The 57,510-nt window shown below is 59.9% G+C and carries 49 protein-coding genes (1 of these 49 only partly in view); 29 read left to right on the top strand and 20 right to left on the bottom strand.

Translation table 11 applies throughout. The features are described 5' to 3' along the window. From GA0061098_RS10355 to GA0061098_RS10335, 5 genes are all read left to right on the top strand, one after another. Positions 1 to 1,049, top strand: partial view of a protein-glutamate methylesterase/protein-glutamine glutaminase gene (locus GA0061098_RS10355; protein ID WP_091956228.1) — the 3' portion only. 43 nt of this gene lie to the left of the window's left edge; 1,049 of the gene's 1,092 nt are visible here — the last part of the coding sequence; the start codon falls outside the window, past its left edge; it ends in the stop codon at positions 1,047 to 1,049. A gap of 5 nt (positions 1,050 to 1,054) precedes the next feature. Further along, a complete protein-coding gene (locus tag GA0061098_RS10350; protein ID WP_091956362.1) occupies positions 1,055 to 2,803 on the top strand; it encodes a chemotaxis protein in 1,749 nt (582 codons plus the stop codon). Between the two features lie 141 nt (positions 2,804 to 2,944). Next, positions 2,945 to 3,391: a hypothetical protein gene (locus tag GA0061098_RS10345; protein ID WP_091956227.1), complete on the top strand. Its 447-nt coding sequence runs from the start codon at positions 2,945 to 2,947 to the stop codon at positions 3,389 to 3,391. A gap of 108 nt (positions 3,392 to 3,499) precedes the next feature. Continuing rightward, entirely contained in the window at positions 3,500 to 3,781 is a 282-nt protein-coding gene (locus GA0061098_RS10340; RefSeq protein WP_091956226.1) for a hypothetical protein, read from the top strand. Positions 3,782 to 3,933: 152 nt separating this feature from the next. Next, complete coding sequence (locus tag GA0061098_RS10335; RefSeq protein WP_038949582.1) at positions 3,934 to 4,380, top strand: CHRD domain-containing protein; 447 nt, start codon at positions 3,934 to 3,936, stop codon at positions 4,378 to 4,380. 46 nt (positions 4,381 to 4,426) lie between these two features. Here the strand turns inward: GA0061098_RS10335 and GA0061098_RS10330 are convergent, their stop codons facing one another. The 3 genes from GA0061098_RS10330 to GA0061098_RS43635 form a co-directional block, all read right to left on the bottom strand. Next, on the bottom strand, positions 4,427 to 4,792 hold the full coding sequence (locus GA0061098_RS10330) for a VanZ family protein (RefSeq protein WP_091956225.1): 366 nt from the start codon (positions 4,790 to 4,792) through the stop codon (positions 4,427 to 4,429). Positions 4,793 to 4,931: 139 nt separating this feature from the next. Beyond that, positions 4,932 to 6,518 carry an EAL domain-containing protein gene (locus tag GA0061098_RS10325; RefSeq protein WP_091956224.1) on the bottom strand — a complete coding sequence of 529 codons (1,587 nt, stop codon included), beginning with the start codon at positions 6,516 to 6,518 and terminating at the stop codon, positions 4,932 to 4,934. Between the two features lie 703 nt (positions 6,519 to 7,221). Then, a complete protein-coding gene (locus tag GA0061098_RS43635) occupies positions 7,222 to 7,407 on the bottom strand; it encodes a hypothetical protein (protein WP_129590830.1) in 186 nt (61 codons plus the stop codon). Between the two features lie 958 nt (positions 7,408 to 8,365). On the opposite strand from GA0061098_RS43635, the gene GA0061098_RS10315 reads away from it, so the two are divergent. From GA0061098_RS10315 to GA0061098_RS10305, 3 genes are all read left to right on the top strand, one after another. Continuing rightward, entirely contained in the window at positions 8,366 to 8,653 is a 288-nt protein-coding gene (locus tag GA0061098_RS10315) for a hypothetical protein (RefSeq protein WP_091956222.1), read from the top strand. 42 nt (positions 8,654 to 8,695) lie between these two features. Continuing rightward, positions 8,696 to 9,112 carry a hypothetical protein gene (locus tag GA0061098_RS10310; protein ID WP_091956361.1) on the top strand — a complete coding sequence of 139 codons (417 nt, stop codon included), beginning with the start codon at positions 8,696 to 8,698 and terminating at the stop codon, positions 9,110 to 9,112. A 186-nt stretch (positions 9,113 to 9,298) separates the two neighbouring features. Next, positions 9,299 to 9,535, top strand: coding sequence for a hypothetical protein (locus GA0061098_RS10305; RefSeq protein ID WP_245323214.1), 237 nt, complete (start codon positions 9,299 to 9,301; stop codon positions 9,533 to 9,535). Positions 9,536 to 9,546: 11 nt separating this feature from the next. Here GA0061098_RS10305 and GA0061098_RS10300 read toward each other — a convergent pair whose 3' ends face one another. After that, positions 9,547 to 10,764: a hypothetical protein gene (locus GA0061098_RS10300; RefSeq protein ID WP_091956220.1), complete on the bottom strand. Its 1,218-nt coding sequence runs from the start codon at positions 10,762 to 10,764 to the stop codon at positions 9,547 to 9,549. A gap of 186 nt (positions 10,765 to 10,950) precedes the next feature. On the opposite strand from GA0061098_RS10300, the gene GA0061098_RS10295 reads away from it, so the two are divergent. Continuing rightward, a complete protein-coding gene (locus GA0061098_RS10295) occupies positions 10,951 to 11,196 on the top strand; it encodes a hypothetical protein (protein WP_091956219.1) in 246 nt (81 codons plus the stop codon). 427 nt (positions 11,197 to 11,623) lie between these two features. On the opposite strand, the gene GA0061098_RS10290 is transcribed toward GA0061098_RS10295, so the two are convergent. Next, on the bottom strand, positions 11,624 to 12,001 hold the full coding sequence (locus tag GA0061098_RS10290) for an Ig-like domain-containing protein (RefSeq protein ID WP_091956218.1): 378 nt from the start codon (positions 11,999 to 12,001) through the stop codon (positions 11,624 to 11,626). A 238-nt stretch (positions 12,002 to 12,239) separates the two neighbouring features. Here GA0061098_RS10290 and GA0061098_RS10285 point away from each other — a divergent pair, with 238 nt between their 5' ends. Beyond that, complete coding sequence (locus GA0061098_RS10285) at positions 12,240 to 12,689, top strand: hypothetical protein (protein WP_245323212.1); 450 nt, start codon at positions 12,240 to 12,242, stop codon at positions 12,687 to 12,689. Between the two features lie 3 nt (positions 12,690 to 12,692). Here GA0061098_RS10285 and GA0061098_RS10280 read toward each other — a convergent pair whose 3' ends face one another. Further along, positions 12,693 to 13,355, bottom strand: coding sequence for a hypothetical protein (locus tag GA0061098_RS10280; RefSeq protein WP_091956217.1), 663 nt, complete (start codon positions 13,353 to 13,355; stop codon positions 12,693 to 12,695). A 62-nt stretch (positions 13,356 to 13,417) separates the two neighbouring features. Next, a complete protein-coding gene (locus GA0061098_RS10275) occupies positions 13,418 to 14,155 on the bottom strand; it encodes a metallophosphoesterase family protein (RefSeq protein ID WP_091956216.1) in 738 nt (245 codons plus the stop codon). Between the two features lie 193 nt (positions 14,156 to 14,348). Between GA0061098_RS10275 and GA0061098_RS10270 the strand changes: the two genes are divergently transcribed. Continuing rightward, positions 14,349 to 14,975, top strand: a complete 627-nt coding sequence (locus GA0061098_RS10270; protein ID WP_091956215.1) for a transglutaminase-like cysteine peptidase — start codon at positions 14,349 to 14,351, stop codon at positions 14,973 to 14,975. Positions 14,976 to 14,986: 11 nt separating this feature from the next. On the opposite strand, the gene GA0061098_RS10265 is transcribed toward GA0061098_RS10270, so the two are convergent. From GA0061098_RS10265 to GA0061098_RS10255, 3 genes are all read right to left on the bottom strand, one after another. Further along, positions 14,987 to 16,258 carry a hypothetical protein gene (locus GA0061098_RS10265; RefSeq protein ID WP_091956214.1) on the bottom strand — a complete coding sequence of 424 codons (1,272 nt, stop codon included), beginning with the start codon at positions 16,256 to 16,258 and terminating at the stop codon, positions 14,987 to 14,989. Between the two features lie 145 nt (positions 16,259 to 16,403). Continuing rightward, positions 16,404 to 16,679, bottom strand: coding sequence for a hypothetical protein (locus tag GA0061098_RS10260; protein ID WP_091956213.1), 276 nt, complete (start codon positions 16,677 to 16,679; stop codon positions 16,404 to 16,406). Positions 16,680 to 16,755: 76 nt separating this feature from the next. After that, a complete protein-coding gene (locus GA0061098_RS10255) occupies positions 16,756 to 17,193 on the bottom strand; it encodes a hypothetical protein (protein WP_245323210.1) in 438 nt (145 codons plus the stop codon). Between the two features lie 408 nt (positions 17,194 to 17,601). Here GA0061098_RS10255 and GA0061098_RS10250 point away from each other — a divergent pair, with 408 nt between their 5' ends. From GA0061098_RS10250 to GA0061098_RS10210, 8 genes are all read left to right on the top strand, one after another. Continuing rightward, positions 17,602 to 18,804 carry a polysaccharide biosynthesis/export family protein gene (locus GA0061098_RS10250; protein ID WP_038973340.1) on the top strand — a complete coding sequence of 401 codons (1,203 nt, stop codon included), beginning with the start codon at positions 17,602 to 17,604 and terminating at the stop codon, positions 18,802 to 18,804. Between the two features lie 9 nt (positions 18,805 to 18,813). Continuing rightward, positions 18,814 to 19,551 (top strand): hypothetical protein, encoded by a 738-nt coding sequence (locus GA0061098_RS10245; protein WP_245323209.1) that lies wholly within the window; start codon positions 18,814 to 18,816, stop codon positions 19,549 to 19,551. 31 nt (positions 19,552 to 19,582) lie between these two features. Further along, a complete protein-coding gene (locus tag GA0061098_RS10240) occupies positions 19,583 to 21,085 on the top strand; it encodes an O-antigen ligase family protein (RefSeq protein ID WP_245323207.1) in 1,503 nt (500 codons plus the stop codon). A gap of 140 nt (positions 21,086 to 21,225) precedes the next feature. Next, complete coding sequence (locus tag GA0061098_RS10235) at positions 21,226 to 21,849, top strand: hypothetical protein (protein ID WP_091956210.1); 624 nt, start codon at positions 21,226 to 21,228, stop codon at positions 21,847 to 21,849. 283 nt (positions 21,850 to 22,132) lie between these two features. Next, positions 22,133 to 24,400 carry a polysaccharide biosynthesis tyrosine autokinase gene (locus tag GA0061098_RS10230; protein WP_091956209.1) on the top strand — a complete coding sequence of 756 codons (2,268 nt, stop codon included), beginning with the start codon at positions 22,133 to 22,135 and terminating at the stop codon, positions 24,398 to 24,400. Between the two features lie 22 nt (positions 24,401 to 24,422). Next, positions 24,423 to 25,157: a hypothetical protein gene (locus GA0061098_RS10225; protein ID WP_129590829.1), complete on the top strand. Its 735-nt coding sequence runs from the start codon at positions 24,423 to 24,425 to the stop codon at positions 25,155 to 25,157. 421 nt (positions 25,158 to 25,578) lie between these two features. Beyond that, the gene (locus GA0061098_RS10215; protein ID WP_091956206.1) at positions 25,579 to 27,027 is read left to right on the top strand and encodes a lipopolysaccharide biosynthesis protein; all 1,449 of its coding nucleotides are present in this window, start codon (positions 25,579 to 25,581) and stop codon (positions 27,025 to 27,027) included. Then, on the top strand, positions 27,028 to 27,738 hold the full coding sequence (locus GA0061098_RS10210; RefSeq protein ID WP_091956205.1) for a hypothetical protein: 711 nt from the start codon (positions 27,028 to 27,030) through the stop codon (positions 27,736 to 27,738). Positions 27,739 to 27,762: 24 nt separating this feature from the next. Here the strand turns inward: GA0061098_RS10210 and GA0061098_RS10205 are convergent, their stop codons facing one another. The 7 genes from GA0061098_RS10205 to GA0061098_RS10175 all read right to left on the bottom strand — a co-directional run bounded on the left by GA0061098_RS10205 (position 27,763) and on the right by GA0061098_RS10175 (position 35,874). Beyond that, positions 27,763 to 28,644: a glycosyltransferase family 4 protein gene (locus tag GA0061098_RS10205; protein WP_165637274.1), complete on the bottom strand. Its 882-nt coding sequence runs from the start codon at positions 28,642 to 28,644 to the stop codon at positions 27,763 to 27,765. A 203-nt stretch (positions 28,645 to 28,847) separates the two neighbouring features. Then, positions 28,848 to 29,855, bottom strand: coding sequence for a glycosyltransferase family 2 protein (locus GA0061098_RS10200; protein WP_091956203.1), 1,008 nt, complete (start codon positions 29,853 to 29,855; stop codon positions 28,848 to 28,850). Then, positions 29,856 to 31,211, bottom strand: coding sequence for a hypothetical protein (locus GA0061098_RS10195; protein ID WP_091956202.1), 1,356 nt, complete (start codon positions 31,209 to 31,211; stop codon positions 29,856 to 29,858). It abuts the gene before it with no gap. Further along, entirely contained in the window at positions 31,208 to 32,356 is a 1,149-nt protein-coding gene (locus GA0061098_RS10190) for a glycosyltransferase family 4 protein (RefSeq protein ID WP_165637273.1), read from the bottom strand. Before GA0061098_RS10190 ends, GA0061098_RS10195 begins: the two co-directional genes overlap by 4 nt. Before the next feature lie 92 nt (positions 32,357 to 32,448). After that, positions 32,449 to 33,873, bottom strand: coding sequence for an endo-1,3-alpha-glucanase family glycosylhydrolase (locus GA0061098_RS10185; RefSeq protein WP_091956200.1), 1,425 nt, complete (start codon positions 33,871 to 33,873; stop codon positions 32,449 to 32,451). Positions 33,874 to 33,915: 42 nt separating this feature from the next. Beyond that, positions 33,916 to 34,491 (bottom strand): WcaF family extracellular polysaccharide biosynthesis acetyltransferase, encoded by a 576-nt coding sequence (locus tag GA0061098_RS10180; RefSeq protein WP_091956199.1) that lies wholly within the window; start codon positions 34,489 to 34,491, stop codon positions 33,916 to 33,918. Positions 34,492 to 34,506: 15 nt separating this feature from the next. Then, a complete protein-coding gene (locus GA0061098_RS10175; protein WP_091956359.1) occupies positions 34,507 to 35,874 on the bottom strand; it encodes an undecaprenyl-phosphate glucose phosphotransferase in 1,368 nt (455 codons plus the stop codon). 449 nt (positions 35,875 to 36,323) lie between these two features. Between GA0061098_RS10175 and GA0061098_RS10170 the strand changes: the two genes are divergently transcribed. The 3 genes from GA0061098_RS10170 to GA0061098_RS10155 all read left to right on the top strand — a co-directional run bounded on the left by GA0061098_RS10170 (position 36,324) and on the right by GA0061098_RS10155 (position 40,352). Further along, positions 36,324 to 37,253 carry an ABC transporter substrate-binding protein gene (locus tag GA0061098_RS10170; protein ID WP_245323206.1) on the top strand — a complete coding sequence of 310 codons (930 nt, stop codon included), beginning with the start codon at positions 36,324 to 36,326 and terminating at the stop codon, positions 37,251 to 37,253. A gap of 753 nt (positions 37,254 to 38,006) precedes the next feature. Next, the gene (locus tag GA0061098_RS10160; RefSeq protein ID WP_091956197.1) at positions 38,007 to 38,981 is read left to right on the top strand and encodes a GDP-L-fucose synthase family protein; all 975 of its coding nucleotides are present in this window, start codon (positions 38,007 to 38,009) and stop codon (positions 38,979 to 38,981) included. A gap of 63 nt (positions 38,982 to 39,044) precedes the next feature. Continuing rightward, positions 39,045 to 40,352, top strand: coding sequence for a WcaI family glycosyltransferase (locus GA0061098_RS10155; protein WP_091956196.1), 1,308 nt, complete (start codon positions 39,045 to 39,047; stop codon positions 40,350 to 40,352). A 91-nt stretch (positions 40,353 to 40,443) separates the two neighbouring features. Here the strand turns inward: GA0061098_RS10155 and gmd are convergent, their stop codons facing one another. Beyond that, positions 40,444 to 41,535: a GDP-mannose 4,6-dehydratase gene (gmd, locus tag GA0061098_RS10150; RefSeq protein ID WP_091956195.1), complete on the bottom strand. Its 1,092-nt coding sequence runs from the start codon at positions 41,533 to 41,535 to the stop codon at positions 40,444 to 40,446. 267 nt (positions 41,536 to 41,802) lie between these two features. Then, entirely contained in the window at positions 41,803 to 42,369 is a 567-nt protein-coding gene (locus GA0061098_RS10145) for a transglutaminase-like cysteine peptidase (protein WP_091956357.1), read from the bottom strand. Positions 42,370 to 42,658: 289 nt separating this feature from the next. Here GA0061098_RS10145 and GA0061098_RS10140 point away from each other — a divergent pair, with 289 nt between their 5' ends. The 4 genes from GA0061098_RS10140 (at position 42,659) to GA0061098_RS10125 (ending at position 46,273) form a co-directional block, all read left to right on the top strand. Continuing rightward, positions 42,659 to 42,919 (top strand): H-NS histone family protein, encoded by a 261-nt coding sequence (locus GA0061098_RS10140; protein WP_347337522.1) that lies wholly within the window; start codon positions 42,659 to 42,661, stop codon positions 42,917 to 42,919. Between the two features lie 449 nt (positions 42,920 to 43,368). After that, positions 43,369 to 44,352, top strand: a complete 984-nt coding sequence (locus tag GA0061098_RS10135) for an ABC transporter substrate-binding protein (RefSeq protein WP_091956193.1) — start codon at positions 43,369 to 43,371, stop codon at positions 44,350 to 44,352. 327 nt (positions 44,353 to 44,679) lie between these two features. Beyond that, entirely contained in the window at positions 44,680 to 44,868 is a 189-nt protein-coding gene (locus tag GA0061098_RS10130) for a hypothetical protein (RefSeq protein WP_091956356.1), read from the top strand. A gap of 547 nt (positions 44,869 to 45,415) precedes the next feature. Continuing rightward, the gene (locus GA0061098_RS10125; protein WP_091956192.1) at positions 45,416 to 46,273 is read left to right on the top strand and encodes an HD domain-containing protein; all 858 of its coding nucleotides are present in this window, start codon (positions 45,416 to 45,418) and stop codon (positions 46,271 to 46,273) included. A gap of 1,140 nt (positions 46,274 to 47,413) precedes the next feature. Here the strand turns inward: GA0061098_RS10125 and GA0061098_RS10120 are convergent. Continuing rightward, a complete protein-coding gene (locus GA0061098_RS10120) occupies positions 47,414 to 53,284 on the bottom strand; it encodes an AAA family ATPase (RefSeq protein ID WP_091956191.1) in 5,871 nt (1,956 codons plus the stop codon). Positions 53,285 to 54,059: 775 nt separating this feature from the next. Here GA0061098_RS10120 and GA0061098_RS10110 point away from each other — a divergent pair. The 3 genes from GA0061098_RS10110 to GA0061098_RS10100 form a co-directional block, all read left to right on the top strand. Next, the gene (locus GA0061098_RS10110) at positions 54,060 to 54,752 is read left to right on the top strand and encodes a hypothetical protein (RefSeq protein WP_245323205.1); all 693 of its coding nucleotides are present in this window, start codon (positions 54,060 to 54,062) and stop codon (positions 54,750 to 54,752) included. Positions 54,753 to 55,057: 305 nt separating this feature from the next. After that, complete coding sequence (locus tag GA0061098_RS10105; protein ID WP_091956189.1) at positions 55,058 to 55,276, top strand: hypothetical protein; 219 nt, start codon at positions 55,058 to 55,060, stop codon at positions 55,274 to 55,276. A 540-nt stretch (positions 55,277 to 55,816) separates the two neighbouring features. Next, positions 55,817 to 57,510, top strand: a 1,694-nt coding sequence (locus GA0061098_RS10100) for a FecR family protein (RefSeq protein ID WP_165637271.1), incomplete at its 3' end; no start/stop codon positions are given.

Here is a 57,510-nt window from a genome sequence, read left to right as displayed (position 1 = left end):
CGTCGGTGCGCCAAATCCTGCAGACGATCCTCAACGACGACCCCGATATCGAGGTGATGGCAACGGCCTCCGATCCGTTCGTGGCGGCGAAGCGTCTCCAGGACGAGATTCCCGACGTCATGATCCTCGACCTGGAAATGCCGCGCATGGACGGCATGACGTTCCTGCGCAAGATCATGGCGCAACGCCCGATCCCGGTGATCATCTGCTCCTCGCTGACCGAAGAGGGCTCGAACGTGATGTTCGAGGCGTTCGAGGCGGGCGCGGTCGATATCGTGCCGAAGCCGAAGATCGACACGCGCCTGGCGCTGCTCGAATGCTCGACGCGGCTGCGCGAGGCGGTGAAGTCGGCAGCGCGCGCGCGGGTGCGCCCGCGTGCGGAACGCCGGGCCATCGAGAAGAAGCTGACCGCCGACGCCATCATCCCGCCGCCGGTGCAGGGCAAGGTTCGGCCGACGACGGAACGCATCGTCTGCATCGGTGCGTCGACCGGCGGGACCGAGGCGCTCAACGACGTCCTCGAGATGCTGCCGCCGCACTGTCCGCCGATCGTCATCGTCCAGCACATGCCGGCAGGCTTCACGGCGGCCTTTGCCAAGCGTCTCAACGGCGTCTGCCAGATCAGGGTCAAGGAAGCCGAGGATGGCGAGCCGGTGTTGCCGGGCTGCGCCTATATCGCGCCCGGTGCCCGCCACATGCTGCTCCAGCGCATCGGTCTGCGCTACCAGATCGCGATCAAGGACGGCCCGCCCGTGTCGCGGCATCGCCCCTCAGTCGACGTGTTGTTCCGCTCGGCGGCCCAGCACGCCGGCGCCAACGCGCTCGGCGTCATCATGACCGGCATGGGCGACGACGGCGCGCGCGGGATGCTGGAGATGCGCAAGCTCGGCGCCTCGACGCGGGCGCAGGACGAAGAGAGCTGCGTGGTGTTCGGCATGCCCAAGGAAGCCATCGCCCATGGCGGTGTCGAGAAGGTCGTTTCGCTGCATCACATCCCGCGCGAGATCATGCTCTGGTATCGGGCCGGGCACGCCGCGGTGGCGGGTTGATGGCCATGTCGCCCGTTCCGGCCAACACGCTCGCCGAGGCAACCACCGCGATCGAGGACGTCTCCTCGCGCATCGAGGACGTCTCCTCGCGCATCGAGGACGTCTTCGCGCGCGTCGGTCACGAGCTCGGCTGCGGCCACCTCATCTTCAAGGAGCTGAACCAGGGCTTAGCTACGCTCTCGGGTGAGCTCTCCGGCGCCGAGATCGAGGGCGCCGCAATGGCGCTGCAGGAGATCGCCGCGCAGCTGAGCGAGCTGGCGCAGGCGCTGCCGGCGGAGAGCGCGCTGCTGGAGACGATCGGCAAGAGCACGGCGGAGGCGTCCTCGCTGCTCAAGCCGCTGTTCAAGCACATCCAGATGATCACCATCATCGCGCGCAGCGCGCGGATCGAGGCGGCCTCGCTCGACGGCGACCGCGAGGGCTTTCTCGCCTTTACCCAGGAAGCCTACGATCTCGGCAGGGCCGTGCAGCGCTCGATCGAAGGCTGCGCGCGCGACCAGCAGCGCCTGTCGGAGGCGGTTGCCACCGCCTCCGGCCGGCAGAAGGAGTTCGAGAGCCGGTACCGGGCCCAATTGATGTCGGAGAGCGTCGAGCTCGGCGCGGCCTATTCCGGATTACGCGACCAGCGCAGCAAGAGCAGCCATTTGGCCGACCGCGCCAGTTCCAGCACCAGGAAGATCGCCGAGGCGGTCGGCAGCGCGATCATCTCGCTCCAGGCAGGCGACAGCACGCGTCAGCGTCTCGAGCACGTGTCCCATGGCCTCGGCCTTGCGTCGGAATCCGCGCCGAGCCACGTCCCTGAAACCGTGCCGAGCGACGACGACGTGCGTGCGATTTGCCGGCTGCAGGCGGCCCAGCTCAGGGATGCCCAGCGCGAGTTCGGCGGTGACGTCGGTCAGATCGTTGGCGCACTGACGGCCATCCTGCATGATGCGGGCAGCGTCGTCGGCCACGGCCGCACCCTGTTCGGCGGCGAGGAGGGCGGCTCGTCGTCGTTCCTGACGCGCATCAAGCAGACGCTGGCGCATGCATCGACCCTGATCGCCACCTGCGAGAGTGCCGGCCGCTCGGTCGACGAGGCGCTCGCGATCGTCGAGGACACGCTGACGAAATTTCGCCAGGCGATCGCCGGGCTTGCCGAAGCGACTGTCGACATCACGCTGATCGGAATGAATGCCGGCCTCAAGGCGAGCCATCTCGGCAGCCGCGGCAGCGCCTTCGTCGTCATCGCCAACGAGCTCAAGGCGACCGCCGACCAGGTCTCCGCGGGGGCCGCGCGCCTGAGGCCCGTGCTCGATGGGATCGAGCGCTCGGCCAATGAGCTGAAGGAGCTCCGCGTGCAGGGTGATCCCACCCAGCTTGCCAAGCTCGAGCCGCAAATCCTTCAGGCGCTGCGCGAGGTCGAGGCCGGCAATGAACGGCTCGGCAAGCTGATGAGCCGGCTCGTCGACGAAGGCGCGGAATTCGAGAGGCTGATGAATTCGGCCCAGGGTCAGATGACCAGGCTCGGCGAAAGCTCCGCAGCCTTGCCTGCGGTCGCCACGCGGCTCGAGACTGCGAGCTCGGGCGGGCAGCGGCTACAGCCGGAGCTGCAGGATCAGGCGATCCTCGACGATCTCTTCGCGCGCTACACGATGGAGCGTGAGCGGCACGTTCATCGCGAGTTCCTGCAAGCTCTCGGACTTAAGTCGATCGCCGCGACGCGCCGGGTCGAGGCGGTCGAGACCGCGGATGACGGCATAGAATTGTTTTGATGGTGTCGCCGCGCGCTGCGGTGGCAATTTGACGAGTTGGCTTTGCAGGGCGTTAACCGTCGCGGAATACTCGCCGCATCGGTCATTGTCGCGCCCCAGAGTTGGTTGCAAATACCAGTGGATTTTACGGCGGACATTTCCATGATGCGAGACGGCAAATACGCGGCCTGGTTCAGGACCCCGCGCGGCCAGGGCACGGGTATCGTGCATCTGGCGGAGGGACGGATCTCCGGCAGCGACAGCTTCTTCACCTATGGCGGCTCCTATCAGTTCGATGACGATCAGCGCTTCACGGCCATCCTGACCACGCGGCGCTATGCCGAGGGACCGCCGACCGTGTTCGGTCTGGACGAGGTCGAGGTCAGCCTCGCCGGCGTGTGCAGCGGTGCGATGGCGACTTGTTCCGGAACGGCCAGGGAAGCGCCCGACGTGATGTTCGAGGTGACGCTGATCTACAGCCAGGAAGATGCGCCGGCTGTGGAAGCGCGAGGCGCCGTCGTGAAGCTCAATGACAAATTGCCCAAGGGTCTCGACAGCCGTTCGCGGCCGCGCCAATTTCCTGCGCCTTCCAGGCCTCCCGCATCTTAGTCTTGCGTTGACGCTATCGCAGCGAAGCGGGCTGCGACCGGGCCTTGGCAACAGTGCATTCAGGCGCGGAAAGCTAGGATGAGGCGGCAATAAAGGACGGACGAGACCATGCCTCAGATCTGGATGACATATAACGAACTGGCGACACTCAGCGGCTGTACGCCGGCAGAAGCCAGAATGCGGGCCATCCATCTGTCGCTCGACCGCCGCAAGAGCCGCGACGGCGCAACGCGCGTCAAGCTTGACCTCGCGCTGACGGCGAGGTTCTTCGCATCCGTTCGCGAGGCCGATTTCGATCTCGACGGCGCCATCGAGGCGCTCCAGAGCACGCACAGGCAGATGGCCGAACTCCTGGTCCCGACCGGGTTCCGCGAGCGCGGGGCAGCCTAGCTCGCTTGGCGTCAGGGCGCGCAGGTCGTTCCACGCGCCACCGGTGGATCCCCGCCAGCTTTTCGCGAATCAGGCATAGACTCGTCTCCGGAATTTCAAGCCGGGGCCGGGGTTTCAACCGCATCGGGCCGTAGAGCCTGTAGGAGAATGCCATGAGGAAAGCCAAGTATCGGGTCGGCGTGACGCTGTTGGGAACGGTGATGCTCGGTGGGCTGCTGATCGTCACAACCGCGCCGTCACGTGCGGAGGTCGTCAAGCTGCAGGCCGACCTCAAGGGCAGCAATGAAGTGCCTCCGAACGGCTCGTCCGGTTCGGGCAAGGCCGAGGCCGCGTTCGACACCCAGACCAAAGTCCTGACCTATACGATTACGTTTGCCAATCTGACGGGTCCGGCGATGGGGGCCCATTTTCATGGCCCCAGTGATGCGGGCAAGAACGCCGGCATCGCTTTGCCCTTCAAGACGGTCCAGAGTCCTATCCAGGGCAGCGCCACGCTCACGGATGCCCAGGCAGCGGATCTATTGGCCGGCAAATGGTACGCGAACATTCATACGGCCGCGAACCCAGGCGGCGAATTGCGCGGGCAGATGATGAAGTAGGGGGATGTCGCCGTGGCGCTGAAGAATTTTGTCAGCGCCGTGGGCCTCAGGCTGGCGGCCGAGGCAAGAACGCCAGGATCGTCTGGGCGAGAATGACGCCGACGGTGCCTCCTGCCGCCTTTTGCAGCACGTCCAGGAAACCCGGATCACGATCGGGGGTCAGCGTTTGCAGGACTTCCAGCCCCTTCGCGACTGCGATGACGAGCGAGCAGGCCAAAGCGAGCCGGCCGGGCAACAGGAAGGCCAGCAGGAAGCCCAACAGGCCGTAGGCGCTGAAGCGCTCGATGACGACGATCCAATACGCCTCGTGATGCCCCATCAGCGCCGGCCGTCCCGCCAGCCTCGCCAGGGTGGCATAGGCGATGAGGGCAAGGCAGATTCCCGCGGCTGCGATGAGGTGATTTCGACGCATGGCCTACCATAGCCGCTCGAGGGCCATTCTGCTTCGAAAGACGAGAACATCGTTAAAACGCCACGTCGTTCTTCCGGGGGCGCGGGCCGCCCAAAACCTGGCCGCCATCGCCGGCCCGGAGGCAGTCGAACGAAGATGGTCAGGCCACCAGGACGTCGCCGGCCGGCGCTGCGGATGCGGAGTGGCGGCGTGAATCGACCAGCTCGCTGAATTTCGCAAAGGGCAGCGGTGCGGCGACGAGATAGCCCTGTCCTTCCTCGACGCCGGAGGCGATCAGGGCGCGCCGCTGCTCCTCGGTCTCGATTCCTTCGGCTACGACCGTCATGCGGAAGTCCTTGGCGAGCGCGACCAACATCTCGACGATCGTCGTGGTCGATGCATCCACGGTGATGGTGTCGACGAAGAACTTGTCGATCTTGATCGTGTTGGCGCCGAGCCCCTTCAGCCGCGACAGACCGCTGTGCCCCACGCCGACGTCGTCGATGGCGACGCGGAAGCCGTGGTCGCGCAATTCGGCCACGACGGTCGCGGCGTGCGCGAGATCGTCGAGCTCATCGCGTTCGGTGACTTCAACCACGATCTGGCGTGCGGAGATTCTCGCCGCCAGGACCGTGCGACGCAGCGTCTCGACGAAGCCGGCACTCAGCAAGTGTTTGGGCACGACATTCACGGACATCTTGAAGGTCTTGTCCGCCTTCAGCACGCCCTGCAGGTCGGCGAGTGCCGATTTCAGGATCTGCCAAGTCATCACCTGGATGCGCCCGCTGGATTCGGCCAGCGGAATGAAGTTCATCGGCGGCACCACCGAGCCGTCCCGACGAACCCAGCGCGCCAGAATCTCGCAGCCCGTGATCTGGCCGGTCCTGAGGTCGAAGATGGGTTGGTAGTAGGGCTTGAATTCGCCGGCCGCGAGGCCGCGATCGAGATCGGCGACCGGCCCTTCCATCCGGCGGCTGCGTGCCAGCAGGATGCCGAACAGTGCACCAAGTCCGAGGGCGACTGCGAGCGCCGGCCAATACGCCTCGCTGTTCCAACTCGAAAGCACGGCCTGCTCGAGCCGGATCGTAGCGTGAAGCGGAAAGCGCGTGGAATGCCTGTCGAAGCTGATCGGCCCTGGCAGGGGCCTGTCGGCATCGAGCCGGAATTCGCCGAGCTTCTCGCCATTGCTCAAGGCGAGGATCACCTCGCTGTGCGCGCGCAACTCGGCGGGCATGAGATCGAACAGGCCAGCGTTGATGCCGACAATGGCGACCAGCGCGGAGCTGCGATTGACGTCCCTGAGCACGCCCAATGCGTCGCCGCCGAACTGCTCCACGCGGAACAGCGAAAGCCTCGTGTCGTGTGAGGGCAGCATGTCGCGCCGATCCGCCCATCCCTTGTCGAACTCGAGGGTCTCGGAATAGGCCGAGCAGATCACCGATCCGTCCGGGTTGACGAGACGGACGTCCTTGATCGCCGAGCGCTGGTAGACGTGGAGCCGGATGGCTTGCAGCGCTGCCGGCGCGCAGCTGGCAAGATCGCGCTTGGCGAGCTCGTCCAGGCTGGCCGCGGCGAAATCGACCGCAAATTCGGAGCGGCGCAGAACGACCTCGGTCAGCTCGTTCAGTTGGTGCGCCTGCTGGTGGCGAATGACGCCGTATGCCGCAAAATGGCCCGCCAGCCCGAACGCCATCGTGCTCGCAACAACGAGCGCCGCAAACGAGAGGTTCGGCCGCTGTAATCTCATCCGGTCCAGGCGAAATTCAGGAGGGGCTTGGTGATTGATCTCGGAACTGATTTTGGGAATTGATTCTAGCCAGCGGGGGCTAAGATAGGGTTTAACGGGCGCACCGGTCCGGAAGGGCTACCGAGGGGTTGCCCGACTGATGGTCGCGCGGCCCGAGCATGGAAAGTTGAGCAGTATGATCAGGACGTTAAGCCTCCTCCTCCTGTCGTTCGTCGTCGGAAGCTCCGCGGCCTGGGCGCAGGGAACCAAAGACCAGCCATCGGGCACTCAGCCCACCTCCCGCAGCGGCACAGCGACGAATTCCGGTTCGGACAGCATGGGTGGAGCTTTCAAGGGGACGGGGACACCCAACTACGGCACCAGCCCTGGGATGGGGTCCCAGAAGAAGACGCGCAACTAGGTCTGAATAGGCCAGGCGGACTGAAGGCAGGACGCTTAGTCGCGCTCATCGGGGACGCGTGGAGACGGCCTCTGGATAAGCTCTGCCTGACCTGTCGGTGTGGGGCGCTGCGGGATCACGGGCGGCCCGCAGCCGAAGCACCACGAAAGCGATGTTAATCGCCAGCCAAATCAACATTGCGGAAATGGCAAAATGGACCACTGCCAGACCTCACTGCGAGGTCTGGATAACATCCAGTGGTTGCTTTGGTTCCGTCCTGCAGGGTGAAAAGCTGGACTGGTCCTCGACGAACTGTTTCCAAGACTAGCCCTTCTTACCGGTCTTCGGCTTCAGCGAAAGACCAAGCCGCAAGGCCATGCGCTTGATCGCATCAGGCGAGCGTCCGAGAACTTTCGCCGCCTCTTCCAGCGAAGCCGAAGACTTGGCCAGCTCCATGAGCCGGCGGTCTTCCTTGAACGACCAGGGCTTGCGCGCCATAACCGAAATCATCCTCTTGTCGACACAACGACAAAGCCGCCAAGCGACCCATGTTCGCTCGACGGCTTTGCTAGGGTGGGGCCGGGCTTGGGGGAGCCCGGTGCGAGATGGATATGCGATCGGTGAGACTTCGCAACAAACAACGCGGATTAAGCTAACTGCTCAACCTTACCGCGATGAAATCGATGCGCGACGCTCCGTATAACCACGGTGTTTCGCTGGCGAATCCGATGCGCGCCCTCCGACGGCGGTCTCATCCGTGCCGGTCGACGTTTGAAGCGCCAGGATGAACGAGGGTTCATGGTGTCGGCGTGGCGAGTTCTGGTAAAAAGAACTGGAGCCTCTTCTCCGCGCTCTGTGCACTCGCGTGCCGACCAATCTTCAAGCATCACGTTGCACAAACTTCATCTTCGTCTGACAAAAGTTTCAGCGGTGGCGATCTTGAAGTCGACACAACGAAAAGATGAAAATGAGCGCGGGAGGAACGTTCCGGCAAACGTGGGAATATTCCAATGTTAGCTGCTTTGGTTTTGATTTCGATTTTCGCAGCGGGTTTTGGCTGCGGCTATGCCGTACGGGCGTGGCGCTCGCGGAAGCGATCGGCGCGATATCGTCTTTATGCACCCTATACCCCTGCCTCGATGGAAGCTGGTCGCACCCAGGGGCCATCGTAACCGCAGGCCGCGCGCGTGCTGCCCCATGGTCGTGGCGAAGTCGAAATAACCATGTGCGGTTAGGTTAATCTGTCGCCGTCCTTGAGGGCCCAGGAAAGGCAACCTAAGACGGATCAGTTCATTGCGAGTTCGGGCCCTCTCTTTCCGGAGGGCGCGCGGGTAGGCGTAGATGACGTGGCTGATTGCGTTGCTGGGCGCGACGACTTGCGCTCTTATTTTGATTGCCTTTGTTTGTAGCTATGGCCGGCATCTGAGAGATCTTCCAGGTCCTTGGATCATGAGCGAGGGTCATTCGAATGATTGATCAACGGCAGAACGCGCCGCGCAGGTATTTTGTTGACGCGCAAGGGCATCGTGTTCTGATCGGCCTTTCGCTGGAAGAGACGGCGGAATTCGAGACGCTGGATCTTGCTCCGAAGGAGACGCAAGTCGGGGCCGAAACCGGCGCAGGCACGGGAGCGGCCGCGGTTGACGACGTTCGGTGGCTTGAGCTCTATTCCAAGCACGAAGGAGCCTGGCGGGTATGGATCGTCCAAAGCCAGGCGGGGCGGACGCAGGATTTAGGCTTTGTTAACTATGCCTGACCGATGGTAGCGGCTTAGATCTCGAAAATGGGGATGGCCCACATGTTTCAGCTGTTCCTGAGAGCACGCGCGCACAACCTCCTCGGCTCGCGCCGCGAGGACAAGGGCTTCAAAGCCCGCTCCGCCGAGCGTGATGCTGAGACCGACCGCGCGAGGGTCGACGCCGTCATGGTCGCCATCGACACGGCGCTACGAGATGCGGAGAAGGAGCAGGTCGGGCTCAGTCGACGTGTCGATGACGCGCTTGCGCGTGCATCCGTCACCTTTGGAAACGGCACCGACGAGTACCTCGAGCGGGAGGCGCTCGACAATCATCACCAGGATCTCTTCGCGGCGGACATCTCCAATGGCCAGCGGCGGCTCAAGGAGCTGGCAAGCACCATTGCTCACTTGAAGTTCGTCAAGACCGCAATGCTCACGCGTTTTCCGAATTTCAAGCCGCCGCAGCTCAACAGCTAGTATTGGAGCTCTTGCTGCGCGCTCGGCCATCCTTCGAGACGCACAGGGCAGACCGCGTGACAATTCGAAGCCGTTTGCCGTTTGGCGCGTCGATCCTTTTTGCTATGGTTCCGGCAAGCATTCACGCTTCGAGGGAGCAGCAAGGTGCCGGTCAGGAATATGCGAAGGTTGGTTGGATTGGTATGCGTGTTGACATTGGCTGCGCCGGCGACGGCGTCGGCCATTACCGCCGAAGTGGCGCGCGCATGCGAAGCGGCGGTGGCCAAGGCGTTTCCGCCCAGGCAAATCGGCAACCCGGCGGCCGGGAGTGCCAAGGGAACGGCCAAGGATCAGCGCGCATACTTCCAAAAGTGCGTCGCGAACAACGGTAAGGTCGACGACGCGCCGGCGGAGGCGGCCAAGGACGGCAAGCCTAGTAAGTAGCGGCCGTTGTTCTAACGCGGCGGCGGGCAGGGAGAATAGAACGCGCCGTTCGCCGCGTTGATGCGTTCGACGCATTGGTTGGGATCGGTGATCGTCCCTGCCACGGTGAAATCGTAGCCGATGCCTTTGACGACGACGATGTAGCGGCCCGGCGAAAGCGTGAAGCCGTCCTGCTCTGGCTGCAGCAACAGCATCCTCTGCTGATCCTCGACCGGCCCCACTTTGTAGGGGTAGGACATGCTGCGAATGACCCAGGAATCGCCCGCGTTGACTATGGCGGCCTTACCGGAGGCATCGACGCCCATTGACCGGGACACCTTCGCGACGACTCGAACCTCGGTCACGCTTGCCTCAATGCTTCCGTCCGGTCTGAACACGATGAAGTTGACATCTCCGCTTGTCAGGGTCGTTGCACTCGGCGTGTTGATGGCCGCCGAGATCGCAACGCGGCGGTCTGGAATCTTTCCGGGGACCGGTTTCAGTTCCTGGAGTTGCCCCTCGTTCAACGCGTAGACGCCGAAGGTCGTCGGCAAAGGCATGGAGGGGTGTGCAGGTGGTGCCGGCTCCTTTGCGCTGTCGGGCGATCGTTCGACACTCACGCTCTCCGACGGGGGCGGGGCGGTGGCCGGCCGGGGCTCGGGGTTGCCCGGCGCGCGCTCGGATGGCAGCGCCAATTGTGACAGTGCGGACAAGTGGGTCCTCAAACGCGGCCAATAGATCACCGTGGTGCTGGCGCCGGCCATGAGCAGGAGAATGCCGGCCAGTCGAACCAGAAAGGTGAAGGCGCCGCTCCGTTTGGGTTGATCCGGCGATCGCGGCGAAGCCACGGGACGGCGCGCGGCTTCCGCGTCCTTCGCAGCAGGCGGCGAAGCGGAAACGGGTGACGACATCGGAATGGGCGGGGGAGCGGGGGTATGGCCCGGGGGCGGGACCGGAACGTCGGTTGCCGCGACAATTTTTTGCGGCTCGGACGCGGCGCTACGCTCGAAGGAACGCTCGACCTCCTTGATGGCACGTTCGAGGACTTGCTGAAGCTCGCGCGATTCCCGCGCGTCGGCATGCGTAAATTGCTCCAGAAGCTTGACGCGCGCCAGCTCATAGACGATCTCCCGCATCTGCCGGGGATCGTCGGATACGGCGCGGATGCGGCTTGACAGGAGACGGATAAACCCGGCTTTGATCTGTTGCGCCGAGGGAGCGTTGGCCGCAGTTTCACCGGAGTCGGTCATCAAGGCCGATCAAGTAGCCCGGATAGGGCTATTTCGCTAGGTCTTTCCGCTTCAAACGTCTCGAGTTGAGGCGGTTTGGCTTCGATTGGCGGGTCCGCAAAGGCCTCGCGCGGTGTTCGAAGGTGCTTGCTTTTGGGCGAGAACCTGTGACATTTCGCCAAGCTCTTCTCTTTCTGGTGCTCGACCATGCGCGGCGTTCTGGCAGTCCTCACGGTTTTGACCTTCCTGGTTTCGCCTGCCGTTGCGCAAGGGACCAAGGATCAGGCCAACACCACGAGCTCCAGCATCATCACGACCCCCACGAAAAAGGCGCAGACCAATCAGGCTGCCTCGCGGCCGACCGCCGTTCGGAACCTTTCAGGCAGGCTGCCTGCTGGAAAGTCGGCCCAGGGCGTCTGGCGAGACGGCAAGCTGGTTGCCGTTCCCCGCTGAGGCCGCCGCCCAACGAACCGTGAAGGAACGGTGATCGCCTCCCTGACGTTCATGCTCGGGAGATATCGTATGAAACGACCAGTTCTGATCGCCATTGCGTTGCTTGTGCCCGCCGCTGCCTGGGCCCAGGGCGTCAATGACCCATCGACGCCCAATCGCAACGTGATCATTGTCAATCCGTCGCAGCCGTCGGGCAGCACGGCCACGCCGAATTACCCGAGCCGGATCCAGGCGCCCCTGACCCGCGGCGGGCGAGCCATACCCTATTACGGAAACAGAACCCGGGGCAGTGCCTCAAGTAGGCGGTAGGTGTGCCGCCGGCTGGCCTAAGAGAACATCGCCAACCATCAGCCATTCGGCCGCCGTGCTCGATTTTCGGTAAATCCAGGAACGCTCCTGTCCCCTAAGAGAGCGGCGTCTTGGCGAGCTATTGAGGATTGACCTCGACCTCCAGGGTCGATGTCCCTGCACCGTGAAGGTTTTTACCCGAGATCAGAAGTGTGAATTTATCGGGGCCTTGCTTGTCGGCTGCTGCCAGATAGCGGAAGCCGGACCCGACCACGGTCAATTGTCCCCTTGATGGTCCGCTCACGACCGATACCTTGAAGATCTGCATGTACGACCAACGCAGGCCCTGGATGCAGTCGGATCCAGGCTGGATGGTCAGCGTCCACGTCACCGTGTCCCCCGATAGTTCGAACGGCGTCCGTTCCTTGATGCAGAGCGGACTGGCGTGAGCCGCCATGACTAGCGCAGCGGAAGCTGCGATGCAGGCAGCTAGCAGCAACAAGGGTTTTTGAGGCATGCGACGGCAGCTCCACGCGCAATTCCCGAAGAGAATATCAGCGAGCTAACGAGGTCTTCGACTCCTCGGGCTCGCCAGGTGCTCGTCAACTTCGTGCCAGACGAGGTTGCAAGCTAAAGCGCAAAGCTTGCCTGCGAATTCGCTTTCTTGCAATTGGCAAAGGTATAGATTGATGAGCCGGGCATAAGGGGTTTCCGGCCAATGGTCGTCCTTATGCTCTGTCTTTGGAGTGATCAGCGTGCGAACCGCTCGACGTGACCATTCGCAAGATGACGGAAGGCGGTTTGGGACGCTGTCTCGAGCTGTCGTTTCCCTTGCCGCTGCCCTCGGCCTTGGTCTCGCCTGCCCTTGCTTCTGTCTTGCTCAGGCCGAACCGGAGCCCTCGCTCAGCGACTATCTTCCACCAAGCGAGCCAGAAGTAACGCGCGACGAATGGCGGCAGCGGATCGAGGACGCACGGCGACGCGCCAAGGAGGTTTCGCGCGAGCGGCGGGACCATCCCGAGCTCTACAAGCCGATTCCGGAGGATACGGACCTTGTCGCGACCGAACGCCTTCTCCGCGACGACAGCCTGCAGCGAGGCGATATCGTCACGACCAAGAAGGGCATGTTCGTCTATCAGGGGCGATCCGACCAACCGCGTCGCGATCAGGACTTCGTGCCGGTCAACCCGAAATCGATGCGCTGAAATTCAGTACCGCCGCAAGATCTCGTTGAATTTGGGATCGGTCACTTTCGTGGTCTCGAGCAGCAGCGCCTTGCCTTGCGGAGTTGCCTGCACATAGGCCGCGATCAGCAGCGGTTCGTAACGCGAGCGGTTGGCGAGCGCCGAGCGGATGTCGGATTGCGCCAGCAGCTTGATCTCCTCGTCCGTCGCAGCCGCGCCCGAGGTCACGGTCCGGACCCGAGCGAAGGCGACGTCGATCGGCACCGATCCGGTCAAGTAGGACATCTTCACCGCAGGCGTTGCCGCTTCGCCGGCCTGGGCCTGCAGCGTGCCGAGCGTGAGCCAGAGCGCGGGCCTGATCGGTGAGACCTTCAAGGCAGCGACGACGGCGCTTTGGGCGGCCTTGTTCTCGCTGGCCCGTCCGGCCGCATCGGTTGAAGGACGGTGAAGAACGTCAGCCGCCATTGCCGCCGCGTAGTTCGCGAGCAGGTCGCCATCCAGCGAAACTGATGCCAAGACACCGCCGGCCGCCAGCTTGGCCTTCTCGGGCGGAATCTCACCCGAGAACAAATCGCTCGCGCGAAAGTTCGGTCGTATGAGATCGCCGTAGAACGTCATGCCGGCATGGAGCGCCAGCACGATCGCAGTGCAGATGCCGATGACGCGAAGCAGGAACATGCGGTTCATGGTGAAATCGACGAGGCCTGTGAGGGCGAAGCGAGCACGGGATTGAAACGAGAGCAGGGCTCTCAAATTGCGAGCAGACTATCACCTTGGATCGTCAGCAGCGTCAAGTTTCCGGTCGCATAGGCGCCGGTGTCGATGTTGATGCGGTTCGGGCGAATATCGGGCGCGCTGACCGGGGTGTGACCGTGGACGATGTATTTGCCGAAGCGCTCCTCGGATGCGAGGAATTCCTCGCGGATCCAGAGCAGGTCCTCATCCTTCTGGCGCTCGAGCGGCACGCCAGGCTTGACGCCGGCATGGACGAAGAAAAAGTCGCCGCAGGTAAAGGACGAAGGCAATTGCTGCAGGAAGGCGAGGTGCTCGGGCGGTAGTGCACGCTTCAGTCCTTCGATCAGCTCGACCTGCTGCTCCGCGGACGGATTCATGGTCGGCGTGATGCCGTAGGAGACCAGCGTCAGGAGGCCGCCATAGTGGCGCCACTCCTGCAGGCGGGCCGGATCCTTGAGGACCTCGAGCAGGAAGATCTCGTGGTTGCCCTTGAGGCAAACCGTCTCGTGTGTCTTCGAGCGTTCGATCAACAGATCAAGAACGGCGCGCGAGTCCGGGCCGCGGTCGACGTAGTCGCCGAGAAAGACCTGGATGGCCCGTTCGGGGGCCGAGCGGGCCAGATCGACGTCGATGACGGTTAACAGCGATTGAAGCAGATCGGCGCGGCCGTGCACGTCGCCGATGGCATAGACGCGAACGCCGTCGGGAAGCCGAGGCTTGGTCTTCTTTCGAAAGCGTGAGGAAAGGCCCATCAGGTCGGTCGAATCGCTTCCAGCGTCACGAGCGGAACGTCGCGATGGCTCTTAGCAGAACAAGTCACACATCGGTATTCTTAATTGTTTCCGACCAAGGCGCCTGCATTTTTATTAAAGGATCGCGCGGCCTTTGAGCCGTATTTCAAGACGTCTCGCGTAGCGTCTCCCCAACAAGAACGGGGAGCGCGACATGCGCAGAGTTGTAAAGTTCCTGGCGGCCGTGGCCGCCATCGTTGTTGCTGCAGGGGTGCAGCAGCGCGCTGAAGCCGCATTCGTCGGTGCGCCCTTGGGGCTGCGCGGGGCCATCCAGTACATCAAGTTCGACCAGCCGACGCTGGCGCCAATGGCGTTCACGCTGTTTTGCCTGAAGTACAAGGACGAGTGCAAGCCGCGGCCGCAGCACATCGTGTTCAGGGGCGGGCGCCTGAAGCTTACGGCGGAGCGGCTGGCGCAGATGCAAGAGGTCAACCAGAAGGTCAATACCGCCATCCGTCCCGAGGCCAATCTGGAAGGGCTGCGCGGCGAGAAATGGCTGCTTCATCCGACCAGCGGCGACTGCAACGATTACGCTGTGACAAAACGCCACGAACTGATCGCCAAGGGCTTTCCGGCGCGCTCGGTGCTGCTCAGCGAGGTCGTGACCACCTGGGGCGAGCATCATCTCGTGGTCGTAGTGCGCACCTTCGCCGGCGATCTCGTGCTGGACAATCTCTCCGGCCACATTCTGCCGTGGTCGAAGAAGCCCTATCGCTGGGTCCGCATTCAGTCGCCCAAGAACCCGAACTACTGGGCCTCACTCGGCGATCGCGCGGTTTGATCACCCGCGCTCTATCGTGATCCGGATTGGCTGACGCTCTGCGACAGCCCCAGTCCCACGATCACTGCAAGGCACAGGATTGCTGCGGGCCGCAGCAGCCCGGGACCGGCCAAGCTCTGAACCAGCGCAAACAAAACACAGGCCGCGGCGGCGGCAGGGAAGAACGAGTCGCGTCCGCGCTGCAAGGCGCCGAAGAACAGGCGCAGCAGCGCGATCAGGCTCACCGCCAGCGCGGCCGCCAGGCCAATCCATCCCATGCCAGCAAAGACCGCCGTGGCTGTCGAGGGCGCCGTCAAAGCGGCTCCGACGTCGCTTTGATAGATCCGGCCCACCGCAGCAAAGGTCCCGGCGCCCGCGCCGAACCAGCGCGTGTCGGTCAACATCCGCTCCAATGCCGCCCGCGTTTCAGCTCCCACATCCGGGATGAGCCGCAACAGGACCGGTCCGGAGCCTTTTTCGAACAGGAATGACAGGACGATCGCCGCCCCGATCAAGGCGGCGGCCGACAAGGCGCCCGCGGCCAATGGCGATAGATCGAGCCTGCGAATGACGAGGATCAGCAGGATCAGCACAATGCCGAAGGCCGCGGCGATCGCGCTGTTCGTGCCCGACAGGCCGAACACCGCAAGCGCGCTTGCCAGCGCGCCCATAAGCCCGCAAAGGCCGATCGCCACCGAGCGAAGGACCGAGTGATGCGTCTCGGCCCGTTCCGCAGCGAGCTGCATCACCGCCAGATTGAGCATGAGACCGAGGCCGGCCATGGTTGCCGTGAGATCAGCAGGAACGGTCGCCGCAAGCGCCGGCGACAGCCGATGCAGGTCCAACATCAAGGCGGAGACCCCAGTTACGCCGCTCAGCACAAAGAGAACCAGCTCGGCTCGGCTGCGGTTGCGGACCACCAGGATGGTGACACCGAGCAACGAGATCGCCGCAAGCGCCAGCAGCAGCGCGCTGACGGTCAGGCCGATATCGGCCGTGATCGGTCCGAACGGCAGGCCACCTATGGCATCGCGGGTGCTGGCCCAGATCGGATGGGCAAAGCTCAGCGGAAGCGGGACGAGCTGAGCCGCGATACACAGCGGAATGGCGATTGGGATCCAGCGGCCCCACGAGGTCGCGCGGACATAATGGTCGTAGTCGGCTTTTCGCGCGCTCGCGGTGGCCGCCAGCAGGCTCAGCGCGGCGGCCATCGTCCCGAACTGCGCACCGAACTGGGCGCCGGCGATTTCGAGAGTGGAAGCGGAGACGATGGAAACGATGAGGGCAAAATAAGCGAGGGACAAACGGCGCGCTCGAAGGGAATCCTGAAACGGTCAGGTCACCATACAAGCGAGCGGGTAGTTTTCAAACAGAGGCCTGCCTCGGTCCAACGCTCAAACCTTGGGCCGTTTGCGCGCGGGCTCGTCGGTGGCAGCGTTGATCGGCCGATCAGCGGGTGGCCTTGATCGGACGGCCGAAGACGCGGGCGGCACGTGTGGCGGCAAGGCCAAAGCGCGCGGCCGAGCCGAAGAGATAGCCGCCCTGGAGGGCGATGGCTGCGAGTGCCACGCCTTTCAGGCTCTCGAGCAAGGTGAGGTCGAGCATCAAGCCGACCGGGATGGCGGCGAGCACCATGACGAAGGTCAACGGCAGCAGCACCAGGACGCGAAAGCGTTGGCCCAGCACGGCACCTACGAGAAAGCTGAAAATCAAAAGCGCGGTCATCCGAAACACTCTCCGTGCTTCGGACCCTAGGTTCCCCACCCTAAAAAGACCCTTAAGCTGTATGGCTAAATTTGGCCTATTGGCTGCAATTTGCCAGCAGCGAATGATAGGCCTCACGCAAGCCGTTCAGGGCCACCACGCCCTTGATCTCGCTGTCGCTTTCCCTGACCACCACCGACAGCGAGGCCGTTGACTGCCACTTGCCGGCGGCAAAGGCCGCGACCTCGTCGGGCAGCAGCACCGCGGCGCCTGCGGCCGCCATGCTGGCGTCAAAGGTCAGGGTACCGCCGCCGCTCGCGGCGATGGTGACCTTGGGGTGGCTCCGCGGCGGAAAGGGCCGGATCAGAGCCACCAGCACGTCGATCTTGCCCTTTGGCGCACAGCGCACGATGAGGCCGGCAAAGTCCGGGTCGGATTGGGTGGTATCCGCGGTCTTCGTGATGGCGGCGAAGCTTTCGCCGTCCTTAGCCCCTTGCGTGCGGCTGAACTTCCAGACGGAGGAGGGGGCGGCCACCTCAACGACGGGGGCGCCCTGGCACGAGGACCGCGCGCTGCCAGCGCAGGAGGTAGCAGAGCCCCATGGGCGATCGGCGGCGCCAAGGAGGTAGCCTGCCAACAGCGGGACAAGAAGGAGGCCAGACAATGGGAGTTCCTATCCTTAACGGCCCAGACTTAGCAGGGCGGAGAGAGGTCAAGAAGCCTCGCGCTCGACACACGGAGCCCTTGAGTTGGGCGGTTTGCTCGCCGACCGGGCACACGAAATACAACAAATGGTCACAAAGGGTTAAACCAAGCCCCAAAGAGTGGCCCGCACGCAACAGTAGCCGACCGATCGCTCCATTAACCACCGGGAACCCTTGTCGCACCACCCCCTAGGCCGTACCAATCAGGACTAATTGGGGTCTCTTGGGGCGCGCGATTCATGCATTCCTTTGCCAAGTCATATCTTTTCAAGCCAGCATTTCTGGCCGCCGCTTTGGCGCTCGGAGCGTGCTCGACCAATCCCGGCTCGGGTCCGCTGACGGACGACGTCAACAACAAGATTCAGACTGAAAACGCTCCGGCCTACGAGCTGGTGCCGCTCAATCCGGCGACGGTGAAGATCCTGCACACCCATGAGCCCAAGGGGCTCGCTGGGGCGTTCACGGACAAGCGGCCGCCGGCCAGCATCGTGTTCGGCATCGGCGACGTCGTCAGCGTCACCATCTTTGAAGCCGCGGCAGGCGGTCTGTTCATTCCGGCGGAAGCCGGCGTCCGCCCGGGCAACTATGTGACGATCCCGGATCAGTCGGTCGACAATGACGGCTTCATCACGGTGCCCTATGCCGGCCAGATCAAGGCCGCGGGGCTTACGGCGGTGCAAATCCAGCGCGCGATCATCGACAAGATCGGCAACCGCGCCATCGAGCCGCAGGCGGTCGTCGCGATGTCCTCGCAGCGCACCCAGCTCATCAGCGTGCTCGGCGAAGTCAATTCGCCGGCGCGTTATCCCGCGAGCGCGGCGGGCGCAAAGGACAAGGTGCTCGATGCGATCACCCGCGCCGGCGGCATCAAGGGCCAGGGCTTCGAGACCTGGGTCATGCTGGAGCGTGGCGGACGGCGGGCCACCGTACCGTTCGAAAATCTCGTGATGGCGCCCGAGAACAACGTCTATGTTCGCCCCGACGACAGCATCTACGTCTATCGCGAGCAGCAGAAGTTCCTGGCGTTCGGCGCCAGCGGCCAGAGTGGCGAGTTCAACTTCGATGCCTGGCGCATCAACCTCGGCGAAGCCATGGGCAAGGCCGGCGGTCTTCTCGATGGCCAAGCCGATCCGGCCGCCGTGTACATGTATCGCCGCGAGCCGCGCGAGGTTGCGGCCCAGCTCGGTATCGACGTGAGCAAGTACACTTCCGAGACCGTTCCGGTCATCTTCAACGTGAACCTCCGCGATCCCGGCGGCTTCTTCCTTACCACCAAGGTCATGATGAAGAACGGCGACGTGATCTACGTCTCGAACTCCCGCAACGTCGAAGTTACGAAATTCCTGCAGTTCCTGCGCGTGATCATGGCCACCGGCTCGGATGCGGTGAATCTCTCCAACGACGCCCTGATCTTCCGCAACAACGTCAAGCTGGCGCCGTAAGACGCCAACTTGATCCAGCGAAACCGATGGCACCGGGGCTTTGTCCCGGTGCCATTTTCGTTTAGATCGAAGCCGTTCTGCTGCGGCTACGAGTTCGGGAAAGATCAAGGCGCCACTGGGCAGGGCGCCGGTCATCGGGCACCCCGCACTGTTGCAAGGGGCTTCATGCGCTTTCGGACACTTTGCCGTCTTTTGGCTCTCGTCCCCGTCGGCTTCGGGCTTGCACCGCTCGGGCAGGCTCTCGGCGCTGCTGCAGAGCTAGGCGTCCGCCACCGCATCGACGTGATGGTCTCCGCGGAGCCTGACGCTCCTGTCTTGTCGCGCCTCAAGGGAGCCAAGGGCGAGCTGTCGTTCACAGTCCGGCTGTCGGCGAACTCCAAGGAGAGCAAGTTCTTCGGAATGCTGCGCCCGTCCTTCCCGGATATCGTTGTCCCCGATGGTGCGGGAAAGCCGCTGGTCCAGCAGACCAAGCTATGGGAGGAGGAGGTTTGTCATCAGCGCCGCGGCCTGCCTAAAGTCACGGTGACGCAGCTCGGCGGGCATTTTGGCGAGGGGGAGGGGCGGATCGAGATTTCGGCCATCAACCGGCACATCGGCGTCCTGGTCCCGCCCGACGAATTAACCCCTGGAATAAAACTCGATCCGGGCAGTGATAGCTTTGGAGTATTCTTGGCATTCCGGGCGCAGACCCGGAACAGCCGCCTCAACGTCGATCTGAAGATCTATCCGATCGATTGCTTCCTCTAAGCTCAAGCAGAGCTCGCCTTAAGAAAGCACGATGCGCCTTTGGCCTCCCAATATGATCTGGTTCAGGATTCGTTGGTCATGGAGCTTGCCCGCGACCTTCGTCCTATTCTTTGTGGTGGCTGGCGCGCCGTTCCCGTTCGGCTCGACCAATGATCTGTCGATCGCGTTCTGGTGCCTGTGTCTCGGGATCGCGGTGATCTTCGCGCCGACGCGCGATCTGCGCCGGCCGCATCTGTGGCTGCTCGCGGGGATCGGCGTGATCGTCGTTGCTTACGCCTTCGTGCTGCATGAGCAGCTCTCCGACCATCCCTGGGTCGCGCCGTTCCAGCCGATCTGGAAGCAGGCCTCGGATCTGCTGGGCGTACCGATCGCTCCCTCTGCTTCCATCGTGAAGAACGAGGCGTTCTTCGCGCTCGGCGCGCCGCTCGCCAACATCCTCGCTATCGTTCTCGGTATTACCGTCGGAGCGAACCGCGACCGCGCCCGCCGCATGCTGTGGGTGATCGCGATCTCGGGTGCGGCATACGCCCTTTACGGCGTGCTCTCGTTCCTGATCGAGCCCACTATGATCCTGTGGCGGGACAAGACGGCCTATCTCGGCAGCGTCACCGGCACCTTCATCAACCGCAACACGGCGGCGGCCTATTTCGGCTCCTGCGCGGTGATCTGGATGCTGCTGATCCTGGAGGATGTCCGCCGCCGGCTCCCTGAGCGGCACATCGAATGGAAACGCCTGTCGCTCGATGTGCGCACGATCCCGCCAAAAGAGATCCTGCCGCAGCTTGGCTGCCTGCTGATCTGCCTGATGGCGATGTTCATGACGACCTCGCGCGCCGGCGTCGGCCTGTCGCTGCTCGCGATGATCGTCGCGTTCACGCTCTTTCTCAGGAAGGATCTGCCGCCGCGCACCGGCGTCTGGATCTCGCTCGGCTCGGGCCTTGCTGTCGCGCTCGGCCTCTTGCAGTTGCTCGGCGGCCGCGTCTCCAGCCGCTTCGACAGCCAGGGCCTGGTCGACGAAGGCCGCATCGAGGCCTGGAAATCGACACTGCGGATCATCGGTGACAATCCCTGGTTCGGCACCGGCATGGGCACCTTCCAATGGGCCTTCCCGCCGTACCGCAGCCCCAACATCTCGATTCGCGGAATCTGGGATGCCGCGCATTCGACGCCGCTGGAGCTTGCCTCCGAGGTGGGCATTCCGATGGCGCTGCTGGTGGCGCTCGCCTGGGCCATCATGCTGCTCGTCTTGGCCAGGGGCGTGTTCGGGCGCCGGCGCGATGCCATCATCCCGCTGGCGGCGGTGGCGACCGCGACGCTGTCGCTGCTGCATTCGTGCCTCGACTTCACGCTGCAGGTGCCCGGTTACAGCATTCCATTCTTTGCGCTTTTCGGCGCCGGCCTGGCGCAGTCCTTCCGCAGCAAGGAGGGCCGGGCGATGGCGGAGGCGGGCGCTACCAGCCGGCGAGGCGAGGGCCATCCGACAACCGCGGACGCCGCCCCGAGCCGGGTGCCTCAGTTTCACAAAAGTGTCTAGATTTGAAGCAGTTGCGTCGTTTACGAAGTCTTTAGAATAAGTGGACAGCTCTTTTCTCTTCGGTTAGGTTCCGCACTGCACAGCCATTTGCCCGGGCCGAGGAAGCACATCGGGGCAGCTGATTTTTTGGAGGTTGATTTATGAGCGTTATCAAGATTGCGCTTCGCATGGCTGCCGCCGCGGCCCTCGCCGCGACGATTACCTCGGCCGCCAGCGCTGCCGTTTACCCGCCGCAGCGCCAGCTGCCGGCCACCGTCATTTCCGACTTCAAGGCTTCCCCCAACAGCCTGTTGCAGCAATATCCGACCGGCGGCCCGCAGCTGATCTCGCGCGTGCGCGATCTCGGCGCCTCCGATCCGACCACGCTTCCCGGCCTGATCGCGCTCCTGAAGGATCCCGCGACCACCAAGGACCAGATGCGCGCGATCGTCGGCGGCCTCGCCCAGGTCGCCCGCATGGCCGCGTCGAGCGACCAGGCCTTCGCCAATGAGATCCAGGCCGCGATCGCCAACACCGGCAACGCCGACGTCATCGCCGCCTACCAGGCCGCGACCGGCGACGTCGCGATCGCCGCGACTGGCGGTGGTGGCGGCGGTGGTAGCTCCGGCGCGGGCGGCCCGACGGGCAATCCCGGCAACACCGGTGGTGCTAACAATGGCGCGCCGGGCTTCGGCGGCCTGCACTATGCGACGACGGTCAGCCCGAACGCGAACGCCGGCGTGACCGGCACGACCAACGCCGCGAATCGGATCAGCACGCGCTGACCCGTATTTGTCCGGAGACGAAAAGCCTCCGCGCTGCCTCCTTCACGACCTAACCAAAGCGGCGCCATCGGGCGCCGCTTTCACGTTTGGGCCGTTAAGCTTCATCCAAAATGTCGTGCAAGCGGAGCTGTGCGCTGCATCATGCGCGTTCAATTGCGGATAGGATTGTGCTAGTGTTTCGCGCAGCGCGGGCTTTGGCATCAGGTTTGCTCCGGACACATCCGGGCTTTCGGCGAACATTAATCCCAATAAGACACATCGATCCATTTTCAGGAATTGCTAGATGTTGCAGGTGAACAAGCCGACCTCGGAGATCAACCGTGATTTCGCCGAGGCCGACGGCTCGGCGTCGCAGACGCTGACCTCCTATCTCGACATTATCAGCCGCCAGTTCCCGACCATGGTCGCGATCGTCTCGGCCTGCGTGATCCTGGCGCTGCTCTATCTCTTCACCGCCGCGCCGCAGTTCACCTCCACTGCCTCGATGGTGATCGACACCCGCAAGGTGCAGCTGTTCCAGCAGCAATCGGTGCTCGGCGATATCGCGGTCGATTCCGCGACGGTCGAGACTCAGGTCGAGATCCTGAAATCCGAGAACATCAGCCTCGCGGTGATCCGCGACCTGCACCTGATCGATGATCCTGAATTCACTGGCAGCGGCGGTGGACTGCTGGGGACGGTGATCAGCGCTGTCTCCGGCCTGTTTGCCGAAGGACGTGCTTCCTCCGAATTCGAGCAGACACGCAAGGCGCTGGATCGTTTCGAGAAAGCCCGCACCATCAAGCGTCTCGGCCTCACTTATGTGATGGAAATCGGGTTCACCTCGCGCGATCCGCAGAAGGCTGCAAAGATCGCCAACGCCATTGCCGACGCCTATATCGTCGACCAGCTCGAGGCGAAGTACCAGGCGACGCGCCGCGCCAGCGTCTGGCTCCAGGACCGGATTAAGGAGCTTCGCACGCAGGCTTCCGCCGCGCAGAAGGCGGTCGTCGATTTCAAGACCGCGAACAACATCGTCGACACCGGCGGCCGGCTGATGAACGAGCAGCAGCTTGCGGAGGTGAACAGCCAGCTCATCATGGCGCATGCGGCCACCGCCGAGGCGAAGGCGCGGATGGACCGCATCAACGATATTCTCAAGCAGGAGATCCCCGACGCCAGCGTCGCCGACGCGCTGAAGAACGACACCATCGTCAAGCTGCGCGGCCAATATGTCGACATGGCCTCGAAGGAATCGATCTGGGCGATGAAATACGGCTCGGATCACCTCGCGGCGGTCAACCTTCGCCGCCAGATGGCCGAGATCAAGAAGAACATCATCGACGAGCTGAAGCGCATCCAGGAATCCTACAAGAGCGACTACGATATCGCAATGACGCGCGAGGAGGCCATCAAGTCGAGCCTCAACAACGTCGTCTCGGAATCGCAGCTCACCAACCAGGCCCAGGTGCAGCTTCGCGAGCTCGAGAGCAACGCGCAGTCCTACCAGGCGATGTACGACAATTTCCTTCAACGTTACATGGAGAGCGTGCAGCAACAGTCGTTCCCGATTACTGAGGCGCGGGTGATCAGCGCCGCAACAACGCCGCTGAAGAAGAGCTATCCGAAGACGCTGGTCATTCTGGCTGGCGCGTTGTTCGGCGGTTTTCTGCTGAGCTTTGGCGCGGCGATGGCGCGCGAGTTCACTGACAAGGTCTTCAGGACCACCGGGCAAGTCGAGCAGGAACTCGGCGCGAATTGCATCTCGATCCTGCCGGCGCTCGGCAACACGGCCTCCGCGAGGGGGATTGGCGGAAGGGTGCTGGGCGGCAAGCGCGCCGGGAAGAACAACCCCGAGCCCGATCTCTTGCGCTATGTCGTCGAGAATCCGCTATCGCGCTTCGCTGAGGCGGTGCGTTCGCTGAAGGTGGCTGTGGACCTCAACTCCATCGTACGCGAGAACCGAGTACTCGCGGTCACGTCGACCCTCCCGAACGAAGGCAAGAGCACGCTTTCAACCAACCTCGCGCAGCTCATCGCACATTCCGGTGCGCGTGTTATTCTGGTCGATTCCGACCTGCGAAACCCCTCTCTATCGCGCGCCTTGGTGCCGAATGCGCAGGTTGGTCTCGTTGACGTAGTCGCTCAGAAGGCGCAGCTCGAAGATGCGCTCATTGTTGATGCGGAGACTAAGCTGTCCATTCTGCCAGCGGGCACCACCTCCAAGCTGCTGCACACCAACGAGGTCCTTGCCTCCAAGGCGATGCATGCCCTCATCGCGCTGCTACGATCGAAATACGATTATGTGGTGCTCGATATGCCGCCGATGGCGCCGGTGGTTGACGTGCGCGTCACCTCGGCGTTCGTTGATTCCTACATCTTCGTTGTTGAGTGGGGTAAGACCAAGATCGATGTGGTCAGGCACAATCTGCGTGGTTCGCCCGAGATCCAAGACAAGCTGTTGGGTGTGGTCCTGAATAAGGCCGATACCAAGGCGCTAGCTCGGTACGAGTCCTATCACGGCCGCTATTACTACCAGAAGTACTATGCCCGCTACGGGTATGTGGAATAGCGCCGGCCTACCATGGGACCCAGTGCTGCGCGGGCTATTGCTGCCGCTCGGCCTTCTTGGTGTGTTCTGGTCGCTGACTGCTCTGCCCTCATTCTGGCGAAGCACGCCAGCTCGCGATATCACGGCACGGATTATTGCCGATGAACGCTTCAAGCCTGGCGCTCTCAATCAGATGCTAGCGCGCATTGAAGCCGATCCGGCGCCCCCAATTCAGCAATCGCAACTCTCGTTGGCTGATGTCCTCGTCAGGCTACGCACGGCTGAGGAAGCAATGCAGCGAAAGACTTCAGAGGAAGCAGATCGCGAGGTCGAAGCGGCCGAACGCAAACTCATTGCCGCGCTGCATGTGAGTCCAACCGAGTCCCTTCTCTGGCTGATGCTTTATTCAGTTGAGACGACTCGCAATGGCTTCGATCCTAAGACTGTGAGTTATCTAGATCGCTCCTATTTGGCTGGACCACATGAGGGATGGATCGCCCTCCGACGCAATCGGCTTTCGCTTGCCATTTTTCCGGTGCTCGGAGATTGGACACGACAGGCTGCTGTGTCTGAATTCTCAGAGATGGTTGATGCGGACTTTGTCGAAGAAGCGGCGTCGAACTTGATGGGAGTAGGATGGACTCAGAGGGAGAGCCTTTTGGCCGCGCTGCGCGACGTCGACGTGTCCTCGAAGACCAGCCTCTTGAAGCGGCTTCAAGCAGATGGGATCAATGTCAATATCCCTGGAATTGAACGTAATGAAAGGCCCTGGCGCTGATGCAAATTCGCTTGCTTCCGATGCTGATTGCCTCTGTCCTGTTGGGCGGAGCGAATGGGACTTTCGGTCAGTCAGGTCCGTCAATGTCGAGATTAACCCTTCAGGGGCCAGCCGAACAAGCCGGCAAGGTAGTCAAAGATGCTCTTGGACGTCCCTGCCTCGATATCGAAGCCGCTGCGGTCCCTCACGCAGTAGATCCGAAGATTCTAGATCACGTGGTGAGCTTAAAGAACAATTGCCCACGTTTGATCAAGACCAAGGTTTGCTATTTTGGCTCACAGACGTGCAACGAGGTGGCGCTGCAGGGGTATAAAAGGGTAGATACGATACTCGGATCCATGCGCGGGATTACGGCTTTTCGCTACTCAATCGAGCAGAAGTAAACAGAGATGCTTCATAACGAAATTGAGCCAGGTCTAGCGTGCTCCTAGATCAGCGAAAGTTGGCCGGTGCAGCGACGTATGCCTACGCTAATAGGTTCGCGTCATTTGCAATATCATTCGGTTCGCTTGCCATATTGGCGCGGTTGCTAACACCGCACGAGTTTGGCCTGGTCGCCATGGTGGCGACCTTCACTGGGCTACTCACGTCGCTCCGCGACTTCGGTCTTTCCTCGGCGGCTATACAATCAGCTGACTTCTCATCTGATGATCGAAACGCTCTCTTCTGGTACAATGCTCTTCTTTCCGTAGTGACGTCGGTCGCTATCCTCCTCGCTGCGCCGGTCGTCAGCGACTTTTACCATGAGGAAGATATTAGGGTTCTTCTCTATGTGTCTTCCGCAAGCCTGCTGGCGAGCGGGCTCAGCTCGGTTCACGGTGCGCTTCTCCGACGCGATTTTAATCTAAGAGGTATTTTCTTTGCTGAGATTGGCGGGCTTGCGGTCGGGGCACTAGTGTCTACATCGCTAGCTTATGTAACCAGGAGCGCTGTCTCTGTGGTTCTTGGTACACTTGCGCAAGCTGTTTCGACTTCTGTGATAGTCCTCTTATTTGGAAGTTGGATACCGAAGATAGATGGAGCAATTAGATCAGGACTTCATCACTTGGCATTTGGTGTGCGAGTTAGTAGCTTCACCGTCCTCAATTACATAACAAATAACATTGGATCTGTTGCGGTCGGGTTTCAGTCAGGGTCCTCGGCTATGGGCTTTTTTAATAGAGCGCAGAGCCTGTATGCTTTACCGGTATCGTTTATATTGGCTCCCTATCTCCAAGTGCAGTTTCCGCTGCTCTGTCGCGTTCAAGGGGACATCAACCGTACTCGCGAGGTTTATGGTCGCCTTCTCACGCTCACCAGCATAATCTTTGTTCCGCTCGCCATGGTGTTGCCGTTCATTGCGGTGCCGGGCACAATTTTGGTGTTAGGACCCCAGTGGGGAGAAGCAGGTGAGATCCTCGCATGGCTTTCTCCGTCACTGGCTGCACTTGGATTGGTGGGGCCGTTCGCTCAGTTTATGACTAGTCAAGGGCGCGTCATGGAGCTGCAGTGGTGGGGAATTGCTGACGTTGGTCTCCGAGGAGGAAGCGCGTTGGTGGGCTCTTACTTTGGTCCAACATATGCTGCTGCGGCCTTTTCTTTCGCGACGTTGGTGTTGGCTGTTCCGATCATAATCTGGATCACCCAGCGTAATGGGACTTTCTCCCTTTTAGACTACGCGAAGGCTTGCGTGCCGGGTGTTTTGATCGCGACGGTTGTGGGGGGGGCGGCTTTGGGCGCAAGTCGACTGGCAGTCGGCCATTCGTTGGGTCCCCTCGTCGAGACCGGCATCATTCTCATCGCAGCTGCGTTGCCTTGGTCAATGCTTGTCGCTGCTGTTCGTCTTTCACCCATCCAAGTTCGGACCCATTTCAGTAGTCGAGAGCGCTAGATGTCTTACTCGTTACTAACCTTTTCCGCGCGGAAGCAGCTAAGTCGTCTAGGCACCGCCTTGCGAGGCGGTGTTCGACCGGAGTTTGAGGCCGTTTATCAGCGGATTTTCGATCGCGATATTGAACGTCTTGGCATCGTGAACGATTTTTATCCTGTAAGTTCTGCGGCGAACTACAGTCTTATGTACCTGATTAGCCGTCTAGTTCAGAGCTTCCAATTCCAGCAGATCGTCGAACTGGGCGCTGGCCAAACAACTCTTCTCATCGATGCTTTCAAGAAGCGGGGTATTTTCGACGGCTCGGCTATTACGGTTGAGCATGATAATTTTTGGAGGAACTTTATCCAAGAGAAAGTCGGGCACGAACTCAAGCTAGTTCCGTTGTCGGGCAGCGCGTACGCTGGCGGGTATGATTTCGCAAAGGTCGAGATCCCCTCCAAAATTGAGCTCTTGCTGATTGACGGTCCTCCGGCTTTTGGCTCGAGATATCTCTCGCGGCATTCGGCGCTCCCGCTGGTGGAGTTGCTAAATCATAATGGGTTTGTAATCGTGATTGATGATGCGGAGCGACGCGGCGAGTCGGAACTCGCTAAGCGAATTGCCGACGTGCTGAGCAAGAAGCACCTCAACTACCGTATTGGTGACGTGCTAGCTGCAAAGCGTCAGACAGTGATTGCTTCCGGGAAGTTCGAATCGGCAGCGTTCTTCTAAAGCGATTTGGTGAATCTGCCGCAGCTAGGCTGTCAAGTAGCTTAGCCACTGTTCGCGTTGAAACCTAGATGCATCGACCATCAGAACGGCTGATTGGCGCGTGGTCAGCCGAAGATCGTCCATCTTGGATGGAGCCGTTGCTAGCTCGAAAAGCCACTTATGAATTCCAAGCCAAGCGTCTTCTGAAACAACTCGCCCCGCTCCGTTGGGCAGCATTTCAGAGATGCAGCCGCGCGCGCTTGCAACTACCGGAACTCCTTGGGTTACTGACTCAAGGATAACAATTGGCTCTGCTTCATTGACGTAACGAGTCGGGAACAGCAGAATATCAATCGCCGAAAAGAACTCCTCTTTAGCCTCACCATAAACAGGCCCTCGGTATTCTAGCGGAACGCCCCGGTTTAGGGCCAATTCGAAGGCCTCGCGGCTCTCGTTATCCGAGAAAGGACCAGCGATGATGGCGCGAATGTTCGGACATGACTTATGAAGCTTCTCGACTACTTCGATAAAGGTCAGAAAGCCTTTTTCCACGGTGATGTTGCTCAGGTAGCCGACACTGCGCAGCAGCCCGGTTCGTTCGAGACCTCGCGCGTGCAGATTAACACTCCCGGTTGCTTCCATTAATGCAAGGTTAGAAAGGCAAATCACTTGCCGCGCATCTGAGTATAAGGTCCGCAGCTTCTGGGCCATGCAGGAGCAAAGCACGACGTGAATTGCTGCCTGGCCTGCAATCTTGGTTATGATGGCTGTAAGGACCTTCCGCTCATTGATGTATGCAAAACTATGGTGATGTATCATAATTTGGCGATTTCTGACGCGCGCTATGAAAATAGCGAGTAGGTCAACTAGCTGCCGCGAGCCGCCCGAAAATCCGATGTACGTGAGGCGAACATCGGTTGATATCAAGCATAGTAGCATCCTAAAGAGCCGACATACGAAGTCGAAGGAGCGCTCCCACGAGTAATCTCCTCGCCCGGGCGACAGATCGCACCGTGTCGTTTCAAGCGAGTTGATCTCTAGAACTCGTCCCACTGATGCATTTGCAATGGAGAATCCATGTACCGGCGGCGGAAATGCACCAACGAGTACGATTTTTCCGCTCGGAGCCATCAATCGTTGGTCCGTTTGCTAAGCAGGCGATGTGACGCAACCTTGCGAGCTGCCCGCAGCGTTCCCAATCGACGAACTACACGAGTCCGATAGGTTCGATAATCCGGAGCTCCGACAATCGAAATAAGCATCAGTCCTGCGATCACTGCGTTAGACGGTTTTGACTTCATGGAATACATGCACAACCTGCGAAACGACCTTCGCTTGTTTAGGTTGGCCGCTATATCAGCAAAGGTAAGAGCGAGGGTTGAGCGAGTCTTAGTATCTCTCTTGCATGGTCGAATTGCCGTCTTCCACATAAAGACGTGGCCGGCGCGGCGCTTCTTTCCGTCAAGGGAGATATTAGCATTGCTGGTAACCCGGTAGAATACCGATCCAGGTCTCGCTATCGCAATCGTCCCCCTTCGCGCGATCCTTATCCAAAGATCCCAATCTTGGCAGGATTTTAGAAAGGGAGTGAAGCCGCCAATGCTGGCCAGCGCTTCTCGTCGCACAGTCATTGTCGAGCACGTGCCGAGATAGTTCTCCACCTTTAACAGGGCCAACGGTTCCGCGATTCTTTCCTTCCGCGTGGCCGGCTGTAAATTACCGCCATCAGTCTCGGCCACGTGGTTCGACGCAATTGCTATTGCATCTGGGTTTCGCTCTAGCGCGCGGAGATCCTGCTCCAGCTTGTCTGGAGTCCAAACGTCATCGCTGTCCAAAAAAGCGATCCACGAATTCTTCGTTGCAAAGGCGCCACGGTTCCTGGATTCCGCGGCGCCCACGTTGGTCTGATTTCGCATTACCCTTACAATCGAACTGCGAACGCTCTCAACAAGGCAGACCGTTTCGTCGCTGGAGCAGTCGTCAACTATTATAATTTCGTTCACCGGAAGCGTTTGCTTTAGAACACTTTTCAATGTCTCAAGGATGGTTGTGGCGCGATTGAAAGTGGGGATGACTACCGCAACGTCAAATGTCGCGTGCGCTGCCCGGTCGATGATTGCTTCGGCTTCGTTCGACATCTATTGATACACCCCGCGAAGCCGCGTTAGCCGGCGCTTCTTTTTTAGCTGGCTCCGAGCAAAGCTCCACAACAGTACTGGCAAGCTATTCCACATCACGAACTTGGTGATCTGAACGACGCCACCATCTCTCAGCCACTGTATTGTAAGTGGAAGAATGACTATTCCAAGCACCACGCCAGGCTTGCCCATGCCTCCCGACATCAGTTTGCGAGCTGTCGCAGATATAAGTCGGCCAAATACTCCGGCTACGATCACTACGCCCGGGATACCCAAGCTCATGTAAGCGTCACCAATCATGCCTCGGGAGTAGAAAAAGAAATTCCCGTAGTGATTCAGACTAAATAGCGAAATGGGAGCTCCGACCGGCTTGTCGGCCCAGAGGATGCGAGGAATCGGTTCGGTAAAAAGCTGGAGCCATTGAGCGAAATAGCTGTATGTTCCAGTCCGATCCGGGACGGTATTGACGATGAAGGCCAGAAACTCGAAGTTTGCTATGTCAGGTCCGTTCAAGCGATCGATAATGGTCTTCACTTCAGCAGGTTGTCCGGACGAAAGCGCGGTCCCAAAAAACAAATCTCTTATGAAATATCTCGCCTCACCCAATAGCGTGAAGATCGCAAACGCAGGAACCGCTGCAAGATACACCCAAAGTGGAATTCTGTAATTCCCTCGTCTGGCCGAGGTTAGGATGCCCAGGCTGCAGAGCAAGAAGACAACGGTCCAGCGATCGTTTCCGATCGAGAGGCGGACGATAAGGAAAGCGGCGAGAATCGCCAGACGAACAAACAAGCCTTTCAGACACACCATTGAGAGCAGAACCAGGCTCCCTAGCATGTACTGCGCGTCATTTAGGTAGCCGGTTGAGGTCGAGTTGATCGTGACGCCCGTAGCCTGATCCAAAACGAGCCCCGCCTCGCCCGAACCATTGAGCACGCGCGCCTCGATTCCGATATAAGCAGAATAAAGGGCGATAGGCCCTAAAATTGCAATCGCCACAAAGAGCGCGGTTTGCTCTTCATGTGGCGTTCGACTCAATAGCGCGCTGACTTCACGAAGTTGGTTTTTGCCGATGCCCCTTACGGTTGCGCCAACGGCCAGCCATGCAATGAGGCCAACGTCAGAACAAAGGAGAGTCCAAACGAAGAGTTCATCGCTGAGTTCGAAGCCGATTCGATTTACGACGAAGCGGAGGTCGAACAGGTGAACAGCAATGGGCCGAAGTACAAAAAAGATTCCATGGAACACCAGATAATAGAACAGTGGGTCGCCAAGATGGAAGCGGCGAGAACTGATAGCGAAGTGCATTGCCAATGCAAAGATCGCCACTTGGAATACGAGGGCGAGCTCTATCATTGAAGATAATACCTTCTTACTCGCTCTCTATATGCGACGGCACTATGAGCGCTAGCCAGTGCACCGGATCTGTGGGACCATTCCTCGATCAAGCTGGGCTGATCGACAACTTTGGTGACCGCTTCCAGAACGCATTCTGTAGACACCCGGTCAAGAATCAGCCCGTTCCCGTCGACAATTCCATCGCCAGCAGATGTGCTGTGAATGATTGGCAGGCCCGAAGCCACCCCTTCGTGCAAGGATAGGCTGCAGCCCTCAAATAGACTCGGCAGGATAAGACAATCGGCGCTTTTCATGACACGAGGGATGTCCTTGCGCGCGACAGAAGGATGTATGTGCACGTGAGGTAGATCACTAGGAATCAAATCAGGGCTAATCTCCATCGGGCCGACAATGTGGATCTCGGCAGCCGTCGGACTAATGTGGCGAAAGGCTTCAAACAAATACTGCGCGCCTTTTCGGGGATTAATCGACCCCACCATCAGGAACTTGATAGGCCGATCTTGCGGCGTTCGCCTGAGAGTCGGCTCATCGAATAACATTTCATCGAAGCCATATCGAAGAACTGTTATCTTATCCTTTGAGATGCCGTTCTGCACCAGAGTGTCTGCGGCAAAATTCGAACCCACGACAACCGCATCAGCAATCATAAGCTCTTCGGCTTGTCGGTCGATGGCCCTGGTCGGAATCTGGAAAGTGCCGCCGCGAAAGTATTTCGGATTCTTTCTAGCTTCCTCGCGCAGAGCTCGATCTAGAGACGCCATATGGCCGATCGTTTGATCTAGGACGGATCTGACTCCAGCTTCCTTCGCTACCTTCAATGCTTCAAGACCGACAGTATCAAATGTCCAAAGACTCTCGATGTTTGTCCCTTTTATTAAGCTGTTGACCTTTTTGGCGCCAGATCGAGCGCTGGCCTCCGAAATCGCACGCGCGGCATTCGTCATCCGGGCTCGGCGGAATGGTACTGCGGCCCACTCTAGCCAGCCGAACTGCTGTACAAAACGGTTGTCCAACCTCGGGAATTCGCGACGAGAAATTTCCCGTTGCGCCCGCTCTCGAAGGCCGCGCGGCAGAAGTTTTATTGCAGAGTACGGAAACCGCGTAGGATCGTATAGAATTGAGGTTGTGAACCAGGACAGCATCTGGCCTTCTTGGAAGGCCAACGCCGTCTGCCAAGAGTGTTGAGTGCCCGGGTGATATACCCCGACTTGTCCCCGATTGGTGTTTGTAGCAATCATTTCTCTGAGTCTTTCGGCCGCGAGGAGTCTGCGATCAGTGGCGTAACATTTCCGCTGAAGTAATTAAAATTGCCAGTGATCGCGAGGCTGCTTATCTCGAACTCAAGTAACTTCGTCGCAACGACTCTCTCGTTTTGGATCATTTGAACCTGGATCGATCCCAAGTTCATGGGTACGGAGAAGTCGGAAACGCCAGCTTGCATCTCGAAGGCTTCTTCGCGATCTTTGGTCGAAACCAAAATCTGCGTCGGCCTCGTCAGGAACGCCGTAAAGAAAATCCGATCATTCAGCGCTTGCCAGCCATATGGTTTGCCCAACGAGCCGGTCCGAAGGTTAATCAGGCCATCCGAGTCCCTTGGATGGAGTCTGTAAAAATAAAACAGCTGATCCCGAACTATGATCGGCTCGATGCCCGATTTAAACCACTCAATAAAATGTCGGCTCGCATCAAGAAAGCCGGAATGTGAAAGAAGAGGGCCCCAATGATAGTTGAGCACATTCTGATCGGATGCGCTTCCGAATGGTGCGAGGTAGGTGGCCTCAGCCCAATCATTCCAAGTTACGAGTTCTACAGCTTCAGGCGCGGCTCTTATAGCCGAGATCCATTGCTCCTTCATGCCTTGAAAGCCGTTACTTTCGAAGACGCGTGAATTGCGAGGCCCAAAACCTTTATAATACGGACTAATACCCAGCATTGTGAACTTTTGAGCCCCCTTGACTGTCCGTGTGATAGTCAAGAACGCCTTGGCTAAATCATCCGGTGATCTGGCCGCGCCAAAGTAAAAGTATCCATCCAAACTGGGCATGTCATTCAGCACTTTTGAAGCGACGTATGTGTCTCGGCTGGGTTGTCCAAGTAATGCAGAACGATCAGCTAAGGGATAAAAAAGGTAAGGTACGAAAAAGATATCGATCCCCTGAGCTCTGGCACCCTCCTTTACGCTTACAGCCCATTGTGCGCTTCCACCAAAAGAAGACACAAAAATCCGGTCGTCGGTTAGCAGCTGGCTCCTATGTACTGTAGCGAGCCTAATGGCATCGATCGAATCCTCCAGTGGAAGTCCATCGAGTGACAGCGCGAGCTTGAATTGGCGCCGAGTTTGATCCGCCGCTTGATACATCCGTTCAGTGATTTTCTTGTAGTATGGTTCGGCAGACCAAGCTCCAATGTTGAGAACAAAGCCATCGATCCCTCGATCTTGAGCCTCGTCCATCTCATTTTTCAGTTGCTCGATCGTTGCGTCGTGACCTAAGTGACTGCAGCAGACCATGTAGTGCGCCAGAACGAGCGGCTTACGCGATCCCGTTTGATGTTGACCCGCAGCACCCCAGTTTAGCGAGAGCAAGACAACTACGACTGTCCAAAGGCTTAGGATTGAGTGTCTATAAGGCGCAGGCGAGAAGCTGATTCTATTTTTCATTTAACTTTATCGACAAGACGTTAGAGGGAGCGCCGAGAACTACTACTCCTCCGCGCACGGCCGAAATCCTTTTTGGGCGGCGGGATGCCCCGCTACTATCGCGCGTGCCTCCACGTCACGAAGAACCGTAGTTCGCGCACCAACGATCGCTCCTATGCCGATTGTTACTCCTGGAGCGATAAAGCAGTCAGCAGCAATCCAAGCTTCCCGCTCAACCACAACTGGTACCGCAACGAGCGGAAACTTTATGTCCTTGTAGTCGTGGGTGGCTGCGCAAATATAAGAGCGCTGTGAGACCACCGCGTTGTCGCCGATGGTGATTGGCCCGAGGCTGTAGAGTTCGGCATTGTCGCCAATCCAACAGTAATTGCCCAGCTTCACCTTCCACGGATAGGTCACTCGCGCCGTAGGTCTCACGAGGACGCCTTTACCCACCTCAGCTCCAAACAGTCGCAGCAGCCATCGTCGCCAGCCATAGGCTGGCTGAGGAGACCAGGCAAACAATGTCTGTTGGACCGTCTGCCACAGCAGCACAGTCAAGCCCGAACGCCCTCTGAAACCAGGCGGCGCTTTGGAGCGCGAGAGGTCCTGAAACCTCGGTCGCTCATCGACGTTCATGAGTATCTCGTTAGATTAATAAGCAGTCGGGCGGGCGAAAGTGACCAGCGCCGTTCCGAGCAAGATCCTTATGTCCAACGCCAAGCTCCAATTATTGATGTACCACAGGTCATACTCCACGCGCTTCTGCATCAGGTCGAGCGTGTGGGTTTCTCCCCGGTAACCATTAACCTGGGCCCAGCCGGTGATGCCGGGCTTGACGTGGTGGCGGAAGGCGTAGTTGCCGATGATCTGCTCATATTCGGTGTTGTGGGCGGCCGCGTGCGGGCGGGGGCCGACCAGCGACATGTCGCCCTTGAGCACGTTGAGAAGCTGCGGCAGCTCGTCGATCGAGGTCTTGCGCAGCCATTTGCCGATTCTCGTGACGCGCGGGTCGTTCTTCTGCGCCTGGACGATGGTCGGGCCGTCCTCCAGCACGCGCATGGTGCGGAATTTGAAGATCTTGAAGGCGCGCCCGCCAAAGCCGTGGCGGGTCTGGCGGAAGAATACCGGACCCTTCGAGGTCAGCTTGATCAGGATCGCGGTCACCAGCATCACGGGCGCGAACACCAGGAGTGCAAAGCTCGCGCCGACGAGATCCAGCGCCCGCTTGAGCGCACGTTCGCGAAAGGTGAGCGGCGCGCGGCGCAGCTCGGCGGTGAAGGTGTTGCCTGTGCCGACCAGCGGATAGCGCAGGAAGCGCGCCGTGTTGGCGTCCGGCACCAGATGCACCGGGACGGGGAGGATCTTCAGCGCATCCAGAATGCTGTCGATCGCGTGCTGCCGGCTCCAGTTCATCAAGAGGAAGACGTGCTCGATCCGGTTCTCGCGCGCATAAGTGATCAGCTCCTCGAAGCGCGGCGCCTGCGAGGAGAGCAGCAGCGGCGAGGCGAGCTCCGTGGCCGGAATTTCCATGACCCGCATCAGGCGGTAGCCGTGCTGGCCGAGGTCATCGACCGCGTTGGACGAGGTGGCAAGGCCGAACTCGGCGATCATGATCGCGCGGCCGTTGGCGAAGGCGCCGGTGCGCAAGCCATGCGCGGTCCAGCGCGCGGCCGCGATTTTCCAGGCGAGCAGAACGGCGAGGCCGACCAGATAAAACGAGATGGTGGTGCCGCGGGAGAACTCGTCGCTGACCTTCATCGTGAAGGCGATCGCCAGCAGCGCGCCGAACAGGCCGGTCCACGTCGTCAGCGTCATCCGGAACGTGCGGGCTAAGTCGGTGACGGTTTTCAGGCGGTAGCCGTGCTGCACGATGGTCAGAAGGATGAAATTGATTGCAACCAGGACGCTGGCCGCCGCATAGACGTCCGCCTTGCCGAGCGTGCCCGCGGTCGCGATGTGATAGCCGACCGCGCAGCCGATCCCGCTGAACACGATCAGCGCCGCATCGACCACAGCCATCAGCCGCTCGACAACCACAGGACGCAGCCAGCTCGGCGCATAGCCTGTTGCCGGGGATTGCTCGACCGTACCAATTTCCGTCGCAGAATCAGGGACGGGCACCGGTCGAGTGGAAAGAATCGTCATCTTGCCAAGCCCATTGACGCAAAATTCATTATCCGAACGCGCTGTGCTATCGGTCAAAATCGCTTTTAAAACAAGGCGAAGGGAAAATTAACCTTACCCCAGAAGCTTCATTGTAGCCCATCTCGCCTCGACTGATATGTTAAATTTCACAACCCGTTAGGAAGTTCTCGTTGCCCCGAACCCAGTCCCGGCGGCGGACCCGGCCGAGAGGAAGGCGTTACCTCGCCATTGGCCTCGCTGCGGCGGCATTGGTGGGGACCGCGCTTCTGCTTCTTCGCCCCGATGTGGCCCCCGTACGAGCTCCGACGGCCTCCGCGGCCGTCGTGGTCGAGCTCCTCCTCGACGGCCAGTATGGCGCGCGATTCGCCGGCGAGCTCTCGGCGTCGAGGCAAGGATATTTCTCCTCCCGCATAGAGGTGGCGGCCCAGCCCGAAGACCCCGAGTTCGTCCAGACCGTTGCACGCCAACATGCCATCGGCGTGACGACCGGCCAGAAGTTCCTGCTGGCGAGCTGGCGCGGCGTACCCGTGACCGCCTTCGCCGCGAGCTTCCTCGATACCTCCGTCGCGATCTTCACCCTTGAAGCCTCGGGTTTGCGGCGTCCGGCCGACCTGGTCGGAAAGCGGATTGGGTACCGCAGGGCGAGTGAGGGCGACGTCGTTTTCGACGCCATGATGGCGCAGCTCGGCCTTCCCCGAAGTCAGATCACCAAGGTGCCAGACCGCGACAGCTTCGAAGCCCTGCGGGGCGGGCAGGTGGATGCCATCATCGCCGCAATCGACGAGCAACCGGATCCCTCCAGTTCGAAGTTCACGAAGCTGAATGTCATCAAACCGCAAGACTACGGCATCCATGTTCCTGGCTTGGTCTACTTCGCGAGTAACGCTCTCGTCCATGAACAGCCATCCATGATTGCCGATGTCCTTCAGGGCCTCATCCGAGGATGGCAATTTACCTACGCCGACAATGCACGGAGCGTGCCCGTTCTGGCTGGCGCCGGGCCGGCCAGGCTGAATTCAGAGCGGCTGAAATTCGAACTGCAGCAGCTGCGTCCGCTCGTGTTGCCGACAGGGGGGCGCATCGGCGATTACGACGAAAGCCGTTGGCGGACGCTTCGGGACATTCTCCTCTTCGCCAAACTTGGCGAAGAGGACGTGCCGCTGGCCCAGACCGTCAACTATCAGTTCCTTCGAGATGTGTACCGACGTTCACCGGACCTTGCTGCCCCGGGCGCCTGGAGCGAGGAAAAATAGGACCAAGAAGCCACAGTTGCGCGCCATATCGCTACAAAGGGCCTCCCCAAGCTGCAGCGTCGGTTGCCTTTTTGGTCCTAGCCTTGGTAATCTAGGCTTTACTATTCAGGCTGGTTCGCGGTGGTTCTCGGGTTGCGGCCTGGTGGGGCGCGGGGAATGGACCAAATCCGCAGGGGCAAGGAGCTTTTTGGGATGTTTAAGACCTTGATGCGAGCAGGCCTTTTGGCCGCCACCGTTTCCTTCTGTGCCGCGAGCGGAGCAAGCGCGGCGATGCAAATGCCGGCGCCGGCGGCCCTGTTCACGGGTGCAAGCCAGGCGACCCCTGTCACGTTCTGGGCGCAGCCCTACCCATATAGGTATGTGCCGTCGCGCCACTGCCCCTTGGTGCGGGTCGAGACGCCCTATGGCTGGTATATGGACCGTGTCTGCGCGCCCGTCGGTCCTGTCCTGCGTCGGGCATACTGAGCTTCGGCTGACCTGAGCGGCGAGCGCCGCTTTTTAGAAGATTTACAAGGCAGCCGCACAGCTCATGCGGCTGCCTTGCTCATTTTTGTTTCGCCGTGTGCTGCTCTTTTGTGCGCGCAGCACGGGTTCACCATGAATATCTTTGTCGGGCCGGGACAGGCTGGTGCATGGTGAAGATTGTGTTACCAGTTTGGCGGGGCTGCATCGGCAGCGTGATTGCGTCATGCGGCGGTAGCCGGATCTCACGGGAGTGACGATCCGGCCAATCGATCGCCGGTAGAGGATACGATGACAGGGGCTTCAACCTACGATCTCACGGGCAAACGTGTCTTTGTCGCGGGTCACCGCGGCATGGTCGGATCGGCTGTCGTCCGAAGGCTTGCGTCAGAGAATTGCACCGTGCTGACGGCTGATCGGCGTGAGCTGGATCTGACAAAGGAAGAACCCACGCTCAGATGGCTCGCAGCCAATCGCCCGGACGTCGTGATTCATGCCGCTGCAAAGGTTGGCGGTATCGCGGCCAACAACAATTTTCCGGTCGACTTTCTCTGCGACAACCTTGCGCTGGAATTGAGCGTGATCCGTGCAAGTCACGCGGTTGGTGTGCGGCGCCTGCTGTTCCTCGGCTCGTCGTGCATCTATCCAAAGCACGCCAAGCAGCCGATCGCCGAAAGCGAATTGTTGACCGGTCCGCTCGAGCCGACCAACGAATGGTATGCGATCGCCAAGATCGCCGGCCTCAAGATGTGCCAGGCCTTTCGTCGGCAATATGGCGATGATTTCATCTCGGTCATGCCGACCAATCTCTACGGCCGCGGCGACAATTATCATCCCGATCATAGCCACGTTCCGGCCGCGCTGATCCGGCGCTTCCACGAAGCCAAGCTTGCCAAGGCTCCGACAGTCACTGTGTGGGGCACCGGCACGCCGCTCCGCGAATTTCTCAACGTCGAGGATTTTGCAGATGCCTGCGTTTTCCTTCTGAAGAACTATTCGAGTGACCTGCCCATCAATGTTGGCAGTGGCGACGAATTGTCGATTGCCGATTTTGCGAGGACAGTCGCGGAGGTCGTGGGCTATCAGGGCGAGCTCGCGTTCGATACGTCAAAGCCTGACGGCACGCCACGCAAGCTGCTCGATAGCTCGAGAATTCGAGGGCTTGGCTGGCGACCGAACGTCGCTCTGCGGGCCGGTCTCGCGGCCGCCTACGCAGACTTTTTAAAGGGCTCTGGACGTCATCTGGAAGTCAGCGCGACGCGCTGAGAAAAACTACGTAAGACTACAAGAAACTTTTTTATTCTGAACTTTTGATTTGGGCGGGGCTTTATGCGTGTTCTCTTGGTCGGCATCAACTATGCCCCCGATCTGATCGGTGTGGCAAAATACAACGCTGAGCTCTGCGAAAGTTTGGCCGCCGAAGGTCATGAAGTCAGGGTCATTACGGCACCTCCGTATTATCCAGCCTGGAAGATTCCCCCGGCGTTCAAGTCGTCGTACTTCAGGTCGAGAGACATTCACGGCGTTCGCGTGACCCGTACGCCGATTTATGTGCCCGAACATCCCTCGGGCGCCAAGCGGTTGGTTCATCACGCTTCATTCGCGCTTACGAGCGGGGCGCCGGTCCTCGTTGAGGCGCTATCCTGGCGCCCCGACGTTATGATCGCCGTCGCACCATCATTAATGTCGGCTGCCTTCGTCTCATTCGTCGCTCGTTGCGTCGGTGCCAAATCATGGCTTCATGTGCAGGACTTCGAGGTGGACGCTGCATTTGATCTTGGTCTGCTACGCAATCCTAACTTGCGAAAATGGATGCTTCGAGCCGAAGCCGCGATCCTCAAATCGTTCGACCATGTTTCCACCATCTCTCAAGCGATGGTGGACCGGTTGAGAATCAAGGGGTTGAGTCCTGACAAGACAGCCGAGGTGAGAAACTGGATTGACACCAACGCGATCTGCCCGGGTTCGCGAATGACCAAATACCGTCAGCAGCTAAAGCTGGGCGCGGCCGATATCGTTGCGCTCTACTCCGGAACAATGTCGAACAAGCAAGGCCTTGAACTCGTGATCGAGGCTGCGATCGGTTTGGAGGAGAGCCATCCTCATATCCACTTCATCCTTGCAGGCGAGGGGCCACATAAAATGAGGCTGGAGCAGCTCGCTGCCGGACGTCGCAATGTCCATTTTCTCGGGCTTCAGCCCAACGAAAGTTTCAATCAATTGATGGCCACGGCCGATTTTCATCTGATCCCGCAGAAAGCCGAGGCCGCCGATCTGGTGTTGCCCTCCAAGCTTGGCGCGATCTTCGCGTCAGCTCGGCCGGTCATTGCGATGGCTGAAGAAGGCACGGGCCTTGCGGCGGAAGTCACGGATGCAGGCCTGGTGATTCCACCCGGAGATTCGTCCGCGCTTGAGCTTGCAATTTGCCAGCTCAGCGAGGCGCCGGCTCTCCGTGAGCATTACGGCGAAGAAGGAAGAAGGCGCGCGCTTGATCGTTGGGATCGACGCGCAATTGTGCACCGGTGGTCGGAGGCCATGGCAGGGCAGGGCAGTGCGACAGCGCAGAAGAATGTCGACTCGAAAAACGCTGCTGGCGACATTGGGCTTCCCGTGGAGGATGCCGTTCGGTCACCTTAAAGCATCTGATCTCAATTCGTTGTCGTCCAAAAAAATGAGCGCCGCGATGGGCGCTCATTTGGCTTTTGCCTTGCTGGCCGATCTGCCAGGACTACTCGTGGCGCGGGAAATACCTAAAGCCGTGCTGCTTAATCAGCTCATCGCGTTTTGCGGATTCGAGATCTTCCTTCATCATCTCGCGAACGAGGCTCTCGAATGAGGTCTGGGGCTGCCAGCCGAGTCTTTCTTTCGCCTTGGACGGATCGCCAAGCAAAGTGGCGACCTCTGTTGGGCGGAAATAGCGCGGGTCGACCGACACCACGCATTTTCCGTTTGCAACATTGTAACCCTTCTCGTCGACGCCGGCCCCCTCCCATCGGATCTGCATGCCGACTTCGCTCGCCGCCACGTTAACGAAATCTCGAACCGAATGTTGAACACCGGTCGCGATGACGAAATCTTCCGGCTTTTCTTGTTGCAGCATAAGCCACTGCATCTCGACATAGTCGCGCGCGTGTCCCCAATCGCGCAATGCATCGAGATTGCCGAGATACAACCGCTGCTGCAGGCCCAGATGGATCCGGGCCAATGCCCGCGTGATTTTTCGGGTGACGAAAGTCTCACCCCGGACGGGAGATTCGTGATTGAAGAGAATGCCGTTGCAGGCATACATCCCGTAAGCTTCACGGTAATTGACCGTGATCCAGTAAGCATAGAGCTTGGCGACGGCGTACGGCGAACGCGGGTAGAAAGGAGTGGTCTCCTTTTGCGGGATTTCCTGGACCAGACCGTACAGTTCCGATGTCGATGCCTGGTAAAATCGGGTCGTCTTTTCCAGCCCAACGATCCGCATGGCCTCGAGAATTCGAAGTGTGCCCAGGCCGTCGGAGTTCGCTGTATACTCCGGCTCCTCGAATGAAACGGCCACGTGACTTTGCGCAGCGAGATTGTAGATCTCGTCGGGCTGCACCTGGCCGACGATCCGGATCAGGCTCGAGGAGTCCGTCAGATCGCCATAGTGAAGCCGGAAGGGCGGATCGGGCTCGTGCGGATCGAGATACAGATGATCGATGCGATCAGTGTTGAACAGCGAGGTCCGGCGCTTGATGCCGTGGACCTCGTATCCCTTCTGCAAAAGAAGTTCGGCCAAATAGGCGCCGTCCTGGCCAGTGACGCCGGTAATAAGTGCTCGTTTCTTTGTCATATCAGTCCCAAAAATGGAAATTGGTGCTTACACGAAATTGACCTGGTTAGGGAGGGCGAAATAGAGCGAAAATCAAGCTTAGATTAACAGCGTCTGGCTCCAGCCGGCGCGCCAAAGATTTCCTCCGAGTACGTGCGAGGCGCAGTGCCCCTCAGGGTGTCCGTCCCTCGTTTAACCGTAGCCCGGCGAGGAGCCTTCAAATCGCGGAAAAAACTAGATCGGATCTTATGCCCGTATGAGGCTTGGCCCCGTTGATCGGAAGGCCAGCTAGAAGGTCGCGACTTCCCGTGTCCACCGTTGTGGATCCGCTCCCGACTCCGCACGCAGGATAGTGAACCGATCCAAAGCATCCACAAGCGGCGTGACCACTGGACTCAGATTATCGAGTACGAGGACTGCTCTTCCCTCACGCACGAGCAGCACAAGATGGTGCTCTCCAGTCGCTCGGACGACGACCTCGGCGAGAAGGAGGGCCGAGCTGGGCCAGCCGGATCGCAACAGCAGATGGCGCTTGGTGACGGCATAGTCGCCGCAATTGCCCTCATCAGGGAATATCTGCCATTCCGCGTCGCGTCGGCTTGCGGGCGGATCCTTCGGCGCTATGCCGAAGTTCACCGTTGAATTGATCTGCGCGAGTTCTCGCCAACGTTGGATTGAGGAGCGGAAGTCTTGGATTCTGCGATCGTCCTGGCGCCGGCAGTCCTCGGGATATTGAATGCAAAATTGTGAGAATGACAGCGGTGGTGTCACCGCTTGGGATTCGTAGTTCGAATAGGCGGGCTGGCTGCAGACGCAATACATTATGGCCAGCATGCGGGCTGCATGCCTGATCATCGAAGGTTCGCCTGACATTTCTGATTGCTAGGCGAAGTATATTGCGATGCGATGGAAGCGCCATGACAATTGTGAGGCAATCGATGCACAATCGTGGAGCAGCGTGCGCGCGCTTGATCTGAACGAGGTGAAGGCTGCCACGGTATAGGGGTCTGTGGCCTCGAACACCTGCAAGATTTGGAGGTGTCTCCTCCCGCTCGGTCGTATGAAGCTGCTTGCGGAATGAAGCTAGGGTCCGTGCAAGACCTCGTCCGGATGTCCTCTTCGCCGGAACGTGACGTAAACCTTGGTGCAAAAAGCACAGTTGGAGGAACGGCTCCACAGGATTTGGCTAGCCGATAAGGCCACAAGGTTCGAGCGTAATCGCCGTCCATACCCGCCCGTTCGTCCCAAATACCGAAATCCGAAGCACCCGTCGGAGACATGGTCCGGTCGCGGCAGGCTACCGCGATGGTTGCAACCGCAGCTCCGAGGCGGTCGGCAGTTAGACGATTTCCTCATCGAGCGGGCTTCGGTTCAAAAGCGCCAGACAAAATTGAGCGGTGGGTAGCGATCGCGTCGGAAACGCGAAATACTGATCTGCCCGCCTGATCAAGGTAAGCAGCTCAAAGCCCCGGCGTCGCCCGGGGCTTTTGTTATGTGGTGGTGAGCAAGCTCCCCGGGGAAGCCAGCAATTCCGCGTCGGGGCCTTCAGCGACACGCGTGAGCGGGCAAACGAGCGATAGGATGGGGGCCGGCGGAAGGCCCTGACGATGTCAGTCTTTGGCCCGAAGCTGCCCGGTTGAGCGCGGAGCAAGGGTCCGCTTCAACGGGAGAACGGACACTTGCCGGCCTAGCTTCGTTCGTCCACCTGTGACCCTGAGCAGACCTCAGCTCCTTATAATCTCGCTCCCATTGCGATGCGGTATTTCTCGACGCGCGACAATCTGCGTCGCGCGCGACGAACAGCTGACCTATACTCACTTAGCCGCCTGCACTTACGACTTTGAGGGCCTGCCCATGAAGTGGCGAGGATTGATTGCGCTTTTCAGCGTCGCGGCAATTGTCTCCCCTTGCGCGGCATACGCGCAAAAGGGCGCACTTCCAACAATTGGCTATCTTGGCTTCGACTCGGCCGACAAAAGTAGGGAGTTGCTCGTCGCCTTTCGGGATGGTCTCCGCACCAGGGGCCTTGTAGAAGGCCAGAACGTCACAATCGAGTACCGCTTCGCTGATGGAAAGTATGATCGCTTTCCGGAATTGATCGCAGACCTGATTCAGGATCGCGTTCGAGTGATCGTCGCTGCCACTGGTACAAACGGAGTCTTGGCGACAACGAAAGCGACTAAGACGATTCCGATCGTGTTTGCAATTGCCATGGACCCGGTACTTCTTGGCGTTGTTTCCAGTTTGAACAGGCCGGGAGGAAACGCGACTGGCGTGAGCATGTACACTCCGCAACTGACCGCCAAGCGACTTGAGTTATTGGCAGAGTTGACACCGGGAGGCGGAACAATCGCTATGCTGGTAAATCCAACGAATCCAAACGCGAATGTAGTGGTATCGGATGCCGAAGCTGCGGCCAAGTCGCTTGGCCGACAAATTCGCGTCCTGAAGGCGAGCACCGACGAGCAAATTTCTGCTGCCTTCGGCGAAATCAGAAACCGGAAGCATGCCGCGCTTCTTGTCAGTCCAGATGCATTCTATATTGCACGCCGAGAGCAACTCGCAGCGTTGTGCGAGCAGTATCGGATCCCCGCGACTTATGAATGGTCGTTCTTCGTCAAATCCGGCGGACTTATGAGTTATTCGCCACGCATTACCGATGTTCAGCGTCAGCTTGCCGATTACACAGCTAAAATTCTGAGCGGCGCTCGACCCGCCGACCTTCCGATTGAACAGCCGACTAGATTCGAGTTGGCGATAAATATCAAAACAGCAAAGAACATCGGCCTTACTATCCCGCCCTATCTCCTCGCTCGCGCCGACGAAGTGATCGAATGACGAAGTCATGCTTATGCTCCTAGCCCTGAGACGAAGATCGCGGTTCAGCTCGGCATGTCAGCAGTTAAGGCAACCCCAGACGTGCCGAGAACGCGACTAGATCGACACGATTAACCCAGGGCGGGCATACTGTTTGTAACTTCGATATCGGCTTTGCGCTGATTAGGGAACGTGGACCGCGCTCGACTGAGGTTTACGCCAGGAAGCGCACCTAGCTTCAACGGAACTGGAACAATGTCCGGGCGATCTGATTGGAAATTGTTGCGGCTGATGAGAGAGACAAGGAAGTATTCCTGGACGAGTGTCTTTATCGGTAAGGAGCAGCAAATGGATGACGAACGAAAATCATCAAAGGCGGGGGAACGGGCCGCTGAAGGCTTGCGCGAGGCAACTGCCAAGGAAGAAGCGAAAAACGAGAGCAAGACGGGGCACGATCTAGCCAAGGGCGCTGATCGCTTCGAAGGGCGCTCTGAAAGCTCCGATGGAAAAAGCGCAGAAGAAAAACAAAAGGGGTAAATGAAAGAGCAGACTCGGCGCGGCGTTTCCGAGCGGGTCTGCCGCAATGACGCTGGAGGCCTTTACTCACGAGGGCTACATGCGCCCTCGCTAACTACTCGTTCTTTTTTTGGGCTTGAGAATGAGGCGATCCGCGCGTGAATCGCGCCTAAACACTCCCCGAAGATCGGCTGCCGCGGAGACCTCTCCCGTACCTTTTGATGGGGGCCGAAGCTGACGTCGGGCGCCTCGACCTCGATGTTCGCTCCCGGCGAAGTGAACGTGGGCAGGACAGGTTGGGATTCTTTTCTGGCCCTTAGCCGAACCGGGCCGAGGCATTCGCAATGTCGGTTTTGGGAGGCAGAGCGGACGCGGGCTAGGGCTTCCTGACCGCCGCGTGTGACCCTCAGAGGAAGTCGCTACTGGGCACATGCGTAGTGCGGCGTCGCTGCTGTTGATCTATGTCAATTATCGCCCATCCTTTGGCTTCAAACTATTAAAGTCGTCCTCTCCTCCCGATCCTGCAGAAGGCCTCCTGAAGGTTCGGCGCCAAAGTGAGAGATTGCTCATGATAACAATCCCAGAACTGACGTCCCAGGCTCTTGGTGCGTTCCTGATCTCGGAGACAAGCGGTCGCTTCGGCTCGTCCCACGCGAGCTTGCCGGAATTGCTGCCCTATGCAGCAAAGCTGGCCCTGGAATGTATTGGTAACAGCGATGCACTCTACCACAACGTCGAGCACACCTTGTTGGTCACGCTGGTGGGGCATGACATCCTGATCGGGCGCTCCCTTCTTAGGCCAACGACGGCTGGTGACTATGCTCACTTCATCCTGGCGTGCCTGCTTCACGATATTGGCTACGTTCGGGGAATAGTTCACGGAGACCAGGACGGTGCCTATGTGGTTGATGGTACCGGCCGAACGGTTGAGTTACCGATCGGCTCTTCCGATGCAGCGCTTGCGCCCTATCATGTCGACCGCTCAAAATTATTCGCCATGGAGCGTCTCGACGCAGTTGACGAAATTGACGCTGCTCGCGTTACCCAAGCCATCGAATACACTCGTTTTCCTTATGCAGACGCATCAGCGAACGAACTCAAGGATGATCTTGACGAAGAGGAAGGTTTGTTGCTTCGCGCCGCCGACCTGATCGGTCAGCTCGGCGATCCGAATTACATGAAGAAATCAAATGCGCTGTTCTACGAGTTCGAGGAGATAGGACTCAACAAGTCGCTCGGATACACCACGCCCGCGGACGTGGTGTACAAATATCCTCAGTTCTACTGGACCAAGGTCGCACCGCACGTCCAAACTGCCATCCGCTATTTGAATGTAACCTCGAGCGGAAGACAATGGATCGGCAGTCTCTATGGCAACGTCCTTCGCGCTGAGCGAGAGGTGGGACTTTCTGGTCCGGAGCTATAGGCGTTCCAATACTGTGATTTCGGGTTGATTCCGATCAATCCCCCGACGCTCAGAACTGACGATAGCTGACATAGCGGCGGCTCTAGGCGCGTGCTGACGTCCGTTGTCGTTTGGCCGAAAGTCCGCAAGTGACCAATATTGATGAAGAAGTAGTCCCCGAGCGATCTTGAGGGGAGCGTGGCCGACCTACAGCCCAAAGCCTCGGCCAATCTCCCGCGCAAGCTTGAGCGCGGCGTCGGTATTGCGACCATAGAAGAACGCTCGATCAAGCTGCGAAAAGATGCCCAATCCAAATAGCGCGATGGCAATGCCTCTAAACATGGTTGTGGACCGGGTTGAACGATGCAGCGAAAGTTCAAAACGGCCCCAGCCGCAGGTTGGGAGAAACAGCCGGGGCCGACATTCCCATTCCGTGTGCCGTAATCAGCGGTAATCGGCACGCTCCCAGCAAGCCACAAGAAAGCTAACGAACTCTTTCTCCCGCCGCCGTCCGGGCGCGTCCCCACGCGTTGAGGTTGGATCAATGTGAAGCGCAGCGTGGGCACTCCCCATCTGCTGCTCTGCTGAGCTGCCGTGCGATCACTTGCCTGAGCTCTTGCGTTTCCCAATTCGCGGCATCGCTCCTAACGATCGGGATGGCAGGCTCTCACCTTGATGCTGCAAGCCCCCTCGGGCCAGCCTTGGCCCCTTGGGGGCTGGAGGGGACAGTGCGGGGCCAAGGCGGTCCGACGGATGGCGCTGAGGAGCGCCACGCAATTGAGGCTAGTCCCAGTCGGCGAAATCGCTGTGTTCACTTGTGACCGGGACAACTATTTGTAATGTTCCAACAAAGGAACATGGCGGCTGGCTATGAGACCTTCAGGCCCAGTCCGAGAAGCTTCGCCGAGGCGCCGCTGAGTGCCGCCCTTATCCGCGACTTGGCGACTGATCCCAAGAAGCGCGAGTTGTTTGCCAGATTGGCTGAACACCTTGACGTGCTCGCATCGGCAGGGGAGCAAGTTATTGCCGACAAACTTGGAGCGTCTGCTGGCGCGGCGCCACGAGGGCGTCTTCATCAATCCCCAGGGCCCACTCCAGATTGACACATCGGAACTGGCGTGAACGCCGGAGCGGGGTTTCAAAAGCAACCATGCGGGATCGTCAGGACGCGCTGCCCGGATGGGCTGGCACCGTGAAGTGGAAAGTCGCGCCATAGGGCGCATTGGAGGTCACCCACAGGCGCCCGGCATGCGCTTCGATGATCGAGCGGCAGATCGACAGTCCCATCCCCAGACCGCCAGGCTTCGTCGTGTAAAAGGGGTCGAAGATGCGCTTGAGAGCGTCCGGGACCAATCCTGGTCCCGAATCCTTCACCGCGACGATAATGCCGTCAGATTCGGCCCGAGCGGTCGTAATGAGCACGCTTCGCGATCCCCTCGCGACCGTGCCCATGGCTTGGATGGCATTGACGATCAGGTTGAGGATCACTTGCTGCAATTGGACGCGATCACCTTCGACGAGTGGCAAACCGTCTCCGAGTTCCGTCTGCATCGCGACGTCGTTCTTCACCGCTTCGCTGCGGGCGAGCTCGATCACGTCCCGGATCGCCTCGTTGATATCCAACCGATCCTTCCGTGGCGGTGCTTTTTTGATGAGATCACGTATCCGCCCGATGATGTCGCGGGCTCGATCAGTATCGTTCACAACATAACCGAGCGTGTCCCTGGCTCTCCCGACATCCGGCGGGTTTCTGTCCAGGAAATGCAGGGCGGCATCGGCATTCATCGATGCGCCAGCGATCGGCTGGCTTACTTCATGGGCGATCGAGGCCGTGAGCTCACCCATGGTGGCGAGGCGGTTCGCATGCGCCAATTCCCTTTGCGCCTCCCGCAAGGTCTCTTCGGCCCGCTTGCGCTCGGTGGTGTCCCGTCCGACGCCGCGGTAACCGATGAAGCGCCCTGCATTGTCGAGGACCGGCAGCCCCGAGATGGACATGTAGCGTTTGCCGCCGTCAGGCGTAGGCCGCGCCAGCTCGAAATCACGGAACGGCAGGTGGGCATCGAGAGTCTCCCGGTGCTTGCGCCAGGCCTCCGCGTCGGGCTCCAAATAGGGCACTTCCCACCACGTCTTCCCCATTTCGGAGCCAGGCGCCGGCGCGTCGGCAAGACCCTCGCCGAACTCCTGGCGGGTGAGGCGATGCTGCGCATCGGATTCCCAGTACACGTCGAAGGAGAATTGTACAAGGGTGCGAAAGCGCTCCTCGCTCTGCCGCAGAGCCTCTTCCGACCGCTTGCGCTCGGTCAGGTCGACGACAAAAGAGACGCCGTGTTCTCGTCGCTCGTCGAATGCAGCCATGCCGATCAACACGGGGACGCGGCTGCCGTCCTTGCGGAAATATTCCTTCTCGAACGGCTGCACGCTCCCCATCATCTTTAGCTCCGGGATCCACAATCGCGTGTGGCGGTCGAGCCACTCCGGCGGTGTAAGGTCAGTCCAGCGTAGGCGGCCCGAAATGAGATCCTCGCGATCGTATCCCACGATGCGGAGAAACGCATCATTCGCCTCCAGAATCCGACCTCCAAGCTCCCAGATGATAATCCCGATGATGTTGGCCTCGACCAGGCGCCGAATCCTAGCCTCGCGTTCTGCGAGATCCTGGTACAAGTGAGCGTTCTCCAGCGCGATTGCCGCCTGCGAGGCGAGCAGCTTTAGCACCGCGATCCGACCCGGCGCGAAGACGTGCGCAGCCAGATTGTTTTCCAGGTACAGCACGCCGGTGAAATTGGCATGAGCGATCACCGGCAGCCCGAGCACGGAGCGCGCTCGGCGCTGAATGATGTAGGGATCCGCTGAAAACGGTTTCTGGGCTGCGGCATCATCGAGAATGATGCTCTCCCGCGTACGCAAGATGTAGTGGAGGATCGCCTCCGGCAGGAGCGCCGCAGTCACGGGCTCGTCGCGCAGCTGCACGACGACCGTGTCGCCGTCGGTGGTCGCTTCGGCGGCAATTCGCAACTCGGCCCCGTGCGAGAGAACCAACAGGCCGCGCTCGGCGCCCGCGTGCTCGATAGCGGTGCGCATGACGGTGATGAGCAGCTTCTCCCGGACGATTGCGCCCGAGACCGCTTGCGACAACTTGATGACGGTGGCGAGGTCGAGCTGCTCAAGGGGGGTCCCGATCGTGCTCGTAGGGCCGGGCGCCGCTGTTTCCTCTGCCAGGTGGGCATAGACGCGGTCGAGTTGCCGCACCTTGCCATCAGCCCCCCACCGCAGATAAGCACGCCGAGCGTCGGCCAAGTACGCTCGAGCGATTCTCTCAAACCCGCGCGCCGCGTAGAAGCGCGCGGCGAGTTCGTTGGCAAGCGCGTCGTTTTGAACAAAGCCATTGGCGCGGGCCGAGCGGATAGCGTGTTCATAGAGGCGCTCGGCATCGAGCTCGCGGCCCTCCAAGCGGGCGACCTCCGCCTCGACAAGCGCAGCGCGATTCTCGAAATTCTCCGGACAATTCTTTGCCCAGATTTGGATCTGTCGCCGGTGCGCCGCCAGTGCCGCGAGGTACTCCCGGTGCTGGGCAGGCGCGGCGGAGGCGCAGGCCATCGCGAGGGACAATGCACCATAGAATTCGTATTCGGCAGTTTCGAGCTGCGATATAGACGTCCACAGCAGCCGCTGCGCCCTTTGTGACGCCTCAATCGCAGCCGCGTAGTCGCCTGCAAAAAAGCGCGCCTGCTGCTTTCGGATCCAATACCAGCAGTCCGCTCGCATGAGGTTGGCATTCTCGGCGAACCGGCGCTCCGCCTCAAGCTCTTCAAACTGCTCATCGTCGAAGGAGCCGAATTTCGACGTCAGCCCCCGCAGGGTCCGGATGAGCTGCAGTTGGCTGACGACAACGTCAACGACCAGCCCGAACTGTGCCGTTTTCGCAAACGCGAGGCCACTCTCGACTTCGCGTTGCACCTCGGCGAGCGGGTCACCAGCCGCGAGCAGATTCGAATTCAGATTGACGCGGGCGTACGCGGCGAACGTGAGATCGCCGGTTTTGTTTGCGACGTCGAAAGCCCGAAGCAGCGAATCACGCGCACTCCGGACATGTCGCGTCCATGGCGCGAGGTGCGCTCCGAAGAGCATATAGGTCTGCGCATGAAGTCGCGTCAATCCGCGCCGTTCGACCAATTCATATCCGAGCAGACCAAATCCAAATCCCGCCTCGTAGTCGCCGAAGCGAGGACCGGCAATCATGCCAAGCCTCATATAGGCAACGCACGAGGCATCGCAGTTTCCGTGCTCAAGGCTGAGATTAACCGCTCGACAAACGGTCAAGGAAAAGAGATTCAAATCCGTGAATAGTGCAGGCGGCAGCAGCCTGGTCAGCACGCCCAGAGTCGCGAGAGACACCGGATCACTCATCAAGGGCAGTTCGATCAGAGCTTCGATGCGGCGCCCGCCAAGTTGGGACCGGACGCGGTCGTATTCACCTCGCGCCTCCTGCTCCGTCGGATGGGCTGGCCAGTCGATGGTCAGGTGGCGGAGGTAATCGAGAGCAACAGCAATTGCATCGCTACTCCGATCGAGCCTCGTGTACAGGTCGATACGCAGGCATGAGACCGTGGCTAACTCGACAGGGCCGGCCGCGCGGGCTGAGAGAGCCATCAGGCGTCGCTCCGCTTCCGCCAGCGCGCCGGTCAGAAACTCGCATTCTGCCCGGTTGATCTCCAGCGAGAAGGCAAGTTCATGCCTGCTCTCCCAGCAATCCTCCAGCAACAGTGCCGCGCCGGCATTGAGATAAGTCAGTGCCGAGTCGTAGGCGGTGGACGCTTTGGCGCGCTTGGCTGCGAGCAGGTTGAGCTCGGTCAGCTTCGCTTGTTCGTCTCGTGAGGTGATCAACGCAACGCCGCGGTTGAGCTGATTGACAATGTCGAAGATCACGTCCCCGTGCTGTTCTGTGGGAGTATTCGCCACGAGCAGCCGGCCGATGGCGAGATGGGCTTCCGCACGCTCGGCTTCCGGTTTGCTTGAATAGGCGGCTTCCTGCACCCGGTCGTGGGTGAATCTGTAATAGCCTTGCCGTCGCTCGACCAGCTCCTCGTGCGCGGCTTCCCACAGCGCTGCGTCGACTTCAGCCGCCGATCTTCCCAGAACAAGGGCCAACAGCGTGATCGTGGCGGTGTTACCGAGACAGGCGAGCTGCTGCAACGCTGCCTGCGTGTCGGCCGGAAGGCGCGCGAGTTTGCCGACCATGAGGTCCACCACATTGTCGGTATAGCCCTTGGCGCGAATGAGATCGAGATCCCACGTCCAGCACGACGACGTATGATCGAACGCAAGCAAACGCTCCTCGACGAGCTCGTAAAGAAACTGGATGGCGAAGAACGGATTGCCGCCCGCTTTCTCCTGCACTATCTGCACCAGGGACGCGGCATAACTCGGCGCGCAACGCAACGAGTCGGCGATCAGCTGCCCGACGTGCTCGGTGGCAAGCGGCGCTAGCGCGATCTCCTCAACGATGCCGCTGCAATTCTTGATGGCGGCGATCTTGCGCCGCAGAGGATGCGCGGCGTCGAGCTCGTTATCGCGGTAAGCGCCGATCATCAGCAGATGGCTCACATCCGCCTGAGTCAGCAGATCCTCGAGCAGGTCCAGCGTCGCCGAGTCTAGCCATTGCAGGTCGTCGAGGAATAGCGCCAGTGGATGCTCCGGTCGCGCGAACACGCCGATGAAGTGCCGCACCACTTGGTGGAAGCGCCTTTGCGCATCCTGCAGAGCCAGGTCGGGTACCCGAGGCGGCTCGCCGATGATGAGCCTCAGCTCGGGGACGAGGTCCACCAAAAGCCCGCCGTTCGGGCCTAACGCCTTGTGCAGGGCATCGCGCCAGGGCGCCAGCTCGACCTCACTCTTCGCCAGAAGGCCCCGGAGCAGGCTGCGGAACGCCTGCGCCAGTGTGGCATAGGGAATGTCGCGTTTGTATTGGTCGAATTTGCCGTCGGCGAACAGGCCGCGCGAGGGCACCAGCACCTTGTGCAGCTCGTTGACGACAGCTGACTTGCCGATGCCGGCGTATCCCGAGACCAACACCAACTCAGGCGTGCCGCTCTGGACCATACGGTCGAAGGCCGCGAGCAAGACTTCGATGTCTCGCGCGCGCCCATAGAGCGTCTCGGGGATGAGCAGCCGGTCCGGGATGTCGCGCTCGCCCAGGGGGAAGTCGTCGATCCCCTGCCGAGCCTCCCAGGCGGCGAGGCAGCGCCGGAGATCGCTCTCCAGACCGGCCGCGGTCTGATAGCGCTCCTCGGCGGTCTTGGCGAGCAGCTTCATGATGATGGCCGAAAGGAGATTGGGCACTTGCTTCCGACGCTGGGCGGGTGGCACAGGCCTCCTGGCGATATGGCAGTGCACCCATTCCATCGGATCGGCTGCGGTAAACGGGGGCGCGCCGGCGAGCATCTGATAGAAGGTGACGCCCAGCGCGTATAGATCACTGCGCGCGTCGATCGAGCGGTTCATTCGTCCGGTCTGCTCGGGTGCCATATAGGCGAGGGTGCCGGCGATGGTTTCAGGCGGTTCGGGTGATTGGCGCTCGCGCGGGAGTCGCGAGGCAATGCCGAAACCCGTGAGTCTGACTTCGCCGGTCGCGCGATTCACGATGATGTTGTGCGGCTTGATGTCTTTGTGCACGAGCCCACGCTGATGGACCTTGCCAAGAGCCGCCGTGATGTGGACGGCGAGATGCAGGAATGTTCCAACCTGCATAGGCGCTTGGAGCTGGCACTCCAGCGGCTCGCCGCCGGGATCCTCGAGCAGCAGCACGGGCCGGCCGCCCTCACTGACAAGTTCGAGCGGCCGCAAGGCCCACGCGCTGTCGAGCTCGTCCTTTAGTGCATATTCGTGAGCCAGGCGATCCCGGCTCGTTGATGGGGCATGCTCGGCGGGAAGCACGGCCAGCACAGTTTTGCGGCCACCATCGGAGCCCTGGCGCGATGCCCGGCAAAAGATGCGGTCGTCGTCCTCCAATAACGCCTGGAAGTCGCTGTCCATGCGCGCCGAACCGAAAGACTGGGTTCAACTGCTGGCCTCTACGGAACCCGATGTCGGGTGGCGAGATACCTGTTGAGCTCGTTGAATAAAATCGAGCTTGCCACAGATGGAGCGGCGTGGCCAGCCGAGCTAAGCTCGACTACCAACGGTGCGGTCCTGAATTCTGGCTGCCGATTAGGTGCGGCATCGGTCGAACGCGGACAGGCGTTCTGTCTTGCAATAGATCGATGAAATTCGTCCGATCGTCATTTTCTCAGAAGTAACCCCATTTCTCGCGCCATCCGCTTGACTGAGCCGACATGCCGGCGAAGGGCCGCGGCAATCTCCGCCGCGCCGTACCGCCGGCGGCTCATTGCCGAAAGCTTCCTGCGTTCGAGGTCGCTCCACTCCTTCGGCTTCGATGCTTTCATGTTGTCATGTTGCCGCCGGCCCGAGGCAGGCGACATTGGGAAATTTACGGGTGCCATCTAGAGTTTGCCCGACGGGCCGAAGCGTGGATCGTCGAGGAGCGCCTGCCAGTATTCCGGCGGGAAATCGGTGTGGGGTGGAATGGCGGGCTAGCTTCGCTATCCGTCAGGATTTTCATTGGCGGGCGGTGGAGTCTGACAGACGTGCCTCCCTAACGCTAATCCTCCTATGGACTCGCATCACGAATGGGCAGATCCTTTCAACAACGGCAATTGCCATCGCCCATTTCAGCACTACGAACTTCGGCGCCACAACTTTTATCAGCGCAATCCGACCAAATTTGTTCTGAACAGAAACGGAGGGGCCGATGCGCGCGCTCGCCTTGAGAACCGTCTCTCTTCTCACTTTCGCTACCTTGGACTCGATCTCCGCCACGCCTGCCGCCCGCGCGGAAGACGGGACCGACGAGCAGTTTGGCAAGGTTCACTTCCAGACCTCCTGCAACGAGGTGGCACAACGGCGCTTTGACCGCGGGATGCGCTATCAGCATTCGTTCTGGTACCGGCCCGCGAAGGTGATTTTCGAGGAGGCGTTGCAGGCCGATCCGGAATGCGCGATCGCCTATTGGGGCATTGCCGTCAGCCCATTGTACAATCCGCATTTTCCCGCGCCGAAGGAGATCCTCACCGAGGGCCTCGCCGCGCTGCAGAAGGCCAGGGCACTCGGCGCCAAGAGGCAACGCGAGCGCGACTATATCGACGCGCTGCTGGCCTTTTATTCGGGCGACGAAGCGACGACGTTTGACCAGCGTGCGCAGGCCTATCCCAAGGCAACCAAAGCCGTCGCCGCGCGCTATCCCGACGACGACGAGGCGCAGATCGCCTACGCCATCACGCTGAACGTCACGGCGTCACCAAATGACAAGACTATGCCAACCAGCTCAAGGGCGCTGCCATCCTGGAGCCGATCTTCAAGCGACAGCCGCGCCACCCCGGCGTGGCGCATTACCTCATCTCTACGACTGTCCGGGGATCGCAGAACAAGGTCTCGACGCTGCTAAGCGCTATTCCGAGATCGCGCCGGTGGCGCCGCACGCTTTGCATATGCCCTCGCACATCTTCACGCGCGTCGGCTACTGGAACGAATCCATCGAGGCCAATAGCCCGTTCCGCCAAGGCTGCCAAGGAGGGCAAGGACCCCAGGGAGCAGCTGCATGCCGACTACTGTAAGCAATTCACCGCGAGACTGAGACTTGATCTGCATTAATTTTTCTGCCATTTTAAATCTGTTATTATATTTTTGTTTTTTGAAGCGGCTTTTCAGAGCTATTTTGCAATATTGCGCCGCTGCTTATTTGGATAGAACATGAGCGACGAAACGATTGTCCGTTTGCAGACCCATAGGAAGAATGTTGAGCGGTATTTGCGCCTGCTGGAAACTGCGTTGACCGACGTTGAGCAGCAGTACATTGAGAAGCGCCTGGCTGAAGAAGGATCGGCCATGGACCAGCTATCGCTTCAGATGGCCGTGGCGGTGAACGCTCTCCAAAAGACGTGCGATCAACCGCCCAGCGACAAACGGTAAAAACTGCAAGCAGCGGTCAACCCGCGGTCTGTCGCAATTGTCCACTGGCCGAGATGTGGCAGGATACGCGTGGCGAGTGAACGCAGCCGAGCAATCGCGGATGATAAAGGGGCGGGGCGCGGGACTTTGGTCAACTAGTCCTTGGATGTATCTCGCAGCACAACTTGAATGGCTTTGCGGATTCGCCGATCTCTTTGGGGGTCGATCGCATCCAAGTGATAAATTCGACATAGCAGACCGTTGATGCGCCTCACAATGCTCCTGTCACTGGAGTGCCGATTGCGCGCGCGCACCAGCTGACGGCGCACTTCCAACAGATCCAGGCGATGAAGCCCTCTTGATTGCACCATGCGAATGGACCCAGCGCGTGTCGTCTCGGATCGTCAGCCACGGACACTCGGTCCAGCGTGATTATCACGGGCCAAACCACCGCAGGCTTTCAGCGTTCTAGCCCAGATCAAAAATCTCTTTTAATTCAATTTACGAGGTGTTATTAGCATTTAATTATTTAATTTGCAAATTTATGGGCGGGGCGCTGGTTTGACTACCCCATTGAACCAAACGTCTGAGATGGCTGGGGCGTCCTTTAGTTTCCCTAAGCCTGCCCCAGCTCGCGCACTCATCATTTCGGACGCGCATCTCCTGTTCTCAGGGGACTATGCACGTTCAGGTCATGATCTCATCATTTCCGATTCTGACCATCGGATCACGATCCCCAATTACTTTCTCGGTGAGAAGCGTTTGCCGCTCAGCTCCTCGGACGGCGCGCTGCTCGACGCGAGAGTGGTCGAAGCCCTCACCGGTTATCAAACCTTTGCGCAAGCCGGAGGTAATGCCGCTGCTGGAAAGGTGATTGGCCGTGTCGCGACCGTAACGGGAAGCGCCAGCATCGTTCGCAACGGCGTTACGATCGAGGCGAATAATGGGGATGTCGTTTATCAGAACGATGTCGTGCAAACTGGAAGCGGCTCTACCATTGGTCTCGTCCTTATCGACGGCACCACGTTCAACCTGAGCGCCAATGCTCGGTTCATGTTGAACGAATTGGGGTATGAGGGGCAGAGTAGTGCGAGTGGCACCTTAGTCAGTCTGACGAGTGGCACGAACCATTCGATGTTCACTCTCATCCAGGGTGCCGCCAGTTTCGTCGCTGGGCAGGTCGCGAAAACCGGCGACATGCAGGTCGCGACGCCTACTGCCGCGATTGGAATTCGCGGTACTGCCGTCCTTCTCAGCGTCGATGCTGTGGATGGGAAAGTCTCGGTCTCTGTCGCTGATCAGCAAGACGGCCGAGTTCATTCCGTACAAGTCTTCAAATGCGTTCCAGCGACGAACTTGCTTCAAGGCGTTTGTACTGCGGGGGATCCGATCGGGATAGTGACCAGCGACGGTCCATCGCTAACCATCACGCCAACCGCGAATTTTGAGGTGATCACCCAAGCCGTCAGCAAGACCCCAGGGCAAGTTGCGCAGGAGTTCAACGCTTTTCAACAGGTGTTAACGACCTACGATATCGGGAAACAGATCGCTCCAGACACTCCGGCACCTAGCGACGGCAAGCGAGGAGACGTCGACACAAAGTCGCTGCAGAAGTTCGCCGGGAGCCCCCCACCATCACCCACTGAAGCTCCAACCACCGTTATTGGGGACGACATAAAAGGCCAAGCTGGTGGGGGATCGATCACTCCGGTTGTTGTGACCCTCGCTTCCATCGCGGGGACTTCTGCCTCCGCCTCGAAACCGCTCGTCCCCACTTTGGACCCATCGCAAGCTGTTGTTGTGGCTTCATTCGGACCTGTCCTTATCAGCAGCGCAGGCGGTCCAACCAACCAAGGAAATCAAACAATCAGCGGAACAGTTGATCCGTCCTTCGTTGGAAGCGCGGTGACGCTGTACGACACATACAATGGTGTTACGACGCAGATTGGAACCGTTACCGTTGGCTCCGGCGGCGTTTGGAGCCTGACGGTCACACTGGCTGGTGATGGCGACCACAGCATCGTGGCTTTGGACCCTAGCGCCAACGTTACAACGAGCGTGCCCGTTGTTTTCACGCTCGACACGACGGCACCCGCGGTCGCGATCACCAGCGCGGGCGGACCCGTCAACCAGGCGAGCCAGACCATCACCGGCACGGTCGGCGTCGCCGATGCCGGCGCCACCGTCACCATCCTGGATGGCGCCACGACGATCGGCACCGCCATCGTGCAGGGCAACGGCAGCTGGAGCACCAC

Origin of the sequence: Bradyrhizobium shewense (assembly GCF_900094605.1) — a bacterium.
GTDB lineage: Bacteria > Pseudomonadota > Alphaproteobacteria > Rhizobiales > Xanthobacteraceae > Bradyrhizobium > Bradyrhizobium shewense.
Note: the sequence above shows the minus strand (reverse complement) of the source record. Positions and strands in the feature narration are given on the sequence as shown.

What these genes read in the sequence shown, in the direction of transcription:
- GA0061098_RS10350 (WP_091956362.1), top strand. Translation starts at nt 1,055, where the DNA reads ATGTCGCCCGTTCCGGCCAACACGCTCGCCGAGGCAACCACCGCGATC.
- GA0061098_RS10345 (WP_091956227.1), top strand. Translation starts at nt 2,945, where the DNA reads ATGATGCGAGACGGCAAATACGCGGCCTGGTTCAGGACCCCGCGCGGC.
- GA0061098_RS10340 (WP_091956226.1), top strand. Translation starts at nt 3,500, where the DNA reads ATGCCTCAGATCTGGATGACATATAACGAACTGGCGACACTCAGCGGC.
- GA0061098_RS10335 (WP_038949582.1), top strand. Translation starts at nt 3,934, where the DNA reads ATGAGGAAAGCCAAGTATCGGGTCGGCGTGACGCTGTTGGGAACGGTG.
- GA0061098_RS10330 (WP_091956225.1), bottom strand. Translation starts at nt 4,792, where the DNA reads ATGCGTCGAAATCACCTCATCGCAGCCGCGGGAATCTGCCTTGCCCTC.
- GA0061098_RS10325 (WP_091956224.1), bottom strand. Translation starts at nt 6,518, where the DNA reads ATGAGATTACAGCGGCCGAACCTCTCGTTTGCGGCGCTCGTTGTTGCG.
- GA0061098_RS43635 (WP_129590830.1), bottom strand. Translation starts at nt 7,407, where the DNA reads ATGATTTCGGTTATGGCGCGCAAGCCCTGGTCGTTCAAGGAAGACCGC.
- GA0061098_RS10315 (WP_091956222.1), top strand. Translation starts at nt 8,366, where the DNA reads ATGATTGATCAACGGCAGAACGCGCCGCGCAGGTATTTTGTTGACGCG.
- GA0061098_RS10310 (WP_091956361.1), top strand. Translation starts at nt 8,696, where the DNA reads ATGTTTCAGCTGTTCCTGAGAGCACGCGCGCACAACCTCCTCGGCTCG.
- GA0061098_RS10300 (WP_091956220.1), bottom strand. Translation starts at nt 10,764, where the DNA reads ATGACCGACTCCGGTGAAACTGCGGCCAACGCTCCCTCGGCGCAACAG.
- GA0061098_RS10295 (WP_091956219.1), top strand. Translation starts at nt 10,951, where the DNA reads ATGCGCGGCGTTCTGGCAGTCCTCACGGTTTTGACCTTCCTGGTTTCG.
- GA0061098_RS10290 (WP_091956218.1), bottom strand. Translation starts at nt 12,001, where the DNA reads ATGCCTCAAAAACCCTTGTTGCTGCTAGCTGCCTGCATCGCAGCTTCC.
- GA0061098_RS10280 (WP_091956217.1), bottom strand. Translation starts at nt 13,355, where the DNA reads ATGAACCGCATGTTCCTGCTTCGCGTCATCGGCATCTGCACTGCGATC.
- GA0061098_RS10275 (WP_091956216.1), bottom strand. Translation starts at nt 14,155, where the DNA reads ATGGGCCTTTCCTCACGCTTTCGAAAGAAGACCAAGCCTCGGCTTCCC.
- GA0061098_RS10270 (WP_091956215.1), top strand. Translation starts at nt 14,349, where the DNA reads ATGCGCAGAGTTGTAAAGTTCCTGGCGGCCGTGGCCGCCATCGTTGTT.
- GA0061098_RS10260 (WP_091956213.1), bottom strand. Translation starts at nt 16,679, where the DNA reads ATGACCGCGCTTTTGATTTTCAGCTTTCTCGTAGGTGCCGTGCTGGGC.
- GA0061098_RS10250 (WP_038973340.1), top strand. Translation starts at nt 17,602, where the DNA reads ATGCATTCCTTTGCCAAGTCATATCTTTTCAAGCCAGCATTTCTGGCC.
- GA0061098_RS10240 (WP_245323207.1), top strand. Translation starts at nt 19,583, where the DNA reads ATGCGCCTTTGGCCTCCCAATATGATCTGGTTCAGGATTCGTTGGTCA.
- GA0061098_RS10235 (WP_091956210.1), top strand. Translation starts at nt 21,226, where the DNA reads ATGAGCGTTATCAAGATTGCGCTTCGCATGGCTGCCGCCGCGGCCCTC.
- GA0061098_RS10230 (WP_091956209.1), top strand. Translation starts at nt 22,133, where the DNA reads ATGTTGCAGGTGAACAAGCCGACCTCGGAGATCAACCGTGATTTCGCC.
- GA0061098_RS10210 (WP_091956205.1), top strand. Translation starts at nt 27,028, where the DNA reads ATGTCTTACTCGTTACTAACCTTTTCCGCGCGGAAGCAGCTAAGTCGT.
- GA0061098_RS10200 (WP_091956203.1), bottom strand. Translation starts at nt 29,855, where the DNA reads ATGTCGAACGAAGCCGAAGCAATCATCGACCGGGCAGCGCACGCGACA.
- GA0061098_RS10195 (WP_091956202.1), bottom strand. Translation starts at nt 31,211, where the DNA reads ATGATAGAGCTCGCCCTCGTATTCCAAGTGGCGATCTTTGCATTGGCA.
- GA0061098_RS10190 (WP_165637273.1), bottom strand. Translation starts at nt 32,356, where the DNA reads ATGCTGTCCTGGTTCACAACCTCAATTCTATACGATCCTACGCGGTTT.
- GA0061098_RS10185 (WP_091956200.1), bottom strand. Translation starts at nt 33,873, where the DNA reads ATGAAAAATAGAATCAGCTTCTCGCCTGCGCCTTATAGACACTCAATC.
- GA0061098_RS10180 (WP_091956199.1), bottom strand. Translation starts at nt 34,491, where the DNA reads ATGAACGTCGATGAGCGACCGAGGTTTCAGGACCTCTCGCGCTCCAAA.
- GA0061098_RS10175 (WP_091956359.1), bottom strand. Translation starts at nt 35,874, where the DNA reads ATGGCTGTGGTCGATGCGGCGCTGATCGTGTTCAGCGGGATCGGCTGC.
- GA0061098_RS10160 (WP_091956197.1), top strand. Translation starts at nt 38,007, where the DNA reads ATGACAGGGGCTTCAACCTACGATCTCACGGGCAAACGTGTCTTTGTC.
- GA0061098_RS10155 (WP_091956196.1), top strand. Translation starts at nt 39,045, where the DNA reads ATGCGTGTTCTCTTGGTCGGCATCAACTATGCCCCCGATCTGATCGGT.
- gmd (WP_091956195.1), bottom strand. Translation starts at nt 41,535, where the DNA reads ATGACAAAGAAACGAGCACTTATTACCGGCGTCACTGGCCAGGACGGC.
- GA0061098_RS10145 (WP_091956357.1), bottom strand. Translation starts at nt 42,369, where the DNA reads ATGATCAGGCATGCAGCCCGCATGCTGGCCATAATGTATTGCGTCTGC.
- GA0061098_RS10135 (WP_091956193.1), top strand. Translation starts at nt 43,369, where the DNA reads ATGAAGTGGCGAGGATTGATTGCGCTTTTCAGCGTCGCGGCAATTGTC.
- GA0061098_RS10130 (WP_091956356.1), top strand. Translation starts at nt 44,680, where the DNA reads ATGGATGACGAACGAAAATCATCAAAGGCGGGGGAACGGGCCGCTGAA.
- GA0061098_RS10125 (WP_091956192.1), top strand. Translation starts at nt 45,416, where the DNA reads ATGATAACAATCCCAGAACTGACGTCCCAGGCTCTTGGTGCGTTCCTG.
- GA0061098_RS10120 (WP_091956191.1), bottom strand. Translation starts at nt 53,284, where the DNA reads ATGGACAGCGACTTCCAGGCGTTATTGGAGGACGACGACCGCATCTTT.
- GA0061098_RS10110 (WP_245323205.1), top strand. Translation starts at nt 54,060, where the DNA reads ATGCGCGCGCTCGCCTTGAGAACCGTCTCTCTTCTCACTTTCGCTACC.
- GA0061098_RS10105 (WP_091956189.1), top strand. Translation starts at nt 55,058, where the DNA reads ATGAGCGACGAAACGATTGTCCGTTTGCAGACCCATAGGAAGAATGTT.